The organism is Bacillus sp. ISL-47 (genome assembly GCF_018613175.1).
Lineage (GTDB): Bacteria > Bacillota > Bacilli > Bacillales > Cytobacillaceae > Cytobacillus.
Genome location: NZ_JAGGQS010000003.1, coordinates 57,672 through 109,373 on the forward strand (window position 1 = coordinate 57,672; position 51,702 = coordinate 109,373).

General features: G+C 41.5%; 59 protein-coding genes (1 of these 59 cut by a window edge). 11 read left to right on the plus strand and 48 right to left on the minus strand.

Going from position 1 to position 51,702, the window contains the following annotated elements:
• The 16 genes from J7I93_RS01955 to J7I93_RS02030 all read right to left on the minus strand — a co-directional run.
• A protein-coding gene (locus J7I93_RS01955) for a hypothetical protein (protein ID WP_214722769.1) crosses the window boundary here: on the minus strand, nt 1-1,101 show its 5' portion. 165 nt of this gene lie to the left of the window's left edge; only the first 1,101 of its 1,266 coding nucleotides appear in the window; the start codon lies at nt 1,099-1,101; the stop codon falls past the left edge of the window.
• On the minus strand, nt 1,076-1,627 hold the full coding sequence (gene sigX / locus J7I93_RS01960; RefSeq protein ID WP_214722770.1) for an RNA polymerase sigma factor SigX: 552 nt from the start codon (nt 1,625-1,627) through the stop codon (nt 1,076-1,078). The genes J7I93_RS01955 and sigX overlap by 26 nt, the downstream gene beginning before the upstream one ends.
• A gap of 194 nt (nt 1,628-1,821) precedes the next feature.
• Nucleotides 1,822-3,606: an ATP-binding protein gene (locus J7I93_RS01965; protein ID WP_214722771.1), complete on the minus strand. Its 1,785-nt coding sequence runs from the start codon at nt 3,604-3,606 to the stop codon at nt 1,822-1,824.
• Nucleotides 3,603-4,319, minus strand: a complete 717-nt coding sequence (locus J7I93_RS01970) for a response regulator transcription factor (protein ID WP_214722772.1) — start codon at nt 4,317-4,319, stop codon at nt 3,603-3,605. The genes J7I93_RS01965 and J7I93_RS01970 overlap by 4 nt, the downstream gene beginning before the upstream one ends.
• 383 nt (nt 4,320-4,702) lie before the next feature.
• Nucleotides 4,703-5,884 (minus strand): c-type cytochrome biogenesis protein CcsB, encoded by a 1,182-nt coding sequence (gene ccsB, locus J7I93_RS01975; RefSeq protein ID WP_214722773.1) that lies wholly within the window; start codon nt 5,882-5,884, stop codon nt 4,703-4,705.
• 12 nt (nt 5,885-5,896) lie between these two features.
• Nucleotides 5,897-7,528, minus strand: a complete 1,632-nt coding sequence (locus J7I93_RS01980) for a cytochrome c biogenesis ResB family protein (protein ID WP_214722774.1) — start codon at nt 7,526-7,528, stop codon at nt 5,897-5,899.
• A 20-nt stretch (nt 7,529-7,548) separates the two neighbouring features.
• Entirely contained in the window at nt 7,549-8,070 is a 522-nt protein-coding gene (gene resA, locus J7I93_RS01985; RefSeq protein ID WP_214722775.1) for a thiol-disulfide oxidoreductase ResA, read from the minus strand.
• Nucleotides 8,071-8,307: 237 nt separating this feature from the next.
• Nucleotides 8,308-9,033, minus strand: a complete 726-nt coding sequence (gene rluB / locus J7I93_RS01990) for a 23S rRNA pseudouridine(2605) synthase RluB (RefSeq protein ID WP_214722776.1) — start codon at nt 9,031-9,033, stop codon at nt 8,308-8,310.
• Between the two features lie 251 nt (nt 9,034-9,284).
• A complete protein-coding gene (locus tag J7I93_RS01995) occupies nt 9,285-9,821 on the minus strand; it encodes a spore maturation protein (RefSeq protein ID WP_214722778.1) in 537 nt (178 codons plus the stop codon).
• A 7-nt stretch (nt 9,822-9,828) separates the two neighbouring features.
• A complete protein-coding gene (locus J7I93_RS02000) occupies nt 9,829-10,416 on the minus strand; it encodes a nucleoside recognition domain-containing protein (RefSeq protein ID WP_214722780.1) in 588 nt (195 codons plus the stop codon).
• Nucleotides 10,409-11,560 (minus strand): D-alanyl-D-alanine carboxypeptidase family protein, encoded by a 1,152-nt coding sequence (locus J7I93_RS02005; protein WP_214722782.1) that lies wholly within the window; start codon nt 11,558-11,560, stop codon nt 10,409-10,411. The genes J7I93_RS02000 and J7I93_RS02005 overlap by 8 nt, the downstream gene beginning before the upstream one ends.
• 320 nt (nt 11,561-11,880) lie before the next feature.
• Nucleotides 11,881-12,771, minus strand: coding sequence for a superoxide dismutase (locus J7I93_RS02010; RefSeq protein WP_214723032.1), 891 nt, complete (start codon nt 12,769-12,771; stop codon nt 11,881-11,883).
• Nucleotides 12,772-13,845: 1,074 nt separating this feature from the next.
• Nucleotides 13,846-14,334: a YpuI family protein gene (locus tag J7I93_RS02015; protein ID WP_214722784.1), complete on the minus strand. Its 489-nt coding sequence runs from the start codon at nt 14,332-14,334 to the stop codon at nt 13,846-13,848.
• Between the two features lie 31 nt (nt 14,335-14,365).
• Nucleotides 14,366-14,785: a hypothetical protein gene (locus J7I93_RS02020; RefSeq protein WP_214722785.1), complete on the minus strand. Its 420-nt coding sequence runs from the start codon at nt 14,783-14,785 to the stop codon at nt 14,366-14,368.
• Nucleotides 14,786-14,904: 119 nt separating this feature from the next.
• Complete coding sequence (gene scpB / locus J7I93_RS02025) at nt 14,905-15,495, minus strand: SMC-Scp complex subunit ScpB (RefSeq protein WP_214722786.1); 591 nt, start codon at nt 15,493-15,495, stop codon at nt 14,905-14,907.
• On the minus strand, nt 15,482-16,258 hold the full coding sequence (locus J7I93_RS02030) for a segregation/condensation protein A (RefSeq protein ID WP_214722787.1): 777 nt from the start codon (nt 16,256-16,258) through the stop codon (nt 15,482-15,484). The genes scpB and J7I93_RS02030 overlap by 14 nt, the downstream gene beginning before the upstream one ends.
• A 235-nt stretch (nt 16,259-16,493) precedes the next feature.
• On the opposite strand from J7I93_RS02030, the gene J7I93_RS02035 reads away from it, so the two are divergent.
• Nucleotides 16,494-16,595, plus strand: a complete 102-nt coding sequence (locus J7I93_RS02035) for a YjcZ family sporulation protein (protein WP_214722788.1) — start codon at nt 16,494-16,496, stop codon at nt 16,593-16,595.
• 432 nt (nt 16,596-17,027) lie between these two features.
• Nucleotides 17,028-17,546 carry a DUF309 domain-containing protein gene (locus J7I93_RS02040; protein ID WP_214722789.1) on the plus strand — a complete coding sequence of 173 codons (519 nt, stop codon included), beginning with the start codon at nt 17,028-17,030 and terminating at the stop codon, nt 17,544-17,546.
• Nucleotides 17,547-17,567: 21 nt separating this feature from the next.
• Here the strand turns inward: J7I93_RS02040 and J7I93_RS02045 are convergent, their stop codons facing one another.
• A complete protein-coding gene (locus tag J7I93_RS02045) occupies nt 17,568-17,939 on the minus strand; it encodes a GNAT family N-acetyltransferase (protein WP_214722790.1) in 372 nt (123 codons plus the stop codon).
• 501 nt (nt 17,940-18,440) lie between these two features.
• Between J7I93_RS02045 and J7I93_RS02050 the strand changes: the two genes are divergently transcribed.
• Entirely contained in the window at nt 18,441-19,310 is an 870-nt protein-coding gene (locus J7I93_RS02050; protein WP_214722791.1) for a DUF1002 domain-containing protein, read from the plus strand.
• 41 nt (nt 19,311-19,351) lie between these two features.
• Here the strand turns inward: J7I93_RS02050 and lysA are convergent, their stop codons facing one another.
• From lysA to spoIIM, 16 genes are all read right to left on the minus strand, one after another.
• Entirely contained in the window at nt 19,352-20,671 is a 1,320-nt protein-coding gene (gene lysA / locus J7I93_RS02055; protein WP_214722792.1) for a diaminopimelate decarboxylase, read from the minus strand.
• 247 nt (nt 20,672-20,918) lie between these two features.
• Complete coding sequence (locus J7I93_RS02060; RefSeq protein WP_214723034.1) at nt 20,919-22,394, minus strand: spore germination protein; 1,476 nt, start codon at nt 22,392-22,394, stop codon at nt 20,919-20,921.
• Nucleotides 22,387-22,956, minus strand: coding sequence for a stage V sporulation protein SpoVABEA (spoVAEA, locus tag J7I93_RS02065; protein WP_214722793.1), 570 nt, complete (start codon nt 22,954-22,956; stop codon nt 22,387-22,389). Before spoVAEA ends, J7I93_RS02060 begins: the two co-directional genes overlap by 8 nt.
• Before the next feature lie 72 nt (nt 22,957-23,028).
• Entirely contained in the window at nt 23,029-23,451 is a 423-nt protein-coding gene (locus J7I93_RS02070; protein ID WP_214723036.1) for a stage V sporulation protein AB, read from the minus strand.
• A complete protein-coding gene (locus J7I93_RS02075) occupies nt 23,441-24,061 on the minus strand; it encodes a stage V sporulation protein AA (RefSeq protein WP_214722794.1) in 621 nt (206 codons plus the stop codon). The genes J7I93_RS02070 and J7I93_RS02075 overlap by 11 nt, the downstream gene beginning before the upstream one ends.
• A 385-nt stretch (nt 24,062-24,446) precedes the next feature.
• Complete coding sequence (gene sigF / locus J7I93_RS02080) at nt 24,447-25,205, minus strand: RNA polymerase sporulation sigma factor SigF (protein ID WP_214722796.1); 759 nt, start codon at nt 25,203-25,205, stop codon at nt 24,447-24,449.
• Between the two features lie 12 nt (nt 25,206-25,217).
• A complete protein-coding gene (spoIIAB, locus tag J7I93_RS02085; RefSeq protein WP_214722798.1) occupies nt 25,218-25,658 on the minus strand; it encodes an anti-sigma F factor in 441 nt (146 codons plus the stop codon).
• Between the two features lie 3 nt (nt 25,659-25,661).
• On the minus strand, nt 25,662-26,012 hold the full coding sequence (gene spoIIAA, locus J7I93_RS02090) for an anti-sigma F factor antagonist (protein ID WP_110064298.1): 351 nt from the start codon (nt 26,010-26,012) through the stop codon (nt 25,662-25,664).
• A 242-nt stretch (nt 26,013-26,254) separates the two neighbouring features.
• Complete coding sequence (locus J7I93_RS02095; protein WP_214722800.1) at nt 26,255-27,418, minus strand: D-alanyl-D-alanine carboxypeptidase family protein; 1,164 nt, start codon at nt 27,416-27,418, stop codon at nt 26,255-26,257.
• A 314-nt stretch (nt 27,419-27,732) separates the two neighbouring features.
• On the minus strand, nt 27,733-29,037 hold the full coding sequence (locus J7I93_RS02100; RefSeq protein ID WP_214722802.1) for a pyrimidine-nucleoside phosphorylase: 1,305 nt from the start codon (nt 29,035-29,037) through the stop codon (nt 27,733-27,735).
• Between the two features lie 35 nt (nt 29,038-29,072).
• Nucleotides 29,073-29,894: a purine-nucleoside phosphorylase gene (locus J7I93_RS02105; RefSeq protein WP_214723038.1), complete on the minus strand. Its 822-nt coding sequence runs from the start codon at nt 29,892-29,894 to the stop codon at nt 29,073-29,075.
• Between the two features lie 30 nt (nt 29,895-29,924).
• Nucleotides 29,925-31,109: a phosphopentomutase gene (deoB, locus tag J7I93_RS02110; RefSeq protein WP_214722804.1), complete on the minus strand. Its 1,185-nt coding sequence runs from the start codon at nt 31,107-31,109 to the stop codon at nt 29,925-29,927.
• A gap of 276 nt (nt 31,110-31,385) precedes the next feature.
• Entirely contained in the window at nt 31,386-32,279 is an 894-nt protein-coding gene (gene xerD / locus J7I93_RS02115; RefSeq protein ID WP_214722805.1) for a site-specific tyrosine recombinase XerD, read from the minus strand.
• A gap of 9 nt (nt 32,280-32,288) precedes the next feature.
• Nucleotides 32,289-32,516: a YqzK family protein gene (locus J7I93_RS02120; protein WP_214722806.1), complete on the minus strand. Its 228-nt coding sequence runs from the start codon at nt 32,514-32,516 to the stop codon at nt 32,289-32,291.
• A 204-nt stretch (nt 32,517-32,720) separates the two neighbouring features.
• A complete protein-coding gene (gene fur, locus J7I93_RS02125; RefSeq protein WP_144541425.1) occupies nt 32,721-33,188 on the minus strand; it encodes a ferric iron uptake transcriptional regulator in 468 nt (155 codons plus the stop codon).
• Between the two features lie 529 nt (nt 33,189-33,717).
• Complete coding sequence (spoIIM, locus tag J7I93_RS02130; protein WP_214722807.1) at nt 33,718-34,362, minus strand: stage II sporulation protein M; 645 nt, start codon at nt 34,360-34,362, stop codon at nt 33,718-33,720.
• Between the two features lie 158 nt (nt 34,363-34,520).
• Between spoIIM and J7I93_RS02135 the strand changes: the two genes are divergently transcribed.
• The gene (locus J7I93_RS02135) at nt 34,521-35,096 is read left to right on the plus strand and encodes a GNAT family N-acetyltransferase (protein WP_214722808.1); all 576 of its coding nucleotides are present in this window, start codon (nt 34,521-34,523) and stop codon (nt 35,094-35,096) included.
• Between the two features lie 90 nt (nt 35,097-35,186).
• Here the strand turns inward: J7I93_RS02135 and J7I93_RS02140 are convergent, their stop codons facing one another.
• Nucleotides 35,187-36,353 carry an endonuclease Q family protein gene (locus tag J7I93_RS02140; RefSeq protein WP_214722809.1) on the minus strand — a complete coding sequence of 389 codons (1,167 nt, stop codon included), beginning with the start codon at nt 36,351-36,353 and terminating at the stop codon, nt 35,187-35,189.
• The gene (locus tag J7I93_RS02145) at nt 36,353-36,904 is read right to left on the minus strand and encodes an NUDIX hydrolase (protein ID WP_214722810.1); all 552 of its coding nucleotides are present in this window, start codon (nt 36,902-36,904) and stop codon (nt 36,353-36,355) included. The genes J7I93_RS02140 and J7I93_RS02145 overlap by 1 nt, the downstream gene beginning before the upstream one ends.
• 78 nt (nt 36,905-36,982) lie before the next feature.
• On the opposite strand from J7I93_RS02145, the gene mciZ reads away from it, so the two are divergent.
• Complete coding sequence (gene mciZ / locus J7I93_RS02150) at nt 36,983-37,117, plus strand: Z-ring formation inhibitor MciZ (RefSeq protein ID WP_214722811.1); 135 nt, start codon at nt 36,983-36,985, stop codon at nt 37,115-37,117.
• Nucleotides 37,118-37,219: 102 nt separating this feature from the next.
• Nucleotides 37,220-38,152 (plus strand): aldo/keto reductase, encoded by a 933-nt coding sequence (locus J7I93_RS02155; RefSeq protein WP_214722812.1) that lies wholly within the window; start codon nt 37,220-37,222, stop codon nt 38,150-38,152.
• A 251-nt stretch (nt 38,153-38,403) separates the two neighbouring features.
• Here the strand turns inward: J7I93_RS02155 and J7I93_RS02160 are convergent, their stop codons facing one another.
• The 6 genes from J7I93_RS02160 to J7I93_RS02185 form a co-directional block, all read right to left on the minus strand.
• Nucleotides 38,404-39,126, minus strand: coding sequence for a ZIP family transporter (locus J7I93_RS02160; RefSeq protein WP_214722814.1), 723 nt, complete (start codon nt 39,124-39,126; stop codon nt 38,404-38,406).
• 68 nt (nt 39,127-39,194) lie between these two features.
• Entirely contained in the window at nt 39,195-39,440 is a 246-nt protein-coding gene (locus J7I93_RS02165) for a YqkE family protein (protein ID WP_214722815.1), read from the minus strand.
• Nucleotides 39,441-39,521: 81 nt separating this feature from the next.
• Entirely contained in the window at nt 39,522-39,893 is a 372-nt protein-coding gene (locus tag J7I93_RS02170; RefSeq protein WP_214722816.1) for a VOC family protein, read from the minus strand.
• 158 nt (nt 39,894-40,051) lie between these two features.
• Nucleotides 40,052-40,720, minus strand: coding sequence for a 3-oxoacid CoA-transferase subunit B (locus J7I93_RS02175; RefSeq protein ID WP_214722817.1), 669 nt, complete (start codon nt 40,718-40,720; stop codon nt 40,052-40,054).
• Nucleotides 40,721-40,748: 28 nt separating this feature from the next.
• A complete protein-coding gene (locus tag J7I93_RS02180) occupies nt 40,749-41,438 on the minus strand; it encodes a CoA transferase subunit A (RefSeq protein WP_214722818.1) in 690 nt (229 codons plus the stop codon).
• 267 nt (nt 41,439-41,705) lie between these two features.
• Nucleotides 41,706-42,893 carry an acetyl-CoA C-acetyltransferase gene (locus tag J7I93_RS02185; protein ID WP_214722819.1) on the minus strand — a complete coding sequence of 396 codons (1,188 nt, stop codon included), beginning with the start codon at nt 42,891-42,893 and terminating at the stop codon, nt 41,706-41,708.
• Between the two features lie 202 nt (nt 42,894-43,095).
• On the opposite strand from J7I93_RS02185, the gene J7I93_RS02190 reads away from it, so the two are divergent.
• The 3 genes from J7I93_RS02190 to J7I93_RS02195 all read left to right on the plus strand — a co-directional run bounded on the left by J7I93_RS02190 (nt 43,096) and on the right by J7I93_RS02195 (nt 45,427).
• A complete protein-coding gene (locus tag J7I93_RS02190; RefSeq protein WP_214722821.1) occupies nt 43,096-44,004 on the plus strand; it encodes a hydroxymethylglutaryl-CoA lyase in 909 nt (302 codons plus the stop codon).
• A 203-nt stretch (nt 44,005-44,207) separates the two neighbouring features.
• A complete protein-coding gene (locus tag J7I93_RS25335; RefSeq protein WP_258309328.1) occupies nt 44,208-44,339 on the plus strand; it encodes a hypothetical protein in 132 nt (43 codons plus the stop codon).
• A 158-nt stretch (nt 44,340-44,497) separates the two neighbouring features.
• Nucleotides 44,498-45,427: an alpha/beta hydrolase gene (locus tag J7I93_RS02195; protein ID WP_214722822.1), complete on the plus strand. Its 930-nt coding sequence runs from the start codon at nt 44,498-44,500 to the stop codon at nt 45,425-45,427.
• 138 nt (nt 45,428-45,565) lie between these two features.
• Here J7I93_RS02195 and J7I93_RS02200 read toward each other — a convergent pair whose 3' ends face one another.
• Together J7I93_RS02200 and J7I93_RS02205 are read right to left on the minus strand one after the other, a co-directional pair.
• Nucleotides 45,566-46,108 carry a hypothetical protein gene (locus J7I93_RS02200; protein WP_214722823.1) on the minus strand — a complete coding sequence of 181 codons (543 nt, stop codon included), beginning with the start codon at nt 46,106-46,108 and terminating at the stop codon, nt 45,566-45,568.
• 235 nt (nt 46,109-46,343) lie between these two features.
• A complete protein-coding gene (locus tag J7I93_RS02205; protein ID WP_214722825.1) occupies nt 46,344-46,670 on the minus strand; it encodes an iron-sulfur cluster biosynthesis family protein in 327 nt (108 codons plus the stop codon).
• Nucleotides 46,671-46,814: 144 nt separating this feature from the next.
• Between J7I93_RS02205 and J7I93_RS02210 the strand changes: the two genes are divergently transcribed.
• Complete coding sequence (locus tag J7I93_RS02210; protein WP_214722828.1) at nt 46,815-47,033, plus strand: CDGSH iron-sulfur domain-containing protein; 219 nt, start codon at nt 46,815-46,817, stop codon at nt 47,031-47,033.
• A gap of 20 nt (nt 47,034-47,053) precedes the next feature.
• Here the strand turns inward: J7I93_RS02210 and J7I93_RS02215 are convergent, their stop codons facing one another.
• The 3 genes from J7I93_RS02215 to J7I93_RS02225 all read right to left on the minus strand — a co-directional run bounded on the left by J7I93_RS02215 (nt 47,054) and on the right by J7I93_RS02225 (nt 49,097).
• Nucleotides 47,054-47,212: a hypothetical protein gene (locus J7I93_RS02215; protein WP_214722830.1), complete on the minus strand. Its 159-nt coding sequence runs from the start codon at nt 47,210-47,212 to the stop codon at nt 47,054-47,056.
• A 105-nt stretch (nt 47,213-47,317) separates the two neighbouring features.
• Nucleotides 47,318-47,653: a YolD-like family protein gene (locus tag J7I93_RS02220; protein ID WP_214722833.1), complete on the minus strand. Its 336-nt coding sequence runs from the start codon at nt 47,651-47,653 to the stop codon at nt 47,318-47,320.
• A 184-nt stretch (nt 47,654-47,837) separates the two neighbouring features.
• Nucleotides 47,838-49,097, minus strand: a complete 1,260-nt coding sequence (locus J7I93_RS02225; RefSeq protein ID WP_214723040.1) for a Y-family DNA polymerase — start codon at nt 49,095-49,097, stop codon at nt 47,838-47,840.
• A 290-nt stretch (nt 49,098-49,387) separates the two neighbouring features.
• On the opposite strand from J7I93_RS02225, the gene J7I93_RS02230 reads away from it, so the two are divergent.
• Nucleotides 49,388-49,594, plus strand: a complete 207-nt coding sequence (locus J7I93_RS02230) for a YqzH family protein (RefSeq protein ID WP_214722836.1) — start codon at nt 49,388-49,390, stop codon at nt 49,592-49,594.
• 62 nt (nt 49,595-49,656) lie between these two features.
• Here J7I93_RS02230 and J7I93_RS02235 read toward each other — a convergent pair whose 3' ends face one another.
• A complete protein-coding gene (locus tag J7I93_RS02235; protein ID WP_214722838.1) occupies nt 49,657-50,451 on the minus strand; it encodes an SDR family NAD(P)-dependent oxidoreductase in 795 nt (264 codons plus the stop codon).
• Between the two features lies 1 nt (nt 50,452).
• A complete protein-coding gene (locus tag J7I93_RS02240; RefSeq protein WP_214722840.1) occupies nt 50,453-51,427 on the minus strand; it encodes an MBL fold metallo-hydrolase in 975 nt (324 codons plus the stop codon).
• Nucleotides 51,428-51,702 lie beyond the last annotated feature (275 nt).

The window sequence follows — 51,702 nt, forward strand, 5'->3', positions numbered from 1 at the left end:
ATTATCAATAATTTCAGATTCACTTTCGAAGCGGATCAGAAGCTTCCGTTCCTGTATTTCTTCTGCTTCAAAATTGATATCTTCAGGAATGGATGCCTGCAAATTGTCTTCGCCACGGTTCTCTTTCATAGCCCTTAGAGCGTCTTTTATAGAATCGAACTTTTCCCTTAGAGGAACCATAAAGGGCTTAGATTCCGATCCATCCGGATACAGAAAATAATATATTAAGTTGCCAGTGCCTTTTTCCGGCACAAGGCTTTCTCTATATCCGAAATGGCTAAATTCAATGCCCTTTTGACCCTCTGTTGCAAGGTTAACCTTTTCTATTTCAAGATTATGCATAACATTTCCAAGAACCTTTTCAAGCAGCAGTTCAGTAGTAGAGGACATACTATAAGGATGGTCCTCAGGTACATCAACTGTTAATGTTCTATTTTCCTGGTCATAACTAAAATTTGCTTTTAGTGGATAATAGTCGGTTAATCCCCATTCCTCTTCAGTCAGCCTGCTCATGCTGTCTTCAAATAATTCAAATTTGGACTTTGCGGGATCCTCCTCAACCAGAACGCTGACCGGAACGATGTTTTGAGCAGTCTGATCCGGAATCGCATACGTCAGGACTTCTTTCCCGGTCAAATCTTCCTCATAAACAGCAGTAGGACTCGTATTAGCATCTAAAGATTTCAAGCTAATCTGATCATTTGATTCTGTTTCCGCATTATTTTTAGAAGCATCATCAAATTGTTCAGCTTTATCCTCCCCTATTTCTTCCTTTGCTTTTAATTCGGCTTCATCATCTTCGGCTTCAAAAAGATTATTTTCAGTGGCAATCTCTGCAGATGAAGAAGATTTATCAGCTTGGATTTCGACTGATTTATCGGCAGACTCCTGCCAATTTATAAGGCTTGGGGCAAGAATAAAAAATAGGAGCAAGGCAGCGGCGGCGGCAGCGGCAGGCAGGATCCATGTTTTTTGTTTTCGTTTTCCGATTTTCATCTCAATGCTTTGATAGATTTCTCTTGGATCACGGTTATCTTTTATTTTTGGCATCTGACTTAATAATTCTTCGATCTGCTCATCGCTCCACTTTGACTTCCTCATTATTCATCCCCTCCTTTACCATTATGTCTTCCATATATTTTTTCAAAACCTTTAATGCTCTATGCTGAGTTGTCTTAACTTTACTTTCAGTCCAGCCTAATGCCTGGGCAGTTTCAGTAATGGTAAGCTCATGAATGTATCTCATGACGATAACCAGCCGCTGGTCAACTGTGCACAAATCCAGGCATCGGTAGATCAGTTGAATTTCTTCCCTTTGCATGGCGATTTCTTCCGGCAGGGGGAGCTCATCCTTTACCTGCTGGGTAGACCAGTCAAATTTCTCCATAATCTTTTGCTTCCACCCTTTTTGTTTGCGGAAAGAATCGATGGCAACATTGCGGGCAATCGAAAAAAGCCATGTTTTTTCACTGCTTTTTCCTTCAAAACGTTCATATGATTTTAATACTCTTATATAGACTTCTTGGACCAGGTCCTCAGCCAGTTCCTTGTTTTTGACCATATAAAAAAGAAATTGAAAGACATCATGATGATATTTTTTATAAAGTTCATCAAAAACGGAGTCCATGGATTCCCCTCCCCGTTCAATTAAATAGTCGTTATCTCTCTAAAAAAAGTTACAATTTAACTATATTATTATTCATAAAAAAAAGGAAGGATAATTCGACATCTCCTTCCCCCAGAATTCTATTTACTTTCAGTTGATAAAATGTTCAGCAAATGTTTCCCGTGTATCAAGAACAATCGCCACATTTCTCGATTTTACCCTTCATTTCGAGGAATAAAAATAGAAAATGTCGTACCTTGTCCCAGCTTGCTTTGAACAGTGATATGGCCCTTGTGTGCCTCAATAATATTTTTGGCGATAGCCAATCCAAGTCCGGTTCCCGAGCGCCCTCTGGTCCTTGCTTTATCCGCTTTATAAAAACGTTCAAATACAAATGGCAGATCTTCTTCAGGTATGCCCGATCCTGAGTCTTTCACTTCAATAAACAATCCGCGCTCGTCGCTATGCTCCATTACTTTAACTTCGCCATTCTCTGGTGTATGGCGGATTGCATTATCGATCAGGTTTGTCATCACTTGCTCGATCCTGTCCGGATCAAAAGGTATAAACGTTTCCTTGCTCTCCAAGTCGAATTGAAGACTAATATCTTTATCTTTTGCAAGGCCTTGAAATTTACGGATGATCCTTTGCAGATATGCATTTACTTCTATTTCTTCCATTGTCAGTTGAATATGCCCCGCTTCCATTCTTGCCAGATCGAGAAGTTCATTTACAAGCCTTCCCATTCTTAAGGATTCGTCATAAATGACACTTGCCATTTCTTTTTTCTCTTCAACCGTTCCGGCAATATCATCTACGATTGCCTCACTATATCCCTGCATCATGGAAATTGGCGTTCTTAATTCATGTGAAACATTGGCAATGAAATCGTTGCGGAGTTTATCAAGTTTGCGTTCTTCTGTCATATCCCTGATTACAGCGACAGCGCCTCGTATAAACTTATTATTATATAAAGGGCTGACAATGATCACCCATGATCGGCCTTGAATGGAAATTTCACCGATCTGCTCTTTTTCGGTGTTAACTGCCAGTTGAAAAAGCTCCATTACTTTGGAAGGCACGGCCTCAGTATTTTTAACAGCCTCACCCTGCTCATAGAACCAGCTTTGTAAAAAGCGTTCGGCAGGAGGATTTGTTATAAGAATGGTACCATCCCTGTTAAACGTGATAACACCATCAGCCATACCGCTTAGAATACTTGCAAGCTGTTCTTTTTCCTGACTAAGGGCATTCATATTGAATTTCAGCTGCCTGCCCATTTGATTAAACGCGGTAGCTAATTCACCTATTTCATCATGTGTAAGAATTGGAACCTTTGTATCGAATTTCCCTCTTGCCACTTCAAAAGCAGCCTCTTTCATCTTTCTTAGCGGTGCGTTAATTCTTGTTGATAAGAAAAACGCAAAAATTGTTGTTAAGATGATTGCGACTCCTGCTGCAAGCAAAATAAATTTTGTTGTTGATCTTGTAGTTTCCTGCATAACCTCAATAGACTGGTAGATAAAAACAGCTCCATTGCTGTTACCGAGTTCAAGCGGGACACCTATAATCAAAATCCTGCTTTCATCATCAGCGCCTGCATCCGCATATTCTGGATTGACAGAGGATACTTTTTTGACCGTTTTATTTTTTGTAAGGACTTCTTTTAAGTCTTTCTCCTCTGTCAGATAAGACACCGGCAGCTTCAATGCGTCTGTATGGTTGGGAGAATAATAATATTCTGCCGGCGTATTAATAATGACCACTTTTGTAACATCATCAACAAGCTCCCAGGAAATTTCCAAACCAACATCCCGGTCATGCTCTTTCAAAATCCTGGTGATTTTGTGGGCTGTATTGGTCAGCCCTTTTTCCGTCTCATTTATATGGTAATTCTCAAAAAACTCCAAAAGCATCACAGTTAATATTAGCAATACGAAGGAAACCAATAAGAGGATTGTACCCCAAAGCTTACCTACTACACTCCGCCAAAGCATCATTCATTGATAACCTCGAACTTATAGCCCACGCCCCATACCGTCACAATCATTCTGGCAGCCTGTTCGGAAACTTTGTTTAGTTTTTCACGAAGGCGTTTCACGTGGGTATCTACTGTTCTTAAATCCCCAAAAAATTCATAGTGCCATACTTCTTTCAACAGCTGCTCACGATCAAAGACCTTATCTGGTGCCTTTGCAAGAAAGTAAAGCAATTCATATTCTTTTGGCGTTAAACTTACTTCTTTTCCATCAGCCAATACTCTGTGGGCATCATTATCAATTGTTAAATGCGGAAACACAATCACATCTTTGGCCGTGGTTTCTGTTTGAAGGTAAGTCGTTTTCGAAGATCTTCGCAATAATGCCTTTACTCGCAAAACAACTTCCCTTGGACTGAACGGTTTTACAATATAATCATCAGTTCCTACCTCAAAGCCCTGAACACGGTTTACCTCTTCACCTTTAGCGGTTAGCATGATAACAGGAGTAGCTTTTTTTTCTCTAAGATCCTTGCACACTTCAAGCCCGTCCTTGCCGGGCATCATTAAGTCAAGAAGAATGACATCATAATCGTTTGCCAACGCCTTTGATAAAGCCTGATTTCCATCCTCTGCTTCATCAATTGTGTAATTTTCCCGTTCAAGATACATTTTTAATAATCGGCGAATTCTTTCCTCATCATCCACTACTAAAATCTTTACTTCGTTTTCCATTTCACAAATCCCCCTAATGATTTAATATGCCTCATTTCTCATAGATTGTGTTCTGTTTATGAATGATGCCCGTTGATTTCCGCTGCGGGCACTTGCTTTCCGCGGGGAGCGATGCGAGCCTCCTCGGCTTCGCCTGTGGGGTCTCGCACTTCCCTCTCATCCCGCAGGACATTGAATAAACTTCCTTGAATAGACATCGCACGAAGAAAATGCGAATGCATTTTCGAGGATCAAGTGTCCTCCGCTACAATCAACTAAGTTGGTTAAAAATACGTTTGCCTTGAAAAAGCAACAAACTTAACGAAAACACCCTTTAATAAAGAAATAAATGAAGTTTTAAATAAAGCCTTCACTATTGTGAAGTGAAGGCTCATATTTTCCCATTATGATCCGGCATAGGAGTGCAGTCCCGCAATGACCAGGTTAACAGCAACAAGATTGAACATGATAATGACAAATCCTATTACAGCAAGCCAGGCTGACTTCTCGCCATGCCAGCCTTTAGAAAGGCGGAGATGCAGGTAAGCAGCATAGAAAAGGAACGTAATAAGCGCCCATACTTCCTTCGGATCCCATCCCCAAAAGCGTGTCCAGGCAATTTGTGCCCATATCATGGCAAAAATCAGTGCTCCGAGCGTAAATACCGGAAATCCGATCAGTACGGATCGATAGCCAATCTCATCAACTAAGTCTAGATTGATATTTTTCGCTAGAGGCTGCAGCGCTGCCCCAACCCGTTTGCGGAGTATCGCTCTTAACAGCAGGTATAGAATAATCCCTGAGGCAAGTGACCATATAACCGTATTCAATTTTTTAGCATTAATGATTGCTGGCATTTCCGCTAACGGTTCAAATTTCCCTTCTGTCAGCAGCTGTCCCTCATTGGGACCTGTTAAAGCGGGCATATGATATTCAAGAACTGCTTCCTGCCCGTTTTTATCAATCCAATTAAATTCTGCTTTATATCCCATACCTGCGAAAGTTGAGCTGACGATGACAAAGCCTAGTGTACAAACCAATCCGAACATAACTGCTTCAAGCCAGAATCTTTGTTTGCTCTGTTTAGTCTGATCAACTGATTTAACTAAATAGATGATTCCTGCTGCAAAGCTTACCGCCAAAATAGCTTGCCCGATGGCAGCAGTTGTGACGTGTATGTGAAGCCAGTCACTTTGCAAAGCCGGAATCAGCGGTGAAACTTCCCTTGGAAACATGCTTGCATACGCAATCATCAGCAATGCTACCGGAAGCGTAAAAACTCCCAAAATTGGTGTTCTATAAATTAGGTAAATAACAATAAATGCACCTACGAGCGACATTCCAAAAAACGTTGTAAATTCAAATAAGTTGCTGACTGGCGCGTGCCCGGCAGCAATCCATCTGGTTATAAAGTATCCCAGCTGTGAAATAAAGCCAATTATCGAAATCCATAGTCCCAGAGTTGCCCACCTGTTTGGCCCTTTTTTGGGGTTTTTCTTATCTTTAATGGAGCCAGCAAAAAAGACAGTAGCAATTAAATAGAGAATAAAAGCTGTATATAATAAATTGCTGCTTAAATTAACCACTCCGATTCCTCCTTAGCCTTTTTTCTCACTTTGTTTTTGCAGCTGGTCTTCAGGTTCATTAATCCCGGTTCCATCCAGAACTGCTTCAATTTCTCTTTTAAGTCCATGCCAGTTTTTATTTGTGTGGCCGGCTACCCACACCTCGCCATTAACACGGCGAAGCCAAATACGTCGATGGTTCCAGTAAGACCCCTGAGCAACACCTATCATGAAAATGGCCCCACCCAATGCGATAATCCATAAAGTTAAATCCTTCCGGACCGTCAAAGCCGACACATTCTTAGTATCTACTCCTTTAAATGCCATCTTGTATTCATTATCGCCAAATGGCTCAATTGTCTGCCTTATAGCCACAAAACTGATTTCACCATCAGGCTTATCAGGTGTATACATTTTAAAAACAAAAGCAGGATTATTAGGAATTCTTGACTTTGTAACCGGCTCCCCGTTTTCATCAAATTCAAAATCAGGAAAATAGCTGACAATTTCAGCTTTATAGCCATTACCAAGATCATATATATCCTTTGGATCATTTAAATCAATTGTTAAGTCGCCAAACTCTTCACCAGTCTGTTTATTGGTCAAGGCGAAAGACATTTTATTTAATTCATCAAGTTTGTAATCCACTTGGTATAATGCAAAGTTTTCAAACTTGAGAGGCTCATTTACCCTTATTTCAAAATCTTTCACTTTCTCGAGGTCTGCCTCTTCTCCTGCAACTGCATCCCCCTGTTTTTTATAAAGAGTGACATTCGACTGATAGTTTTTGGCTACCATTCCAGCTTTATCAATGGCTTCACCAAACACTTTATTATCCTTCTCTTTATCGTAGACTTCAAGAATGAATGCATCATTCTTCAGGTAGTATTCTCCATTGGTTTCCGGGATGACCTTTGTCTCACCTTCCCGAATCCATAAAATTTTATCTACATACATGCCGGGAACAAAACGCAGCATGCCGCCTATTAGAAATATGATAAGTCCAACATGGTTAACATATGGGCCCCATCTTGAAAAACGGCCTTTTTCAGCAAGAAGGTTTCCATCTTCTTCTCTTATTTTGTATTTCTTTTCTTTTAACTTATTTTTTGCAATTGAAAAAGCCTTGTCTGTTTCTTCAACTTCTGAAACTCCAAAAACCCTCTGGCGCTGCAGATAGCTTTCGTGCCTGCTGACCCGCTGCTTTTTCAAAGCCCTGTATAATGGGACAACCCTGTCAAGGCTGCATATTACAAGCGATATTCCAATGGAGGCAATCAAAATTAGATACCACCAGGAGCTGTATAAATTATGGAATCCTAGATCATAGTATAACTTGCCTATCCAGCCATACTGATCCTCGTAATATTCAGCTGCTGGCATGATTGGCGGGATATACATTTCCTGCGGCAGGATCGTGCCAAGTGCTGAAGCAATCAGCGTAATCACAATGAGCCAGACTCCGACTTTTACAGACGAGAAAAAATTCCAAATTTTATCAACGATCGTTTTATTATAGGTTTGCGAACGGCGGGCACTTCCTTCATACCGCATATCCAGAAGCTTTTTATCTTTATCTTTTTCTCCCAAAACCTTGCCGCAGGATTCACAAAGAACCGTTCCATGCGGATTTACATGGCCGCAGTCGCATTTTACTTCTTTCATATATAAAAACTCCCCGTAACTTATGGTTTAATCTGTTCCATATAGTCCTTAATCGTAGCTTCAGTCATCTCTCCTGTTATATACTTGATCACCTTTCCTTCTTTATCAATTAAAAAGGTAGCAGGAAGAGGATTAATTCCATACGCTGATTGAACCTGGCCTTCATCTATTACTATTGGGAACGACAGATTGTAACGGTCAGAAAATTTGTTTACAGCCAGTTCGGTTTCCCCTACATTGACTGCCAGCACCTGAACACCCTGGTCTTTAAATTGTTTATATTGGTTGTTCATATAAGGCATTTCTTTTTCACAAGGCTTGCACCATGTACCCCAGAAGTTTAGGAAAACCCCCTGCCCCTCATAATCTGACAGCCGATGTTTCTCCCCGTCCATATCTGTCAGAACAAAGTCAGGCGCTTTTTCACCGACAGCAACCTTTTGCACCTGATCTTTCGTAAAATTAGCGTATAAGGTATATGCCACTGCAGCACCAAGGACAAGCAGAATGACTGTTCTCATTACCAGACGCTGCTTTTTCATATATAAATCCCTCCCGAAGCCGACCCCTTAACGATTATATCAATCGGAAACGGAGTCTAAAAAAAATCAAATTTCTTCATTATTAACAATTTATCAGGTTACTATGTAGCAACTCAGGATCAAGAATAGCCTGCACAGCTGTTTATTATTATATCATTTTTCAACATGCCGACATTGTTAACAAATGAGCGTAACTGTGACACTTCTATGAATTTTTTAGAGCCAGCCAGCTATTTATCACTTTTTCTTCATCGCAAGTGCACGCAGCTGCTTCACCTCATGGGCTGTTAGTTCCCTTGCATCCCCAGCTGATAATCCCTGCAAAGTCAGGTATCCGTATCTTTCCCTTTTCAGCTTGAGAACAGGATGTCCTATCGCTTCAAACATCCTTCTTACCTGGCGGTTACGCCCTTCATGAATGCTAATCTCAATAATGGATGTTTGTTTTTTCTTATCCATTGATAAAAGCTTTGTCCTTGCAGGGGCTGTTTTTCCATCTTCCAGCACGATCCCTCTTTGGAGGTTCTTAATGCTCTCCCTGGAAGGAATTCCTTTTACCTTGGCAACATACACCTTCTCAATTTCATTGCTTGGATGCATTAACAGATTTGCAAACTCGCCATCATTTGTAAGAACCAGCAGGCCTGATGTATCATAATCCAGCCTTCCTACAGGATAAATTCTTTGTTTAATTCCTTCAAAGTAATCTGTGACAACTTTCCTTCCTTTATCATCGGATACCGCTGAAATCACGCCTCTTGGCTTATACAGGAGAAAGTAAACAGGCTCTTCCCTCTCTACAGGAATTCCATCGACTTCTATTCGATCTGACGGCGACACCTTTACTCCCAGCTCTTTGACTGTTTTTCCGTTTACCTTTACGCGTCCCTCAGCCATAAGCTCCTCAGCTTTTCTTCGTGAAGCAAACCCTGCATGGGCAATGACTTTTTGCAATCTTTCCATTTATGTCACCTCATAGATTTAATAACAGATTTTCATTCTTTTTTCACTCCTAATGAATTATGACACAATTCGCCATGTTTTCAAAGCAACCATGATCAAATAAAGTGAGTTCGCAGCAATCATGAATTAACCTGAAGCTCGGACATAAGCACAAAAACAAAAAAAGATACCTTCCAGCAGGTATCTTCTTTATAATATTGATTTATTAAGAACATATTAATTTCCGTAAAAGTGATGAAAACAAAAGAAGCTTATACACTTCCAAATACAAGCGTAACGACCATGATTGCAGCAATGATTCCGGCCAAATCGGCAAGCAGGCCAACCTTTAAAGCATCCCCCATTTTCTTGATTCCAACCGCCCCAAAATAAACGGTTAATACATAGAAGGTCGTATCCGTGCTTCCCTGCATGACGGAGGCAAGCCTGCCAACAAAAGAATCTGGCCCATGGACCGCTATTAAATCACTGGTCATCCCCAGGGCTGCGGTTCCAGAAATGGGGCGAATAATTGCCAAAGGCACGATATCTGGCGGTACTCCGATTGCCTCAAGTCCAGGCCTGATAAAATCCATAAAATATTCAAGTGCTCCTGAGGCTCTGAAAACCGAGATTGCTACAAGCATGCCGACGAGGAAAGGAATAATCGAAACCGCGATTTTGATGCCTTCCTTTCCCCCTTCTACGAAACTTTCATATGTAGGCACTCGTTTAAAAGTACCATATACTAATATAAAACCTATTAAAACTGGAATAAACCAGAGTGAAATAACCGATACGATCTCCATTTATACCTCATCCTTTACGGGTTCTTCGATAATAGAAATAACGGTCGATCATTATGGCCGCCAATGTAGAGCAAAAGGTAGCTACTAAAGTAGGTCCCACGATATCAGTAGGAGAGGCGGAGTCATAATTCATCCGGATCGCTATCACGGTTGTAGGTATTAAAGTGAGGCTGGAAGTATTGATAGCCAAAAAGGTAACCATTGAACGGCTCGCTTCATTCTTGCCCCCATTCAATTCTTTAAGCTCCTCCATGGCTTTTATACCGAGTGGTGTTGCAGCATTCCCCAAACCAAACATATTGGCCATCATATTGGAAAGTATATACCCCATTGCCGGATGGTCATTTGGAATTTCTGGAAAAAGTCTTATAACAATGGGCCTGAAAAGGGCAGCCAGCTTTTTTAGAAGTCCGGCATCGTCAGCGATCCTCATCATGCCAAGCCAAAAGACAAGGATGCTGATCAATCCGATACATAATGTGACCGCTTCTTTTGCACCGTTAAAGATCGCTTCGTTCACCTCATTCATGGTGCCATTAATCATTGCAAAAAGAATTCCAATAGCAGTCAGCATAACCCAAATAATATTAACCATTTTTTTTCACTCCGGCGATAGTGGTAAACAGGCTTCTAAAATAGTCTAATAGAGACTTATCTTCTTTTATTTTTTCTGTTTTATAATAGATAGGAAGTTTTTTTACAGGCTGGTTATCAAAATAGACAGTTGCCTGTCCGACAACTTCCGGTATCTCACGGCTGTCTTCCCACTCTTCCTTTGGTTTCTGCAACTTGAGGTCAATTTTAAAATGGTTTTTTTCTTCTTTTGTCACTGGGTAGCTGTATGCTTGTTTCAAATATACTTTATTCTTATAAAATTCTTGCTCTATTTCCTTAATAGACCCTTGAGGCAGAATCTCTACGACATCGTAATTTTTAAATGCCGTCTCATACATATTGATATGGTCGTTCCAATCATCAGGTCCGTTCAAGGTTACAGCTATCAGGTTCAAATTACCTTTCGAAGCAGTAGTAACAAGTGTTCTCTTTGCCCGTTTCGTATATCCTGTTTTTCCGCCGGTACAATACTCATATAATTCTGTCAGCAGTCTGTTTTTGTTTTTCCACACTCTGTCCCAGCTTTCATTCGGATTTGGAGCCCTATGCACTTCAGTACCAGCAATCTTTTGATACTTTTCATTTTTCATGGCATATCTTGTCAACAAGGCCATGTCATAGGCTGTTGAATAATGGTTTTCATGGTCATCCAGACCATGAGGATTAGCAAAATGAGTATTTTTCATCCCGATTTCTTCCGCTTTTTGATTCATCAAGAAACTAAAACCTTCAAGGCTGCCGCCAATATGCTCAGCAATGGCAACTGCGGAATCATTACCTGAACGAAGCATAAGTCCGTATACCAGGTCCTCAAGCTTTATTTTTTCACCTGGCTGCAAATAAATCGATGACCCTTCAGCTCTTACAGCCTGATCACTTACTTTAACCGTTTCATCCATCTTTCCGGATTCTATCGCCAGGATAGCGGTCATAATTTTTGTAATGCTTGCGATTCTTCTGACTTTATTTGCTTCCTTCTCATAAAGAATGCGTCCTGAATCCTGCTCCATTAATATAGCGCTTCGAGCACTCACTGAAACAGCAGCTTCTGCCTTCTGCGGAATATTCAAGATCATCAATGCGGCAACTAATATTAAGGCCATCAGCCTGTTTAAGATTTTCATTGTACAAAACCCCGTCTCCTTTATGGATGTCTATTTTCTCAGAAAAGCTCGGGAAACTCTTTGCGTGATAAAATGGCTGTTTGAGAAGGATGCCGATATGCTTTTCTTTTGTTTGTACAAGTTTATGCAGGACAAGTAGTGATATGACTATTAAGTAAAACTTGTCCTGATGCTATTGCAGCACAAATATGCTTGTCCTTTTTTTTGATAAACTTGCTTTTTTATTTACTCGCCTCATTACTTGTTTAAAAAACAACAAATATTGCGAAAACAGCCATAATAAAAAACGGGAAACAGCATTCTGTTTCCCGCTTACTTATTCAAAACGGCTTCCATTTCAGTTCTGATGCTTTCAGGAACCGGTTCTCAACATCCTTCCAGTTCACAACATTCCACCAGTTTTTCACATAATCGCCGCGATTGTTTTTGTATTGAAGATAATAAGCATGTTCCCATACATCCAAAACAAGCAATGGGATTGTATCCCATTGAGTCAGGAGCATATGCCTTTCTGACTGAAGAATTTCAAGCCTGCGGGCCCTTGGCGACCATACAAGAAGTGCCCAGCCTACACCTTCGACCTGTTTGGCTGCCTCTGAAAAATGAGTCTTGAACCGATCAAAGCTTCCAAAGTACTTAATGATCTCTTTCAATAATGCCCCTGATGGGTTCCCGCCTCCCTTTGGACTCATGTTATTCCAGAAAATCGTATGGAGGTAGTGTCCTGAACCATGAAATGCCAGTTCCCGGGACCAGTGTTTTACAAGACTGTAATCACCTTTATCCCTTGCAATTTGCAGCATATTTTCTGCTTTATTTAACCCGTCCACATAGGATTGATGATGCTTGTCATGATGAAGCTTCATAATTTCGCCTGAAATATGGGGTTCAAGCGCCTTATAATCATACGGCAGCGGCGGCAGGGTATGTTTACCGGCAGCGATATAAGGTTCGTTCATATAGACATTCCCAACCCTCTGCCTATTTGTAAAATAATTCTCCATGTCTGAATGCAGCCCATCCACCTGTTCCTGGATTTTTTCCAACTCTCGAATATCCAGGTGCCCTGTCATTCCTTCCATTATGTCCGTAAAACTATCCAGCCTCTGCCAAAGCTCATTATTTTTATCAACATGCTCCGATTCCAAAAAATCTCTCAACTCCTTGTTCCATTGTGACACTTCTTTGATGTAATCTTCCATTTTACTCATACGTTCCATCACTCACTTCCTTATTTCGTTCCCTTTCTATATGTATGAGCGCAAGTTTGTACGATTGCCTAGGAATATAGAGAAAGCTGCGAGGAGGTATTTTACTTGGGTTTTAGTTTAATCACCAAGAAATAAGTAAGATTCAGTTTTGGATTGCGCCTTTTTGAAATTTATTTGCCACGTTACAGTTTTACATTGTGTCGAGATTTATCCTATTGCGTCCGCAAACCGATTAACAGCTATTTCCGTTTACATGGCTGTCTCTAACAGGTAATATCTGATTCAAACATTCAATCCATAAAAAAAGAGGGTGTCCCAAAGGTATAGCTTTTTGGCACCCTCTTTTTTCCAAGATAATAGCTCTATAAAATTGGCCTGTTGATTTCCGCTCCAGGGACTCAGCGAACGCGGGCGGTCCGGGAGCCTCCTCGGTGCATTCGCACCTGCGGGGTCTCCCATTGACTCGCTTCTCCCGCAGGAGTCTCGCCCCTTCCACTCCAATCAACAGGGTGCAAAAACCAAGATCAGTTAATACATTAAGGTAAAAGAATAAGAAAATCGTCCTTTTTGGTATAATTAAGTCATCACAACCAACCGTACTAGAAAGGAACGATATTCTAAGGTATAAATCGTATAACACGAACCAATTAGCACTTCCAATGGGCATTCAAGGACTAATCCCCCAACAACGTCTTGTCCGTTTGATCGACTTCGCTGTGACAAAGATGAATTCCACAATCTTTACATCCCTTTACCCTGAAGCGGGATACCGTACCGAAATTAAAAAAATAGAGGTCAAGCCAGTCTTGGGGCATATTAAACACAATCGAAGATATATCCGCTTTTTCCCTAAGGGGCCAACCAAAAAACACCGAGGATTCTTATTTGTGTTGTACACAATTTGAAAAATTGGGATAGCCTTATACAAGACAAAATAGTCAAGAAATTGAGGAGAAAACTCCACTATACTAGTAGAAAATCTTCAAATTCCAACGAAAAATGTCCTCAGAATAAAAAACTGACTCAAAAGGGTCGTCACTTAACGACCTTTTGAGTCAGCCTCCTCTTAAACAATTATTTAGATTGAATCATTTTTGTGCGGTAATCTGTTTCGTAATACTCAAGCTCTTCTCTAATCCTTTGGAATTCCCCTTCCAATTGACGAAACAGAGCTTTTAGACTGTCCGGCACTTCCTCATGGAACTGGATGGAGTTTTTGCCAGTATACGCTGAACGGCTATTTTCGAACCATGCATCATTTTTAGGAGAGAAGAACTCTTCTATACATTGATGATAGATTCGGTATAAAGTTTTCTCGGCAGCACCTTTTTGGAAAGGGTCGCTTTTCGAAATAATATTGCAGGTATCGAGTCCTTCTTCACAAAAGACAAGCAGCTTTCTAACATGGGATAGGATACTCTTGTAATAATCCGCATTACCCTGTTTTTCTGCCTCTAAGTCCTTAATAGTTGTGTTATTTAAAAAGTCTTCAAAAACTTTAACGCTATTACCGAGGAAATTTTTCACATCTTCCATTTGTGATTTAACGATTGAATTTCCCAATTATTACACCCCCATATTTGTAGACTGGCTATTATTGCGGTTGAATAATAAATTCTAAAGGAGATCGCAGGTCATAGGATTTTTTATTCTCCAGCGCTTCAAAAATAGAGGGAAGCTTGGAAAAGTCAAGATCCTGAAAATAGGATGCAAAGTCAGCCTTTGAATTAATATAAATACGTTTGCGGTGCCGGAAACCCGGGTTTTTAAGTAAACATGAAAGTGCAACAATATCCTTGAATTCCACTTCTCTGGAACCCGCAGCAAAGACCGGGTCACTCCCATAAGGTGTAAATTCATTAGTGGATTCATCAAAGAAGCGGACATATAAAACATGAAAGGTCTTTTCCTGCCCATCTTCTTCAAACACAACTTCGCTTCGATTAAAAAAGTCTTCAGATGTGTTCGGCTTTTCTTTTTCAAGTTCGTATCCCCTGCAGTATTTAATCAGCAAGTAAAACCCTCCTAATTCCCTCGGTGGTTATACAATATATGTATGACAGCTATTTAGAAAAGAAAAGGGAAAAATTTAAGTTTATTTTACCATACTTCCATTGTAATGTGTCAGAAAACTCAAGAATCTATCTCCTGAAACTTTTCAAAAAATAGATCAGCTTCTTCCTGGAAAGAATCCTCTTCTTCACTTACCTTATCTGGAAGAGGCGGCAGTTCTTCAATACTCCTAAGCCCAAAATAATCAAGGAATTCCTTTGTCGTTCCATACAAGTAAGCACGTCCGGTACCTTCTGCCCTTCCGACTTCTTTGATTAGCGCTTTTGCAGCCAGTGTCTGGAGAGGCCTTTCCGTCTTAACTCCACGTATTTCTTCGATTTCTGTTCTTGTAATTGGCTGCCTATAGGCAATGATAGCCAGAGTTTCGAGTGCCGCCTGAGATAAGGTAGCAGCCGAGGGGGATTCCACAAGCTTCTTTAGGTAATTGGAGTACTCTTTTTTTGTAACAAGCTGAAATGTGCCCGCAAGCTCAACCACCATAATTCCGCGTGTGCTATTGTCTTTGTAATCATTCATTAAGTCATCCATGATTTCACGGGCCTGTATTTCTTCAACGTCAAGCACATGGGCAATTTGCTTTAAAGATAAGCCTTCATCACCCGCTGCAAACAGCAGGCTTTCTGCTATCCCCTTCCAATTAATAATCTCCATGTTTTTCTCCTCCTTCCATGGAAGCCACATAGATTTCTGAAAAATTCCGATCCTGTTCAACTTGTATTTCCCTGCGCTTGATTAACTCCAATACTGCCAGGAACGTTACAACGATATATTCTCTGTCAGATACCGGAAAAAGTTCATTAAAGCTTTTCCTGCCCTTCATGTTTTTTAGCTGCTCTACAATTTCGGACATCCGCTTTTCAATGGGAATCTCCTGCCGGGCAACTTTGGTAGTCAAAGGCCTCTGCAGCTTTTTTCTTCTTAATAACTTCTGTAAAGCTCCCAGCATATCATAAAGACTAACGTTCAATTCTGCTTTTTCTGGCTGAGCATCCTTTACAAAATCCGAAAGATCCGCTGGCGGTTTCGTAAACATTAGGCTTCTTTCCTGCTCGCGCTCTTTAAGTTCATCTGCCGCTTCTTTAAATTTCCGATATTCAATAAGCCGTTCAACTAATTCATCCCTTGGATCTTCTTCCATATCCATTCCGAATTCGTCTTCAAGTTCTTCCTCTTCATGCTTCGGCAGCAGCATTTTGCTTTTAATAGCCAGAAGCGTAGCAGCCATTACAAGGTATTCGCTCGCCACATCAAGCTGGAGTTCCTTCATTGTATGTATATATAAAAGATATTGCTCGGTAATTTCCGAGACCGGAATATCATAAATATCTATTTCCAGCCGGTTGATTAGATGAAGGAGCAAATCAAGCGGCCCCTCAAAAGCATCAATCTTTACATTATAATGATCATATTGCATAAAATTCCCACCAAATTTTTCTATAAAAATTAAATTTTTTTACATCCGATTCCCTGCAAACACGGTAAAAGACTATATCTAGTATAGATTATTCATTAGGGTTATCCAATAGAAAAATAACCCTATGGTCTAGATTGTTCTCCAATATCCTCAAAAAATAATGGATCCGCCCAAACACTCCGGCTAATGCCTACATAGGATGTATGGAATACAAAGATAACAGGAGGTATTTGATATGTCTAATGCTGGAATTGGCGATTGCTGGGGAACCGGATTTGCTTTGATTGTTGTATTGTTCATTTTATTGATCATTGTGGGAGCTTCCTGGTGCTTCTAAAAACATAAAAAAGTAGTTTATTTAGGCTGTTTTCGCTAAAAGATTGTTGTTTTTGCTTTTGAATTCAGACCGTTGATTTCAGCACGGGGCATTTGCTTTGCGCGGGGAGCGATGCGAGCCTCCTCGGCTTCGCCTGTGGGGTCTCGCAAGTTCCTCTCTTCCCGCAGGACATTGGAAAAGCATCCTTAAGTAAACACCTCGTCGTAAGAAGATGCGAATGCATTTTCGAGGAGTCAAATGCCCTTCCGCTACAATCAACTAAGTTATAAAAACTAAGTTTGCCTTCAAATAGCAACAAAATTTACGAAAACAGCAAAAAAGCCGTTATTAAAACTAGCTTAAAGCCCGGATGATTCCGGGTTTTTATTTTTCAGCATAGATCCCTCAGGCCTGTATGTTAAAATATAGATAGAATTTGCAGGGAGTGAAACTATGTATCCGGATGATTATATAAAGTTTCTGGTCCATTTTCATGGTGATCGAGATTATTTTGAATGTCATGAAGTACTGGAGGAATACTGGAAAAGCGTTGATAGAAATAACAAAACCTCCCACTGGGTCGGTCTTATCCTTATGGCAGTTTCCTTTTACCATCATCGCCGGGAAAATTTCCAGGGGGCAGAGCGTACCCTTAGGAAAGGAATCAGCATCTTGGAAAACCAGCCAGCTGAAATGACAAAGCTGGGGCTTGAGGCTGGTCAATTGATCGAGGGCTTAAAAAATAGACTGCAAGCAATTAAATCAGGCGGGAATTATACGAGCTTTAATTTACCTATTGAAGATCCGATTCTCCAAGCTAAATGCATAAAAGTGTGTACGGGACAAGGATTTAACTGGGGTGACAATAGCAACTTGGATGATGAAAACTTAGTTCACCGCCATAAAAAAAGGGACAGGAGCGAAGTACTTAAAGAGCGGTTTGAAGCACTGCATAAAAAACAAAAGAAATAGAGAAAAAGGCAGGAATAGTTTCTATTCGCTGCCTTTTTCCTTATTCTCATTCAAATCGCATTTATTCAGGAAGGATTTGGTTTCTTCTGTAGCTGTCAGGGTTTTCCCCGGATAAAGTTCATCCAATGCTTTTATCATCGTTTTGCCAATTCCCTGATGGCGGTGTGAAGGATTGACAGAGATATGCTGAATTTCCAAGTTACTGTCACTTGCAGTTACACCTACCAGCCCAATAATATCTTCGCCTTCTTTCCATAGAAACAACTGCCAATTTTCTTCCATTTCATATTGCTTCATCGTTTGCTGCAATCTTTTCAAATCTTTCTCATTTGGCATAAAAGATAAAAGACCCATTGCAATTTTTTCAAATGATTTTTTATATCGAATTAGCATATTAATCCCTCATTATTTGAATAAAAACATCATAAACTATTTTTCCCAATTTATTAACTTTGTAAACTTCCCTTACCATTATATGTACTCAGGCTGAAGATTGTTATCTTACGGATCAAACCGGCTGATTTATTACTTTCTCCTTATCTTGCCTTATCCCTGATCTGCACAATCTTTATACGATGAAAAACCAGTAAACCAGTCCCCAACCGAGACTTAGCACCAGCAATAAAATAAAAAGAAGCCAATTGCTTTTTTTCATAATTATTTACTGCCTCCACTTTACAATATCAAACCTATTTCTTTTTAAACTATCATTCATTTTACACTATTCTCTTTTATAATTCCATTCCGCTTGCTGAATTAGGAATATTGAGCTAATGTTTCGTTTAGGGACCTGTGCAACCTTTTCTATTTTTTATCGTCTATTAACAAGTAAAGCCATCATGTTTCCGTATGAAAAAGCAATGGCTTTAATATTTTACTCCGGGAGGAAACAAAATGAAATGGAATAAAATACTTGCCATATTTATGATGTCGCTGATACTTCTTATGCCACTACAGGCATTTGCTGACATGACTGAAGGTGACATGATCATCACTTTGGGAGAGAACTTGTCCGAAGAACAAAAAGATATGCTTCTCGCAGAGATGGAAGCTCCCAAAGATGCAACCATTATGACCGTTTCAAATGAAGAAGAACATAAATATCTGGGTAACTATATTTCCAAAGCACTAATCGGAACAAGGGCCATATCTTCTTCAGCGGTCACAATCGCAAAATCTGGCTCTGGACTCGAAGTAGAAACCAAGAATATTAACTGGGTAACGGATGAAATGTATATTAATGCGCTTATAACAGCAGGCGTAAAGGATGCGAAAATCTATATAACTGCTCCTGTTCCTGTTTCAGGTACCGCCGCTTTAACCGGAATCATCAAGGCTTATGAAGTTTCCGCAGAAAAAACCATTCCCGAAGATGTAAAGCAGGCTGCCAACGAAGAAATGGTTGAAACGGCCAAGCTTGGAGATTCGGTAGGCACGGAGAATGCAGCCGCTTTAATTGCAAAGATAAAAGAAGAGATAGCCAAAAATTCCCCTGAGACCGATGCAGAGCTAAGAACCATTATCGAAAATGCAGCAAAGGAACTCGGCATTACTTTAACAGAACAAGAGGTTTTAAGTTTAATAGATTTATTTAATAAGCTAAAAGAGCTGGATATCGACTGGAACCAGGTAGGCGATCAGCTTAATCAGGCAAAAGACAAAATCTCCAAGTACCTTGAAAGTGAAGAAGGCCAAGGATTCTTAGAAAGCCTAAAGCGTTTTTTCGTTAGCGCAATAGACGCTATTAAAGCCTTTTTCTCTTAATTGCACAGCCTCAAAAGTAAAGCTGCCTGGTCCCAGGCAGCTTAATTTTTTATTTTTTCATTGATCGGCAAATCCAATCGCAATATATCCTCGTACGTTTCCCTTTTGACAACCAGCTTCGCTTCGCCATTTTCAACAAATACTACAGGCGGCCTTGGAATACGGTTGTAATTGTTGGACATAGAATAGCCATAAGCACCGGTGCAAAAGACAGCCAAAATATCTTTATCTCCTGCCTTCGGAAGCGGCAAATCCCAGATGAGCATATCGCCTGATTCGCAGCATTTACCTGCAATCGAAACAGTCTCTTCCGGCTTCTCCATTACTCTGTTGGCCAAAACTGCTTCATACTTTGCCTGATATAGAGCCGGTCTGATATTGTCACTCATTCCGCCATCCACTGCCAAATAGTTTCTGACATTCGGAACTTCTTTGCGGGAACCAGTCTTGTATAGTGTAGTGCCTGCATCTCCAACAAGGGAACGGCCCGGTTCAATCCAAATCTCAGGCATCTTCATTGAATAATGCTCAGCCTGATTTTTAACTTCCCCAATAATTTCTTCAACATATTGAGCTGCAGGAATGGGATCATCATCCCCTGTATAGCGGATCCCGAAGCCTCCACCTAAGTTAAGCACTTGTGGTTCATAAGAGTAAACTTCTTTCCATTCATTCATCTTTTCAAAAATTTTCTTGGCCGCCAAAATAAATCCTGTTGTATCAAAGATCTGGGAGCCAATATGGCAATGAAGTCCAAGTGTTTCGATCCAGGCGGAATCCATAGCCTTTTTTAAAGCCTCTTCAGCCTGGCCGTTTTGAAGGTCAAATCCAAATTTGGAATCTTCCTGCCCTGTTAAAATATAGTCATGAGTATGGGCTTCAATTCCGGGTGTTACCCTTAAAAGGATCTTAGTCTTAATGGCAAGGGATTCACAAGTTTCCTGAAGTAGGTCCAGTTCATAAAAATTATCGACAACAATACAGCCGACGTTGAACTTAAGAGCCATTTCCAGTTCTTCCCTGCTCTTATTATTGCCGTGAAAATGGATCCTTTCAGGAGGAAAATCAGCTGCAAGAGCTGTGTATAATTCACCGCCTGAAACAACATCAAGGGATAGGCCCTCCTCATCAACCACCTGTACCATGGCTACAGTGGAAAAAGCTTTGCTCGCATATGCTACTTGAGCCGTAATTCCCAGCTTCTCAAAGGTCTGCTTAAACCCTCTTGCTCTTTCCCTTATTAGAGCTACATCATATACGTATAATGGCGTTCCAAATTGGCCGGCGAGTTCAACAGTGTCCATACCGCCTATCTCCAGATGCCCTTTGTCATTAACTTTCATGGTGCCGTGAAAAAACATGTTTCCCCCTCTTCCCTTTTAGCAAAGCACAGGACGCTTTTTATTCAGCAAGATTTTAGAAGAAGTGACTCCCTCTTTTAAAAATCAAGCTGCATTTGCCCCAGCTAACTCAATAAAAATTTATTAAAGAAATAGACAGTTTCTGCAAGAGACTGTCTATTCTGTTTCCTTTAACCCTTTATTCAATTAAAAACACTTTACCATATTTCGTGCATTTTCGCAATCGGCATTCCGCACATATCTTATTTCACGGCTGCTTATAACGGTTTTTTGTCTGAACGATGCTTGGCCGTATTTTTGAACCAGGCATTGATCGGCGAATCAAAATCTGTGTAAAGGCAACCGGGCTAAACGGAATAAACGGCCATAAATAAGGAGTATTCAAAGATTTAATGCTTGCCAGAATCAAGATGACCAGTGTTAACCCCACGACTAGTCCAGGTGTATGGAACAGGGCTACTGATACCAGAAGGCCCAGTCTCACTATTTTATTTGCAATGCTCAGCTCATAGCTTGGGGTCGCAAATGTCCCGATTGCCGCCAAAGCTACGTACAAAATAACTTCCGGCACAAACAAGCCAACATCAATTGCGATTTGCCCTATGAGTACCGCTGCAATTAGGCCCATTGCTGTCGAAAGCGGTGTCGGCGTATGAATAGCTGCAATTCTGAGGAATTCAATTCCAACATCAGCAAGGAACAATTGCACAATTACTGGTACATTTGTTTCTTCATTTGGGCCGACAAACGCAATTCTTTCCGGCAAGAGCGAAGGCTCCAAAACAAACAAAAACCATAACGGCAACAGTACGATAGATGCAAGCAATCCGAGAAAGCGAATCCAGCGGACAAACGTTCCAACTGCTGGGGATTGTCTATATTCCTCAGCATGCTGCAAATGATGAAAATAAGTGGTAGGTGTGATGATGACACTTGGTGAAGTATCTACAAATACAATGACATGCCCTTCGAGCAAATGGGCAGCTGCCACGTCAGCTCTTTCAGTATAGCGGACAAGCGGGAACGGGTTATAGCCCTGCTTTAACAAAAATTCTTCAACTGTTTTATCTGCCATTGTAATTCCATCAATTTCGATGGCTTTTATTTCTTTTCTGATAAGGTCGACCAAATCCTTATTGGCTACATCTTTAATATAACCTATAGCAACATCTGTTTTTCCACGCTCACCTACCCGCATAATTTCAAAACGGAGTCTTTCATCCCTTATTCTTCTTCTTGTTAACGCTGTATTTACAATAATATTTTCAACATATCCATCGCGTGAACCGCGTACAACTTTTTCAGTATCGGGTTCTTGCGGTGTCCTTCCTGGATAGCTTCGGACATCTACAACAAGACCTACTCCCGCTCCCTCTACAACCACTACAATAAGCCCTGATAGTACTTGGTCAACCAGCTCATCCATTGTTTTTATATGTTCAACCGACTGGTGCATAATTCGATTTTCAACTATTTCAAACAGTTTAGTTGAAAGCTTTTCATTATCGTTAATTTCAACAAGCCCTTCAACGATTTCAATAATAAACTGGGTATCAGTCAAGCCATTTATATAATAAAAATGGACATCTTTTCTTAAAACCTTTAGCTTGCGGACTCCTAAATCAAAACTATCCCCCAAGCCAACTCTGTCTTTCATATACCTTTCAATTTCTTTAACAGATTCAGGAATGGGCATTTTATCGTTCTTCTTGCTGTCAGACATCATATCCGCTCCTTTCCAAAACAAGTTCTACTGCCTTCCTGGTAATTGGTGAACCTTTATCGTAATGGTCCTTTTTCGACATTTTTCCAATATCGCCAATTCCCACAATAATCGGAACATCTAACTGATCAAGACAATATACAGTATCGCCATTGATGCGCCCGGCCTCCATCTCAGGAACACCAAACTTATCAACACCATATGGGGTGAGCTCCCCATTGCTATCAATACAAACATCAACTTTTGTCCATTCAGCCTGCCTCGTTTTCGAAGCTACCGCTATAACACCTAAAACATGGATATCTTTATGGCACGCCACATATTTCAGGGCATTCTCTCCTGCACCCTCCCCAATAAATCCGCTGTCATCAAACATGACTAGGACAGGGTCATGGGAGACTTTTTTTATAAGCTTAACGATTTGCTGGCCGGTTAAAACAGATGGATTTCCATGAGACAAGGACAAGCATCTGCCTCCGATTTCCTTTGCAACAAGCTCAACAGTTTTCCTTGCATAGTCGTCTCCATCAGTTATAAGAATGACGTGCCTCTGATCATCCATAATAGTTTTCCTTTCTGAATGAATATTGTTTAAACAAAACTCTGCAGCCAGCCTGTTCGGCAGTACATTATCTTATTTGTTAACAAAGTACACCCATTGAAATAGTGAGCCGATTACTTTTCCAAATACAAACGCCATCAGTAATATGGCAATTTTTCCATCAACTCCGATTCTTTTCGCAAGGATTGGAAAAACGTTCAACACCTCAGTTAGGGCGGCTGCAAGCATTCCTACGAATACACCTGCTGCCAGTCCTAGCGGAACCAAAAGATATGGTGTAAAAAACAAAACCGGATTCCAAAGGGACGCCAATGCTCCTGCCAATGCACCTAAAACGACTGCAGCTTCGTAATGGTGAATCATTTTCATCGTTTTAGTCAGTTGAGTGAGTCTTGGTATGATTCCCAAAACCGCCAAAAATGCAACGAAACCTGAGCCAACCGCCAATCCTCCCGCCAATCCAATGATCATCACCAAAACAACATTAATTGTCATCAATGTGCTTCATACTCTCCTTGTTCTCATGTAAAGCAACATAATTATCTAGGTCAAGCTGATAATTAAACATTTCCACTTCCAAAGGGCTTGGTTCTTCATTAAGCCGTTTTTTAAAGACATGATTGAAAAAAATAATCATCCCCAGGCCCAGTCCTATTGAATATGGGATTTGAAAGATGAGCGGCTTGGTATCCACTTCTCCTGTTATAATGGTGTAAATTCTTAGCTGGACAGCTTGCATGCTGACGTCTTCATGGAAATTCATAATGGCCAGTGCAGCCCCAATAAATAGCAGGGCCCAAACCAACAGGAAAAGCGGAAGAGAAACCTTTCGCTTCTTTGTGACAACCTCGACAATTGCCTGAGCCGGCCCTATAGACTGGACTTCCAGGTTCGGAAATGAATTAGTTATAGCGCGGATCACTTTCATAACGTCAATAACGATTATGTTCCGGTCATTGTCCGTTACCCGATACAAAGCAAGTTTGCATAGCGGTTCATAAATATCCTCATCTGCAATGACTTGAGCGATATCCTTGAGAAGTATAATCTCATCCGGCCGAACTTGCAGGCGATGCCGCAAGCGAATATAAACCGTTTTTTCCATTACGCTCACTTCCCACACAGTGATTTCCTCGTATATTTAGTATGAGTTACATATATTTACTTCATGAAGACCAATAATTGGCTGTATTAAGAGGAACTGGTTTTTGAGGCTTTGCAGGAAGGTTTAGAGGACTTTTTAGGAAAAAAGCCTTTATTTTTTATAGTTAGCTGTACAGCAAAAAATCATTCTAAGCATGTTGCTTACAAACTAGTTTTGATTACTGAGTTGATTGGAGTGGAAGGNNTCCCCGCGGGTTCGCTGCGTGACTGGAGCGGAAATCAACGGGCAAGCTTTAGAGTCCAAAACAACAAATTATTTGAAAAGAGCCTTTAGAAGAAGAGCCTAAAATTTGCGAAAACAGCCAAAATAAAAGACCGAATGGATTTTACAAATCCATCCGGTCTTTCATTTGCTGCAATATCTTTTTTTCGAGCCGTGAAACCTGAACTTGGGAAATGCCAAGCCTGACTGCTACTTCAGACTGTGTCTGGTCTTTATAATAGCGTAAATAGACAATCAATCTTTCCCGCTCGTCCAATTCACGTATCGCTTCCTTCAGAGCAATCTTATCAAACCATTTGCCTTCATTGCCATCGTCAATTTGGTCCAGGAGGGTAATTGGGTCTCCGTCATTTTCATACACCGTTTCGTGAATGGATGAAGGGATCCGGCTTGCTTCCTGTGCCAGAATGATATCTTCAGGGGAAATCTCAAGATGCTCGGAAAGCTCAGTCACAGTTGGAATACGGCCAAGTGTTTTTGAAAGTTCATCCTTAGCCTTCCTGATTTTGTTGCCCATTTCCTTTAAAGAACGGCTCACCTTAACGGTTCCATCATCACGGATAAACCTTTGGATTTCTCCGATGATCATAGGGACTGCATAGGTTGAAAACTTTACGTCATAACTGAGATCAAATTTATCAACTGATTTTAATAAGCCAATACAGCCGATTTGGAAGAGATCGTCGGGTTCATAGCCTCTGTTTAAGAATCTCTGGACAACCGACCAGACAAGGCGCATATTTTTCTGGACAATCCGATCCCTCGCACCCTGATCCCCGCTTTGGCTTTGCTTTATAAGCTCCTTGACTTCATGGTCCTTTAAATAAGTTTGGCCCTTATCTGTTTTAACCTCCACATCCATAGCAAGACTCCCTTAATTGCATAGCATTTTACTATTTGATAAATGCTTCCTTAATCGGATCTCTGTGCCTATTCCCGGTTGCGAATTGATTTCAATTTCATCCATGAAATTTTCCATAATTGTAAAGCCCATACCTGACCTTTCTAATTCAGGCTTTGTCGTAAACAGCGGCTGCCGGGCTTCCTCCACATCCATAATTCCAAGCCCTTTATCCTTGATAGTCATATCAATGAAACCATCTTCAATTAGAACAGAAATATAAACAACTCCATTTGGATCATTTTCATAACCGTGGATAATAGAGTTTGTTACAGCTTCAGATACGACTGTTTTGATTTCTGTTAATTCATCCATTGTTGGATCCAGCTGGGCAATAAATGCGGCAACTGTCACACGGGCAAAGGATTCATTTTGACTTAATGCACTGAATTCTAAATTCATAACATTTTTCATAGGTCAGGCAACCCCCAATCTTTGCAAAGCATTTTCCTCGGTCGGCTCTAAACGGATAATCTTAAATAAGCCTGACATATCAAAAAGTCTTTGTACTGCAGGGGAAATCGCACATACAACCATTTCGCCATGTTTTTGCTTGATTTGCTTGTACCTGCCCAAAATAACGCCCAATCCCGAACTATCCATAAAAGAAAGATGTTCAAGGTTTAAAATAATATGATGGATATCATGATCTTCAATTGCTCTCGTCGCCTGTTCCCGCAGTTCATCTGCTGAATGATGGTCCAGCTCTCCACTTAGACGAATACATAAAACATCATGCTTTACTTCCAAATTAATGTTAAGACTCACTACTATAGCCTCCTTATCTGGTATCCTGCACTGAAAAAGCACATATTCCTTGCTTTTCGCTTTTTCCTGCCTGATAGACTGAACCAGAATCAGAAAAAATTCCGGTCTCCGCCCTTATAGTGAGTCAATTTCGATGCCTAACGTTTTATTTCCTTCCTGAAGACAAAACTAGTGTATATTCGCTAAAAATTGTTGTCATATGGTATCTTTTCGACAAGTTCTCAAAAAGGTACCCGCCTTAACTATTCAGTTTTTGTTAACATGCCCATCGAGCGTTTGAATAGTGTCCACCAGCCTGCCTCCTTGTTGTCTTCCTTAGCAACAAGCGGGCTTTCCACCAATGTCTTGCCGTTCTTTTTCAAGGTTAAAGTGCCTATCTTATCGCCTTTTTGAATAGGCGCTTTAATATTTTTATCCAAGGTTACTTTTTGCTCAATATCCTCTATACCTTCGCCCTTTTTCGTTAATAGGGAAATCGGCTCGCTAGTCAGAGCTTCAACCTGTTTCTTCTCGCCTTTACTTACAGATACTTTTCCCAGGGCGTGATTTCTCTCGTACATCGGATGTGTCTTATATTGGCTGAAAGCATAGTCCAGCATCTTTGTAACTTGAGCATTGCGTTCCTTTGAGGTTGGAGCGCCGAATACCACTGTGATGACCCGCATTCCCTCTTTCTGCGCGGTCGCTGTAAGACAGTATTTTGCCTCCGATGTAAAACCTGTTTTCAGCCCGTCTACTCCCGGATAAAAGCGGACAAGTCTATTTGTATTGACAAGCCAGAACTTTTTATCTGAATCCTCACGCAGATAAGCTTCATATGTGCCAGTGAACTTTGTAATATCTTCATATTTTAGAAGCTCTTTAGCCATCATGGCCATATCATAGGCTGTACTGTAATGATCTTCTGCCGGAAGGCCTGTAGGATTCTGAAACTTCGTATTCTTAAGACCCAATTCCTTCGCCTTCTTATTCATCATTTCCACAAAAGCTTCTTCTGAGCCAGCAATTCGCTCAGCCATGGCCACTGATGCATCATTGCCTGAACCAATTGCAATCCCCTGGAGCATCTGCTTGGTGGTCATTTCTTCACCAGGTTCAAGAAATATTTGCGAACCGCCCATTGATGCAGCATACTCGCTTGTTCGGATTTTCTCATCCCATGAGAGTTTACCTTCATCTATGGCTTCCATGATTAACAGCATTGTCATCACTTTTGTCATGCTGGCAGGAGGCAGCTGTTCCCCGCTGTTTTTTTCATATAAAATCGACCCGGTATCGCGTTCGATTAGTATTGCGGACTTCACATTATCCGCCAGATCTGCACCACTTTCCCTTGCAAATCCTGAAGGAACAAAGATTGTTGCCAATAAAAATGTTATTAACATTAATGAGACGATTCGATTCATCACATAAAACCTCCATTCTTTATAGCCTCCATTTTTTCCATTTAAAGAAAATTTATACAGCCTTAGGAGTCCAAAAAGAAAATAAAGAAAAATCATTCGCAGGTCATTTTGAGGATTGGAAATCAGAGGGATGTTAGGGGGACTAATTACTAAATTCTTTTATATGGTTAATTCATACTGATGCAATGCCTTTTTCAAGAAACTTTTGGATTTTACTTCAGTCCCGGTTGCCTTGCAGCTTTAGTAGCCAAAAGAGAAATTTGCATACAGAAAAAGCCGCCAGGCACAAGTTCTGGCGGCTTTCCTTTACTTGATTATTGAGTAATTTCTTCATGAATTAGTACAGGAGCCGGTACTTTTCCACTTGAAATTGTAATGTTTTCATAAAGCATGTTTCTTACTTCTTCTATATTTTCGAAGTTGCTGTAAATTGTAACAAGAGATTCGCCCTTGTTTACCTGGTCACCAATTTTCTTTCTTAAAACAAGGCCTACAGCTAGATCAATTTCTGATTCTTTTGTAGCTCTTCCCGCTCCCAAAAGCATCGCAGCAGTTCCAATTTCGTCCGCTACAATTTCAGATACATAGCCATCTTCTTTGGCTTCCAGTTCAAATGTATATTTTGACTGCGGCAATCTTTGGGGATCATCCACAACAGATGCATCTCCGCCCTGAGAATTAAGGAATATTTTAAAAGTTTCTAACGCAGATCCATCTTTCATTGCATTTTCAAGCTTTTCACGTGCTTCTTTTAGAGAATCCGCTTTTTTCGCAAGGAAAACCATATGGCTGCCTAAGGTCAGGCAAAGCTCTGTCAAATCTTCAGGCCCCTCACCTTTAAGTGTATCAATCGCTTCCTTTACTTCGAGAGCGTTGCCAATCGCAAATCCTAACGGCTGGCTCATGTCGGATATAACTGCCATTGTGTTTCTCCCCACATTGTTCCCAATCCGCACCATTGCCTTTGCCAGTTCCCTGGAATCTTCGAGCGTTTTCATAAATGCGCCGGCGCCTGTTTTAACATCAAGTACAATGGCATCAGCACCTGCTGCAATTTTTTTGCTCATAATCGAGCTGGCAATTAGAGGTATACTATCCACTGTCGCTGTTACATCACGCAGTGCATAAAGCTTTTTGTCTGCAGGAGTCAAATTTCCGCTCTGACCAATGACAGCAATCTTATTCTGGTTGACAAGCTTAATAAATTCATCATTCTCGATTTCCACATGGAAACCTTCAACAGATTCAAGTTTATCGATTGTTCCGCCAGTATGGCCAAGTCCGCGGCCAGACATTTTCGCAACGGGGACTCCGACTGCGGCTACAAGTGGACCAAGTACTAATGTGGTTGTATCGCCAACTCCGCCAGTGGAGTGCTTATCCACTTTAATTCCCTCTATTTTTGATAAATCGATCTGGTCCCCTGACTCTACCATAGCCATTGTCAGATCCGCTCTTTCATTTTCAGTCATTCCCTGAAAAAATATGGCCATTGTCAAGGCACTTACTTGGTAATCCGGAATTGATCCGTCTGTATATCCTTTAATGACGAATTGAATTTCTTCTGTCGATAACTCTTGTCCGTCCCTTTTCTTCTCAATAACATCGACCATTCTCATAACTAAACACCACAGCTTTCATTTAATATCTGTTTTTACACACCAAGTTCTTTTACTATTGCTTTTACATAACGAAGGAAATCTGCTTTAACTTTTTCAGTTGTTTCAATTACTTCTTCATGATTCAACGGCTGGTCAAGAATGCCGGCTGCCATATTTGAAATACAGGAGATTCCGAGTACTTCCATTCCTGAATGGCGTGCGACTATGACTTCCGGGACAGTTGACATCCCAACCGCATCCCCTCCCATTGTTCTAAGCATTCGTACCTCTGCAGGAGTTTCATAGGTTGGGCCAGTATTCCCAACATACACACCCTCCTGGATGTTAAGGTTAAGAGAATCTGCAATTCCTCTGGCAAGCTTTCTTAGCTCTTTGGAATATGCTGTAGACATATCAGGGAAACGCGGCCCCATACGTGAATCATTAGGCCCGATTAGCGGATTGCTGCCCATATTATTGATATGGTCCGAGATTAGCATTAAATCACCAGGTGAAAAACTTTCATTTACTCCACCTGCTGCGTTAGTTACAATCAGTGTACTAACGCCCATTTCATTCATTACACGGACAGGGAAAGTAACCTTGTCAAATGTATAGCCCTCATAATAATGGAATCGTCCTTGCATGGCTACCACTTCAATTCCATTTAAACGCCCGAACACAAGCTGGCCTGCATGCCCTTCAACTGTGGATACCGGAAAATCCGGTATATCGTTATATGGGATCTTAACTGAGTCTTCAATTTCATCTGCAAGTACTCCAAGCCCTGACCCTAAAATAAGTCCAATTCTTGGCTGGCTGGAATATTTGTCTTTAAGAAACTGGGCTGCATTTTGAATTTTACTATAATCCATCATCGATTCTCCTCGTCTGCTTTTTTTCCATTACTTTAATAGGTTCAAGAAACTTTTTCCATATTCTGGATTTTCCACATTAAAGTTTTCGGCAATTGTTGCCCCTATATCGGCAAATGTTTCGCTGATCGGAAGCTCTTTGCCTTCTTCCATGTCCTTTGCATATACAAGCAGCGGTACATATTCCCTTGTATGGTCTGTTCCATGGTGGACCGGATCATTTCCATGGTCTGCTGTAATCATCAATAAATCACCTTCCTGCATCTTTGCAAATACTTCAGGAAGACGGGCATCATACTCTTCCAGGGCTTTTCCGTAGCCCTCCGGATTGCGTCTATGCCCGAATAAAGCATCAAAATCAACCAGATTTAAGAAGCTCAAACCGGTAAATTCCTTATCGAACGTTTCGATTATCTTATCCATGCCATCCATATTTGATGTCGTGCGGATTGCCTCGGTTACACCTTCGCCATCATAAATATCTGAAATCTTGCCAATTGCAACTACATCCAACCCGCTATCAGCCATTTCATTCATAACTGTACGATCAAACGGCTTTAACGCGTAATCATGGCGATTGGAGGTTCTTTGGAAATTGCCTGGCTCTCCAACGAAAGGCCTTGCAATGACACGGCCTACCATATATTTTTCATCCAATGTCAGTTCACGGGCAATTTTGCATATCTTATACTGTTCTTCAATTGGAATAATCTCTTCATGAGCAGCAATTTGCAGAACTGAATCAGCAGAGGTATATACAATCAATGCCCCTGTTTTCATGTGCTCTTCTCCAAGCTCAACCAGAATTTCTGTTCCGCTTGCAGGTTTATTGCCAATTATCTTTCTGCCTGTACGGGATTCAAGCTCGGAAATCAGTTCCGGAGGGAACCCGTCTGGAAACACTCTGAATGGAGTCTGGATATTCAAGCCCATAATCTCCCAGTGTCCAGTCATTGTGTCTTTTCCATTGGAAGCCTCCTGCATTTTCGTATAAAAAGCCATTGGCTTATCGGCTTTTTTGATTCCCTTGATTTCCCGGATATTACTTAAGCCGAGCTTTCCCATGTTTGGCATATTTAAGCCATTCATTCTTTCTGCAATATGTCCAAGTGTATCGGCGCCTTTATCGCCGAATTTCTCGGCATCAGGCGCTTCCCCGATTCCAACTGAATCCATAACAATTAAAAATACGCGTTTATATGTATATTTGGACATCTAAAAACCTCCTAATTTTTTGAATACGGTTACAAAAAATCATATTCGTATAGTACCCTTTTTAGGTGCATTTAACACAGATTCCCTTGTTGTAATAAGTCTGTTCTACCAGTTCATTTACAGAAAGAGAATCCAGATTAGCACTTTTATTCGTCAGAAGTCTGACATCTATATTTTACATAATATACAGGTAATAAAACAAGAAAAAGCTGCCGTTTTTCGTGGCAGCTTTATGACATTTTACTTTTAGGCGTTTATTCTGTTCAAACTACCACTTTAAGCTCGTGGATGAAACTGGCTGTAAACATCCTTGAGCCGTGTTTTCGTTACATGTGTATAAATTTGAGTGGTAGAAATATCAGCATGTCCAAGCATCTCCTGGACTGCACGCAAATCGGCCCCGTTTTCAAGCAGATGTGTTGCAAATGAATGCCGCAATGTATGTGGAGTCAAGTCTTTTTCAATGCCTGCCTCCTGGGCAAGCCGCTTTAGGATCTTCCAAAAGCCCTGCCTTGAAAGGCGTTTACCATGATGGTTCAAGAATAACGCTTCGTCTTTATGCCTTTTGGAAACAAATTTTTCTCTTCCCTCATTTAGATACCTTTCAAGGGCTTCCGTTGCTGTTTTGCCGATCGGCACAATCCGCTCCTTATTGCCTTTGCCGATACATCTTACAAATCCCATTGTTAAATGAACATCTCCTATATCCAGGCCGATCAGCTCGCTGACACGAATCCCGGTGGCATATAACAGCTCAAGCATTGCTTTATCCCGCAAGCCATAATGGTCCTTTATCTCAGGAAATTCCAATAAAGTTTCAACCTCTTCCATATTTAGCACTTTTGGAAGCGACCGTTCCATTTGCGGCGATTCTAGATGGACGGAAGGATCATGGCCCACTGCTTTTTCACGCAGCAGGAATTGATGGAAGGCTCTTACCGAGGCTATGTGCCGGGCCAATGTTTTCGAAGATTTCCCCTGCTTTTTTAAAAAGCCAAGGAAATGGACAATCTGCACACGCTGTACATTCTCAAGGTTCGACAAGTTCTCTTCGGCCTTGAGATATTTCAAATAACTTTTTAAATCTCTCTCATAAGAAACAATCGTGTTCTTTGCAAGCCCTTTTTCTACAATTAAATAATGAATAAAATCTTTTAACTGATCGTTCATATAATTGCATTACTCCCCATTTAAGTAGAAAAGAATTAACCGGTCCAGCCAGCTTGCACCTTGGTCCGTTCCGCTGGCCGAAACTTTAACAGCCGCTCCCTTTGGTTCGTCATAGCGGTGATAATCCTGGTATTCTTCGTTTAACCACATGATACCATAATAAAAAAGGATTGTGCATCCGGTAAAAAGGACAAACACTTTAATTGTTTGAAAAGCCAAACTAAGCCAGGATTTCATTCTTTTATCCCCCAAAAACACATAATTGTAAGAAAAGCTAAAACTCCACTTTCCTATCATTTAATAAAAGGTATGCCATTTTGGACAAGAATTATACCTGTTTCTGAATAATTGCTCTTTGCGCTGGGGATACTGCATTCGCGCTACTGCATGAGGAAATAAAGATGCAATAAAAAAAACCTTCTCTTAAATGAAAGAAAAGGTTTAGTTTGCATCTGTTTCGTTATCTGTCTTTTTATCCTGGCAGCGGTAGCAGATGCCATGAAAAGTAAGGCGGTGATCCTTTATTTTAAAGTTCCAGCGGCGCTCAACCACTTCCTCTACATCCTCCAGCAAGTCTTCCTGAATTTCATCAACAGCTCCACATTCAATACATACTAAGTGATGATGGAAATGGGCTGCCCCTTCCTGGCGCAGGTCATAGCGGGAAACTCCATCACCAAAGTTAATTTTATCAACAATTTTTAGTTCAGTTAGCAATTCAAGTGTTCTATAAACAGTTGCCAAGCCTATCTCAGGCGATTTCTCTTTAACAAGGAGGTAGACATCTTCCGCACTTAAATGATCCTCTTCGTGTTCTAACAAGACGCGAACTGTTGCTTCTCGCTGTGGTGTTAGTTTATAGCTGGATGAATGCAACTGTTTTTTTATTCTCTCAATTCTGCTTTCCATACCGAAAGTCCCTCCCTCGCCACTAACATTCTCATTATAACAGAAATGCTTTCTGATTCAAAATAAAATTATTATAAATAACATTAAATAATTAATATTATTTAATAACTATTATAAATTATTAGGCTGCGGATTAAAACCTTTTTATCTATACCCTAACTTGTATCTTATTATCCTTGTATTTGCACAAAGCAAAAAAAGGCAGGTTACATTGTCCTGCCTTTCTTCTATATTTATTAAGGCTCTTTTCTCATAGATTGTTGTTTATGAATTCTGCCCGTTGATTTCAGCACGGGGCACTTGCTTTCCGCGGGGAGGGTTGCGAGCCTCCTCGGCTTCGCCTGCGGGGTCTCGCACTTCCCTTACTTCCCGCAGGACATTGAATAAACACCCTTGAGTAAACATCGCACGAAGAGAATGCGGATGCATTTTCGAGGATCAAGTGCCCTCCGCTACAATCAACTCAGTTGTCCAAATACGTTTGCCTTCAAAAAGCAACAAACTTTACGAAAACAGCCTTATTAATAAATCAGGATTGAATGGAGTTTACTACAGACTTCATTAAAACAGGTGATATAAAAGCCTCGACTCCAGCTGCGGCTATAAGAAACAGAATCGCTACAGCAAAGGTAATCATATATCGCCCGAATAGCGGCATGATCGGCTGGCCCACTTTTTTCATAAATTGTCTGCGAATCATTTTAAGTGAAAAGGAAACTGCGAGAGTCGCTGCCAGAATAAAAACCGGGATAATGATCAGATTTTGCGGAAGGACCGATACAAATGAAAGCAAAAATCCTTCCCATCCCATTTTGTTAACCAAAAAACCAACTGTAAATCCAACCACCATCCCTTTCATAAATAAAAGAATCAGGATGACAGGAAGTCCAATAATGGAGATTCCCAAAATCCACATCAAGCCTATAAATTTCGTATTATGGAAAAAACTCTGTTTGAATAAATCTTTTGCTGCTCCCACTTGCCCATCAGATACTTGGCCAAAAAACTGAGACAGATAATAAAATAAATCCTCTTTTTGCGTGAAGCTTAAGCTATTAACAACTATTGCTCCAAAAATCACACCCATCAGGAATAAAACAATGACAAACAAGTAAATTGAGGAATGTTCGCGAAAGTGGGCTGCGGCGACGTTCTGGTACATTTTTTTCTTCATTGCTCTTCCTCCTAAGACAAAACAAAATTTGATTATTAAATTGTATGCTTGTCCCCGGTTTGTATGACAGAAGAAGTATATAAGAAGATAAAATCTTGATCATTCCAATTTTTTTCGTTATAATTTTCAAAATTATTTAACTATATGGAGCTGATCGAGTGAAGGCCATTTTAACTGAATTTCCAGAGAAAATCGAAACTGAAAGGCTTTATCTGCGGCCTGCCTTGCCGGGAGATGGGAAAGTAGTCCATGATGCCATAATGGCATCTGTTAAGGAGCTGAAACAATGGCTTCCTTTTGCCCGGAACGAACAATCAATGGAGGAAGTAGAGGCTGGGATCCGAATGTCTTACGCCAAGTTTATTTCAAGAGAAGATTTCCGAATCCATATTTATAAGAAGGAGGACAACATTTTTGTCGGCTCTACGGGCCTGCATCGAATTGATTGGGATGTCCGAAAATTTGAAATAGGATATTGGGGTGATTCGAGATATCAGAAAAACGGCTATATAACAGAAGCAGCTGAACGCTTAACGAAGTTTGCCTTTGAGCACTTTCAGGCTAACAGAGTAGAAATCAGATGCGATCCAAGAAATATAAACAGCAGCAAGATTCCTGAAAGGCTGGGATACAAACTGGAAGGGATACTGGCTAATGACAGTTTAAGTGCGGATGGCCAAGAGCTTCGGGATACATGTGTTTATGCCAAGGTAAGCAAGGCAGCCAGCACCTAATATAAAGCTTCTGTTATACTTACCTGTGATTTCCGCTCCAATCAACAGGTTGCCACAAATCAAAAAGCCTGCTCATATTGAACAGGCTTTTTAGCTATCTCCTATTTTCCCGTACTTTCCTCCGCCCCCTGCTTTGAGGTTTAACTTCCCTTCACGTGCTTTGCCAATAAGGCGGGCGGTTTTGTCAGGGATCACGCGGCTTAATTCAGATAATGGAACATGATGGAGAATAGCCATTTCTGTCCCAAAATGGTTTAACAGTTTCTCCAGCATTTTCGGGCCCAAACCAGGAATAAAATCGAGTGGCACCTGATGAATATAGGGAGGGCGATCCATAGAAGACTCTCCAGCTGTTTTTAATTCTGAAATTCGATCGGCTACTCCTTTGATGAACTTGGGATGATTGCATTGCTTGCACACACCCTTGTCTGCATCAAAAGGAGTAAAGCATTCTGAACAAACGGTTTGATGATATTTACCAAGCAAGGGATCAAGGCCATAATTGGCTGTAACTTTGCGGTTGTCTGCACCTGCCAAAGCCTTCCTAAGCTCCTCAAAGGTCGGTTCCTCTATTTCGAGGATTTGATATTCTCTTGCAATTTTTTTTAATGAATGGGCATCTGAGTTGGTCAGGAATGTATACCTGTTAAGTTCGCCGATTTGGTCTGCCATTGCAGTATCTGCACTCAACCCCAGCTCCACAGCATCAATAAGGTCAGGATTAAAAACCTCAGTCAGGGACCGCTGTACACCTTTTCCAAATAAGCTTTTAAAGGGAGTAAAAACATGGGCAGGAATAAATAGCCCATTCAGCTCCTTTACCTTTTTCTGCAGCATTTGCCCGGAAGCATATATCCGCTGTGAGCTTAACGTAATATTTTTCAAGTAGTCAGAAAGCCAGGTTGAAAATTCCTTCATAATCGAAATGGAAGGAAAAAAACAAAGTACATGTATTGGGCCCTTGCACTTTTCATCATAAATCTCAAGCTCAGACCCTGGTATAATGGTTAAATTCCCATATTGCAGCCCGCCATCCCCATGTTCCGATATAGATCCTTCCTCTATCAGCCCTTCCATTTCAAGAATGACTTCAGGAGAGTGGCAATCTATAATGCCGATTATATCCAGCCCTTTTTCATTTCGGGCATGCCTGATAATATTTGTAAAGGTAAGAGACTTTGCACCCGTTATTTTAACCGGTTTCCCTGTAAAAGTCCGTCCTATGTGGATATGAAAATCCGCAAAATACTGATTCATTATTTCTTCAGCGCCTTTTGCAGCTGTAAATATTGAATAGCATAAGCCGTTTTTGCATCATGAATTTTCTGCCCCTCCAGCAATGCCAATGCTTGATCCAGGGTTACCTCCATGAGATTCACAAATTCATCTTCATCAGGGGATGCGGCATCTTCTTTTTTCTCCAGTCCCTTTGCTATGTATAAATGGACAAGTTCATCCGCAAAGCCCGGAGAAGTATAAAACGAGATCAGCCATTCCATTTCCTTGCAGCCGTAACCTGTTTCTTCTTCAAGCTCTCTTTCTGCACAAATCTGCGGATCTTCCCCTGGTTCAAGCTTTCCGGCAGGTAATTCCGCAATAACTTTATCCAATGCTTTTCTATACTGTTCGACCATAACCAGTTTATTATCATCCGTTACTGCCAAAACGGCTACCGCCCCAGGATGCTTGATGATTTCCCGCTTGGAAGTTTTACCGTTTGGAAGTTCAACATCCTCTACCTGCAGGCTAATCACTTTTCCAGAGAATATTTTTTCGGTTTTAATTGTTTTTTCTTCTAGGCGACTCATTGTTTTACAGTCACTCCTGTTCTATTCCGATAATGTTTGCACATACATTTTATCATACTTTAATAGGGGGAGTATGGCATGAAGGTGTATGTCCACAGCAAGGGAATTGTATTGGCCGGAAAAGCCTGGGAAGTCCGGGAAAAACTGAAGCAATACAGCAAAAAGTATGTTTTGGTGAAAGACTGGGTTGAATCGCAAAAGATAACGAAGTGATGTTATGAGTAAAAACTAGCCAAGGCTAAGCCTCTAATTTGAGTATGCCTCAATTCTTTCTGTACAATAAATAATAGAAATCAATTGAAATGAGGTGGGCACTTGAAAAAGAGGCGGATAGGAAGCTCTGAATTATATGTCAGCGAGCTTGGGCTTGGATGTATGTCTATTGGAACGAACCCTTCAAATGCGCAGGAGATTATTGAAGCTGCCCTTGAAGAAGGCATTAATTACTTTGATACCGCTGATTTATATGATTTTGGCGAAAACGAAAAGCTTGTCGGGCATTTCCTAAAGAATGTCCGAGACCAAGTCGTCATTGCGACAAAGGCAGGAAATCGCTGGAATGAGCAAAAAGACAGCTGGAGCTGGGATCCATCCAAAAAACATATTAAAGAAGCAGTGAAAGATAGCCTGAATAGGCTCGCTACTGATTATATCGATTTATACCAGCTCCATGGGGGCACCATAGACGATCCGATTGACGAAACCATTGAAGCATTTGAGGAACTGAAGGATGAAGGCTTAATCCGCCATTACGGCATTTCCTCCATTCGGCCAAATGTGATCCGGGAATATGCAAAAAGATCGTCCATTGTTTCTGTCATGATGCAATACAGTATACTGGATCGGAGGCCGGAAGAAGACGCACTTCCCCTCCTAGCAAAAAAGGGCATAAGTGCTGTAACACGAGGACCGCTGGCAAAGGGACTGCTCAGCAATAAAATGCTGGACAAAGCTTCTCAGTCTGTCAAAGCAAAAGGCTACTTAGATTACAGCTTTTCTGAATTGGAGGAAACGATTCAAAGTATCAGAGAAAAACTTTCCGGCGATCGAGCCATGACAGAGATAGCATTTCAGTATAACTTGGCTAACCCGGCTGTTTCTTCTGTAGTGGCTGGCGCAAGCAGGGTTGAGCAAGTAAGGGAAAATGCAAAAGCAGCCAGGGCTAACCCGCTGACTGAAGAGGAATTAGATGTTATAAAAGCTCTCGCTAAACAAAACATATATGAGCAGCATAGGGATCTATTTTAAATTAGGTGAGATTCACAGCCACATTCATTTTAAAATCCCGTTGATTGGAGTGGAAGGTGCGAAAACTCCTGCGGGAGCAAGGGTCAGGGGAGACCCGTGACGTGGAGGCTCCCCGGGCCGCCCGCGTTCGCTGAGCACCTGGAACGGAAATCAACAGACCCATTTTACAGACGGAAAAAAAGACTATAGGCAAACCAGATTTTGATCAAGTTTGTCTACAGTCTTAAGGGCTGACAAAAAGTCAGCCCTTTTTAAATCATCATTAAGATCATAGTATATCCAACCACACCGGCAATAAAGGCTCCATAGTTGCTTTCCCTGTCATCAGGGAGCTCTTCTTTCAGTACATTTAAGATCACTCCGCCAGCCAAAGTGGCAAATAAAAAGGCGATCACCTTTTCACTGACCTCTGTTAAAACCCCAATAGACCATCCTATTAAAATGGAAAGAGTCAGAATCCAGCGGCCATATCGGTCGTATATTTTTTTATGCGACTGCCGCAGACCATGATCGTTAGAAATAAAATGGACGGATAGTGCAAAGAAATAAATCAGCCACTCCTTCAGGTTTGCAAATTCGCCATGTACAAGCAGATAGCCAATAAGCATATTATATATAAAGAAAGTGGACATATGCAGCCAAAAAGATCCGGCAGTATGCTGTTCCTCTTTGCCCTTCCGAGAATGTTTCACTGCTTTTTCTATCCCATAAAAAGCGCAAAGGCCAAGCATCGCAAATATATATACATGGCTATCAAGATAGCGGAAAATTTCCGTACTGCCGGTGCCCTCAATACTTTCCTGATGCTCTTTTAACTCAGGAAGAACATGAACAAATACATAAGCTACAGAAATTCCGCTGGCAGCTGATAAAAGCCTGCTTCGTGGGATATATGTAAGAAATTTCATGTATTTTGAAGAAAAATGTACAATTGAAAAACCGAGAGCGAATACAAAGCTTAATAAAGAAAGCATGGAACAACACCCATCTTTTTTATTAATCTTTGCCCTCGGTATCTATAGATGAAACTTTTATTCTTGTATCATTTGAACTCTTTCCAATTGAGATTGCTTTCGCCCAGCAATTCCTCGAAGCTTTTATTCTTTTCGCGCAATCTTTTTTCCTCTTTTTTTCTGCGCTCTTCCTCTTCCTTCTGCTTATCTTCAGCCTGTTTTAATTCTTGTTTTTTCCCTTTCAATTGCTGCATTAAGTCCTGGTTTAACATGTCTCCAAGCGTAATAGGTTTATCATCCTTTTTCGGCTGGGAATGCTGTTTCTTCTTTTTCATAAAATCCCCTCGTCAACTATTTTGCCATCCATTATAACATATTTTTTTTGGACAAACTGCAGAAGTCTGACTGCCCCTGAATTATGCCAAAAACTCAAGAAACTCAATTCTGTTGCCGAATGGATCATCTGCAAAGAATCGTTTTCTTCCTTCAATTGGGGCTTCTTCCTTAATTCCGATATTAAATTTATGAAGGCTGCTCCTTAATTCTTCAAGATTTTCAACGACGAAACCAGGGTGAGCCTTTTTTGCGGGCAAAAAGTCCTCCTGTACACCAATATGTATTTCCTGATTTCCGCAGATAAACCAGCACCCTCCGCGTTTTTGAAGGTTTTCTGGCTTAGGTATTTCCCTGAGCCCCAGCAGATGTCCATAAAATTTCCGGGCCTCTTCTTCGCACCCCTTTGGTGCTGCCAGCTGGATATGATCGATACCTTTGAATGCGAAACTCATATTTTCTCCTCATCTCTTTTTTAATTAGCTCTGTTAACCTTCCTGTTAAATTCCGCCCAAGAAGTTCAGCGAACAGCGGGAGGTCCGATAATGAGCTATAACATAGGCTTTAAATAAGGAAAAGTACAGCTTATGCAGCTGCACTTTTCTTAAACTCTTTAATAGGCATCTGTAACAACATTTCCATCAACTTGCAACTCAGGCTCTGTTGAATTAATAATGTCCTCGATAGTAAAGCCTTTTGCGACTTCAACAAGCTTTAAACCAGCATCGGTTACATCGATGACTGCCCGCTCAGTTATAATGCGGTCAACAACAGCTTTTCCTGTTAATGGAAGGCTGCACTCTTTGAGTATTTTCGAATCGCCATTTTTATTTGTGTGATCCATAATGACGATAATCTTATTTGCTCCATGGACAAGATCCATCGCTCCGCCCATACCCTTGATCATCTTTCCGGGAATCATCCAGTTAGCCAGATCCCCTTTCTCAGAGACTTCCATTCCCCCTAGAATGGCAATATTCACATGGCCTCCTCTAATCATGGCAAACGATTCTGCACTGTCAAAATAAGCAGATCCCGGGATTGCAGTGACTGTTTCCTTCCCCGCATTAATTAAATCTGGATCTACTTCCTCTTCCGCAGGGTATGGCCCGATGCCGAGCAACCCATTTTCCGATTGCAGTACCACTTGCTTATTATCTGAAATATAGTTTGCAACCAATGTCGGCATGCCAATTCCTAAATTTACGTAAAAGCCGTTCTCTATCTCCTTTTCAGCCCGTCTGGCAATTTTCTCGCGGACTGCTGCTTTATCATTACTCATGACATCCTCTCCTTCCGTCACTGCTTTTTTATTTCTTTACTGTCAATCTCTCAATACGTTTTTCCTGTTTGCCCTCTATAAGTGATTGAACGTAAATGCTTGGCGTATGAATGTAATTAGGATCGAGATCACCGGTTTCACAAAGTGTCTCCACTTCTGCAATGGTCACTTTTCCAGCGGCTGCAATCATTGGGTTAAAGTTCCGGGCAGTTTTGTGATAGACGAGATTTCCCATCTTATCGCCTTTCCATGCTCTAACCAGGCTAAAATCTGCCTTAAGTGCTTCCTCCAGAAGATATTCTTTTCCGTCAAATACCTTTGTTTCTTTTCCTTCCGCAATTGGTGTTCCCACTCCTGCTGGCGTATAGAAAGCTGGAATGCCGGCACCGCCTGCACGGATTTTCTCTGCAAGCGTTCCCTGAGGCAGAAGTTCCACTTCGATTTCACCTGACAGAACCTGTCTTTCAAATTCTTTATTTTCGCCGACATAGGAGCCGACCATTTTCTTAATTTGTTTATTTTTTAAAAGCAATCCAAGCCCCCAATCGTCAACTCCGCAGTTATTTGAAATGACTGTAAGGTCTTTTACCCCTTTATCTACTAAAGCCAGAATAAGGTTCTCTGGAATTCCGCATAGGCCGAAGCCGCCAACCATAAGGACAGCTCCATCATGAATATCCTGAACCGCTTCCCCAAAGGAAGTACAAATTTTCTTCACTTTAATCGCTCCTTTCATTGAATAACGTATTTTTTTCCGCTTCAGACGCTCAAGCAATCCGAGAGTGGCCCGACGCTCCTCCGAGCATTCACACCTGCGGGGGTCTCCCTTTGACACATTCCTCCCGCTGGACGTTGATTCAGCATCCTTGAATAAGCACCTTACGAAGGAAATGCGAATGCATTTTCGCGGGATTAGCGCCTCCGCTCCAATCCACACATTGCTAAATCAACAATGATCTTTAACAAAGCTATTTGCGAAAAGCGACTATGCAAGCTCCACTACTGTGGCAACACCCTGCCCCCCGCCAATACAAAGAGTTGCAAGTCCTTTCCTCGCCTGCCTTTTTTGCATTTCATGTATTAGGGTTACAAGGATTCTTGCTCCACTCGCCCCAATTGGATGGCCTAACGCAATTGCTCCTCCATTTACATTTAAAATTTCTTTGTTAAAACGAAGCTCCCTGTCTACAGCAAGGGACTGGGCTGCGAATGCTTCATTGGCTTCAATAAGCTCCAGTTCCTCCATGGAAACAGCCGCTTTTTCAAGTGCTTTTTTCACAGCAGCAACAGGGCCGATGCCCATGATGCTTGGATCTACGCCAGCACTGGCATTTCCTTTAATTGTAACTAAAGGCTTGAGCCCTAGCTCATCTGCTTTCCTTTTGCTCATGACAAGCAATACAGCTGCACCATCATTGATGCCTGATGCATTGCCGGCTGTGACGCTTCCGTCTTTTTTAAATGCCGGGCGAAGGCCACCAAGCTTTTCAGCAGTCGTCCCTTTTTTCGGATACTCATCGGTATCAAACACAATTGGATTTCCTTTTCGCTGCGGAATCTCCACTGGTATGATTTCGTCTTTAAATTTACCCGCTTCGATTGCGGTTACCGCTTTTTCCTGGCTCCCAGCGGCAAACGCGTCCTGTTCTTCCCGGCTTAAGTCATATTTCGAGCAAAGGTTTTCGGCCGTTACTCCCATATGGTAATCGTTAAAGGCACACCAGAGCCCGTCTGAAATCATGGAATCAACTAATTTTTGATCCCCCATTTTAAAGCCATTTCTTGCATTTTTCAGTATGTAAGGAGCCTGGCTCATATTCTCCATTCCACCAGCTACAACAACTTCAGCATCTCCTGCGATAATTGCCTGTGCAGCCAAATGGACAGCTTTCAGACCTGAACCGCAAACTTTATTGATTGTCATTGCGGAAACGCTTTCAGGAAGGCCCGCTTTAAGAGCAGCCTGCCTTGCAGGATTCTGGCCAAGACCTGCCTGCAGCACGTTTCCCAGAATTACTTCATCTATCTGCTCCGCTTTTACACCTGCTTTTTCCAGAGCTCCTTTAATGGCTATTGCTCCTAGCTCGGGAGCCGATACATCTTTTAGGCTTCCATTAAAGCTTCCGATTGCTGTCCGGACAGCGCTGACTATTACTACTTCTGTTTGTGCCATCTCTCTCATCCTTTCAAAAACATCTCTCTGCTAATATTCGTGCAAAGTATCAAAATTCCTTTTATTTTGTCAAAATTTCTATTATTCTTGCATTCGAAAAAGCTTTCCTACTACAATTATATTAAGTGTAATATGTATAATCTTCACATCCGGGAAAGCGCTTACGATACACCTTTTAAAATATGTGACGGGAGAGGAAAACATGACGCTTGGATTGCCTGAAAAAGTAACAATAATCGAGGTTGGCCCGCGCGATGGGCTGCAAAATGAAAAATCCTTTGTACCGACAGAAGTCAAGAAAGAATTCATCAAAAGCCTGAGAAATGCCGGTTTAACTGAAATGGAGCTAACTTCTTTTGTTTCTCCGAAGTGGGTCCCGCAAATGGGCGATGCGGCTGAAATTGTTGCAGATTGCCTGGATGGTGCTACAAGGGACATCGTGCTGGCGCCTAACCGCAAAGGCATTGACAGAGTATATATGACGGATTGCAAAGCAGTCGCTGTATTTGTTGGAGTGAGCAATACCTTCAATAAGAAAAACATCAATAAAACCACTCAGGAAAGTATGGCAGAACTAAATCCCATTATCGGGGAGCTGAAAGAAAGAGGCTATTTTGTGCGTGCGTGCATCTCAACAGCTTTTTATTGCCCTTACGAAGGAGATGTTAAACCTCAGGATGCAGTCGAGCTGTGCCGTCAATTTGTTGAGGCCGGCGCTGACGAACTAAGTGTGGCAGATACGATTGGAATGGCTGCGCCTCATGAATCTTTCGAGCTTTTTTCCCGTTTAAAAACAGAGTTTCCAAACACACTTTTGACAGCACATTTCCATGACACAAGAAAAATGGCGCTAACCAATATTTTTGCTGCGTTACAAGCCGGCGTTGACCGATTTGATACATCAGCAGGCGGACTTGGCGGATGCCCGTTCGCTCCGGGTGCTGCCGGCAACGCGGCCACAGAGGATGTTGTTTATATGCTTGAGCGGATGGGAATTGAGACGAACGTTGATCTCGAAAAATTAGTGCAGGCTGTAAAGATCGTTCAGCCACATCTTTCCAGGCCGATTGAAAGCACCTATTTCAATTTGAATACCGAAACTGTTAAATAGCCAAAACAGCATTGGTCTGCCTGACGTAAACACACTAGCAGCAGCCATATACAAATTCCAAATCTGTCATTCATGTATAAGCCGCCCCTTCTTAAAGCATCTTATTAGGTGAAGACACCGAGCACAGCTCCGTACTTGTGACTAGAAGATTCATCCATAAACAAGGCACTGGAGCAAAGCTACTTTTGAAGGGGGAAAGATAGATGAGCCAGAAACGCGATAAAGGATATAGCCAGAAGGGGAAGCCTAATTCGGATACAGTGAGCCAGACGATTGCTGCTGAGGAATTGGAAAAGGCAATTCACCCTACAAAAAGGCAGAACTCCCAGCAATAGCCGCCCTAAAGGCGGCTTTTTTCTTGCTGCAAGCTGAACTGAATTTTTCATAGCCATCTGGCATGTCTCCGTCCAATTTATAGTTTGTCCCGGTTCACTTCTGTGTTTTAATTTTTGCCAGAATGGTAAAATAAAGAAAAACAGGTGGAGGGATGGGTTTGAGAAAGGTTTTTCGCTATTTATTTTCATTCATTCTCTTTCTTTCATCACTTGGCGTCTATTTTACAAATAGGCTAATGTATATGAAAAAGAAGGAAGATGAGTTTATTTTGGAAAGGGAGAAGGGAGCGGGCAGGCTTGATCTAATGAAGTATGAAAGCCTGCCCAAAAGAGAAGTGCTGGTCCCCTCTCCTTTTGGATATAAATTAAAGGCTGTGGCTGTTGAACCTCATGAGAATAACCGTTATATCATTATCTCCCATGGGGTAACCGAGAATAAAGTGAACTCAATTAAATATATGAACCTCTTCCTGGAACGGGGATTTAACGCTGTTATTTATGATCATCGGCGCCATGGGGAATCTGGCGGAAAAACGACAAGCTACGGGCATTATGAAAAGTTTGATTTAAAAGCAATCGTTGATTGGCTTAAAGCGGAAAAAGGGCCCGGCATACAGGTTGGGATTCACGGCGAAAGCATGGGAGCTGCCACAATGATTCTCTATGCCGGAATGCTCGAAGATGGTGCTGACTTTTATATTGCTGACTGCCCGTTTTCCGACTTAAAAGAGCAGCTTGCTTATCGGCTTAAAGCGGAAATGAAGCTGCCTCCGAAGCTCTTTTTGCCTGTTGCGGATTTATTCCTGCGCATGCGCGAGAAATATTCTATAGCAGACGTTTCGCCTATTTCTGTGATTGAAAACATAAAGAAGCCTATCCTGTTTATTCACAGTGAGAAGGATGATTTCATTTTGCCAACCATGTCTGAAGCATTGTACGAGAAGAAGAAAGGGCCCAAAAAGCTATACCTTGCTGTCAACGGAATCCATGCCCAATCGTTCAATGAAAACAAAGAAGACTATGAGAAGGTAATTGATGAGTTTTTGGAAGAGTACGTTTATTTTAAAAAAGGAATTCTTTCGGAATAGCAAAAAGCTGGCTCACATTTTGGGCCAGCTTTTTTATTGCTTGGAGATTACCTTTTCTTTTTGAGCAGGCTTTTGGCTTTGTTCTCGCTTTACTACTCTCACCATAGCTTAAGAACGGTGCTTCAAACCTGGACAATCCTAATTTTGCTTCTGTTTCAGAATTTCCTTGCCGTCTGCTGATAATCCTCTTGCTGTGTGGAAGTTTCCTATTTTAAAATAATAGCGTCCGCTCTTTTTTTCGATGACTGCTGCTTCTTCAAATTTCTCTTCCTTGCCGGCTACTTCTACTTTTTTTATATCCTGATTATGAATCTTCCCAAAAATGACCGGGATCCTGTTTTCCAATTTTCCTTCTCTATCATAATCATAGAACTCGTCTGTATAAACAGTCATGTGTTGATTTTCATAATGCTCCCAGTGGTTGTGCCCTTCATTATTCCAGCCGTCTTTATCACTGCCCTTCAAATACGCAGCCGCCATAGCATCGAATTCACCCTGCCCATTTTTCTGATGTGTCGTATATAGAAGAATGATTCCGTCTTTTACTTTTTCTTTATGTAGAATTTCTTTCACATTAAAAGGGATATCCTCATCAATTGCCTGGCCCATTGTCTGTGTACTGCACGCTGACAATAGCAGAATGGACGCCGCCAGCAATAGCAGTATGTTTTTCTTTTTCATAAATTTCTCCTCCAATTCTGCGGTGTCTTTACCATTTAATGACAAACCCTAGTAAAACATTCGCTTTTTTGTGCTTTTAATGATTCTGTAGCCTTTTCCTACTATATTAAACCCTTATTTTTCAAAAATATGGAAGGGTCTTTATGCCTATGTAAAAAGTTCGTGAACTATCCGATTTTTTCCTGATAGAACGGCAAAAAATAAGGCAGCCATCCGCGGCCGCCTTGTATATAGCTTATTTTGTTTTATCAAAAAAACTCATTCTTGGATTTAAATACTGGTTCGGGCTTTTTAGCTGGAAACAGTTTGCTTTCTCTGAAAAATCTATTTTTAAATCCTCGTCCAAAAATACTTCCTTGGATTTTCCCACAAATATGCTTCCGGCATTCGTTTTGATTTCCCTGTCATCATCATCCAGTTCTTGCACTAGCCAGAGAGCTGTCACGCCGCTCACAACACATCCGCAGCCATCTATATCATATTTCAGCTTTACATAGCCGCCTTTTCCGGCGACCCGTTCGGATAATTTTTCAGCCGCCGTTTCAGTTACTGTAATTTCCATGTTTTAAAACTACCTCCCATTTGCATATGCTGTATTTTAACACAGATAGATTTAACATGCTTCTGAAAGGGACAGTTGCTTTTTTCGCTTATTCCTATTACCATCAAAGTGAATATGTGTCAATTTTGTGAAAGGGTGGTTGGTATGTCAAAGGTGCAGATTAAAGTAATGGATAATGGCCCGCTGCGCGTAACAGGCGATGTGGAATTAATTGATGTGGATGGCAACAAATTTGAAACAAAGCAGGTATTCTCTCTTTGCCGATGCGGAAAATCATCAAAGCTTCCATTTTGTGACGGAACCCATAAGGGAAATTTTGAATCTTGTGTCCGTGCCGAGAAGGTTTTGGACGATAAGGAGTAATCGCCGAAAAACGGGGATAGTTATCCCCGTTTTTTTTCGTTTTTAACTTTCGCTGGCGATACCCGCTCTTCCTGCACAATGCCCTGCAGCAATTCCCGGTCCATTCCCGTGCTGTCATCTCCAGCGCCCGGTGCGATATTGGCCATTGGCAGCTGCTCCAGTTCTTTTCCTCTTGGCATGTGAAACACCTCCTTGCTGTTAAGGTGCTTCTGCCGCCTAAAAACTACCCCTTTTAATTGTATCCATCATTTTCCATTTATTTATGGCCAGACCTCCCCCTTTATTTACTCATCCGTAAGCCGGGCATCGGCTATTGTGTTAATGGAAATGTGATGAATTTCCCCAAAGCGGTCCACTATATGCAGCTTTTGGCCATGTTCATCCCAGTAATGAATGCTCCCGATTACAAGCTCATAATTTCTGCCGCGGTAATAAGTAATTGTAACCGATTTTTGAAACTCCATTGCTTCTGAAAGAATCTCGTTCATAGATTCAAGCTTTTGCTCATCCAATTCCCGTTTTTTCTCGTACGTATCTTCCTTTGCCCAATCTCTTAGTAGCTTTACATGTTCCGGCAGCATCATGGAAGTCCATTTTATTCTGCCACGATCGCGAATCATAAGCCGCCCCCCTTTGTTTACATTTTAGCTTTGTTAAACATGCCTGCTGATTTCCGCTCCAAATGCCTGCTAGCCAAACCTTATTGATACAAACAACACACGAAGGAAATGCGAATGCATTTTCGCGGGATTAGCACATTAAACTCCAATCAACCAACATTATTTAAAAATGCTTTAACATAGCCTACATTTTATGGCCGCCAACCAGTGTAGCCCGGTGCTTGGCGGTTCCCGCACTTGTATAAGATACGGCTCTCAACAGGGCTCCTCCCCCAAACTTGGAGCGAATCCGGTCAACCGTGTAGCCGAGCTCCCGTTTTTTCCAGCCATCCAGATCAAACAGGCTCAGCTGCATTTCGCAGTCATCCGTAATATTTCCGAGGGAGATAGAGATTTGCCGCACTGTTTTGCCTTCATAATTCTCGTGAAAGAGCTCCAGGCAGACCCGATAAAGATCCATCGTGATATTCGTTGGCTGATCAATCGTTCTTGAACGGTAAAAACCTCCCCCGAATTCATCCTGGCTGTATCCGAGGCCAAAGCTGATTGTTCTTCCGGCTTTGCGATGAGTGCGGGCTCTTCTTGCCACTTCCTCGCACATTTCGAGGACAACTTGCTTAATTTCCTCCTCCTCCTTGTAATCCCTTAATAGAATCTGGCTTTTCCCAAAGCTGATCTGCCCTTCCATAATCGGCGCCCCCATTTCTGAAAGGTCAATTCCCCATGCATGGTGATAAAGCTGGTTGCCCATAATCCCAAACTTCTTTTCAAGCTTTTCCAGGTCATAGCGGGCAAGCTGGCCCACTGTGAAGATCCCCATTCCGTTCAGCGTTTTTTCGACGCGGCGTCCTATTCCCCACATTTCCCTTAAAGGGGATACGTTCCACAATTTCGTCTTCACATCTTCGTACTTCCACTCAGCAACTCCCTTCTTTTTCGCTTCGAGATCAAGGCAAAGTTTGGACATGAGCATATTCGGCCCTATCCCGATGGCACACGGAAGCTGAAATTCCCGTTCGATATCCCCTTTTATTTTCCAGGCAATTGTCTCGGCATCCCCCCAGAGATGGAGTGCACCATCTACTTTTATAAAGCTCTCATCAACACTGTACGTATGAATGGCTTCCTTTGGGACATAGCGGTTAAACACCCGGGTGATTTCGGTGGAAATTCTTAAATAAGTGGCCATTTTCGGCTCCTCAACCCTAATGCGGGGGTCATTGGGAACCTCAAACAGGCGGGATCCAGTCTTTATCCCAAAGTCCTTTTTCATCCTCGGAGAGGCAGCCAGAACGACACTGCCCTTCCGCTCCAAGTTTCCGGCAATCACAAGGTAGCAATCAAGAGGGTCCAGGCCAAGCATGACAGCAGAACAGCTCGCGTAGAAGCTCTTCATATCAACACACAAAATTTTATTTTCCGGCATTGCGCTGTAATCAACCATGACTTCCGACATCCTCCTTAGAAAAGTGTAAGGCGCCCGCTTGTCGGCTATGGCCTCGGGCTGATGGCGCCTGAAGCTAGACATCATCTAGCTTTAGAAAGTTATTTTTATTATCTTGAATTCATCTTGCTTCAGATAAAGAACGTTTGTTCTGTATATGTATACCCATTATATTAAGCGAATATGCGTTCGGTTTCAATGGAAATTTTACGGGCTTTTTCTTAAATCAGGTTCTTTTGCCAGGTGCCGAAATTCCCAGAAACCTGTATAATCAGCATGAGGTGCAATAAATGAACAAGAAACTAATTTTTAAAATGGTCCAAAACTGTTTAAAACAATACAACGAGGACAGCCATTCAGTTTCGCTCGATAGCAGAGAGTTTGATGAAATTTTCAAGAAAATCATTGAGGCAAAAAATAAAGAGGCTGACAGCGATCTGCATGAAATCGTAAATGATGCAGTGTACGGCTATATCACAGATTCGCCGTATTTTTAAGGGGACCCCGGAATAAGTGCAAAAAAGAAGCCGCCAGGCAATGCTGGCGGCCTTTTAGTATTTTACTTCTGATTAAATGCGCGTTTCCCGATTTTTTCAAACAACCTCGGAAACAGAGTATAAACAATGCTTCCTGCATTCATCCACCGTGGAAGATTAATTTCCCTGACAGGCGTCAGCATGGCATTAACCACTTTAAGCGCCACATACTCCGGTTTGAGCATATACCGCTGAACATTTTTAACATAGGTGCCCTTTTCATCGGCAATATTAAAAAAGTTTGTTTCAATAGGGCCGGGATTTACGGCAGTTACGAATACATTGCTGTCAGCCAGCTCCATCCGAAGGCTGTTCGTATAGCCAAGAACTGCATGCTTGGTTGCGGAATAAACACTGGATTTCGGTGTGGCAATCTTGCCGGCCTGTGAAGCGATATTGATAATATGGCCGTTCTTCTGCTGCCTCATCGCCGGCAGCACCATGCTCGTGCAAGCCATCAATCCGACAACGTTAACGTCAAACATGCCCTTTATTTCTTCGATTTTCGCTTCATGTGCCTCCCGAAAAATCCCGTATCCAGCATTGTTTACAAGAATATCCACATGGCCGAGTTGGGCAAGAATCTCTGAAAACACAGCAGAGACCTCATCAGAGTTGGAGACATCAAGTTTATGTACATGAATGTCTACTGAAAACCGGCTGCGCAGATCGGCCTTAAGCGCATTCAATTTTTCAAGATTACGGGCAAGAAGAACAAGGTTTGCCCCTCTCTCAGCGCAAAGAGCAGCCATTTGGGCTCCAATTCCCCCCGATGCACCCGTAATAATCACATTTTTATTTTTCAATCGATCTGACAAATCAAACCACCTCTTTGGATGCGGAATACAGGAATGCTTTCTCCTCTTTATTTATATAAATCTCCCCTATAGAATGCAAATAATCAAGCTGGGCCACCGTTTCCGATATCGTCAGGGAAAGCTCTTTTTCATACACTTTTGGAAATAGACGGCAGCAAGCCTCAAAAACAGTGAGTGATTCGGATTCGAGCCATTTTTTCACTTTCATGGCACGGTCGTGCTGGCGTCCAACCCTCTCTTCGATTAATTCATTTACATTTGTAATATCTTCCCCATGACCAGAATAAAAAAGGCCGATTGGAAGATTCTGTACTTTTTGCAGGGAAGCGTTATATTGCAGCTGAGGCTTCGGCCGCTCTTTGCTTCCGGGCAAAGGCGGCTCCAGTATAGGGTTTGGAGAGATATGGGCGAGCAGATGGTCCCCGCCGATAAATACACCGTCCCTTTCCCTAAGCAAGCCGATATGGCTCTGGGCATGGCCTGGTGTCTCAATAATTGTCCAATCATCCAGCCCGGCAGGATGATCACCTTCCTTAAGCTCCCCTGTTAATGAGCGATTACAGGAAAAGCGAAGTGTCTTTCTCATCAAACCAATAAAGGATAAATACTTTTCCGGAACCCCAAATTCAGTAAAAAGTTTATAATAAAATTCATCATGGGCTTTTAAAAAGGCTTCCGTCCGGGACAGCCACCTTTGATTTACTGAATGCCCATATATCTCCATATTCTGAGAAAAAAAGTCCAGCAATCCTGCATGATCAGGGTGATGATGAGTAAGGACTACCTGGTCGAAATCATCGGGAGTTAAACGGAGTTCTTTTAATTGCTCTTTTAGCGCTTCCCATGCTTCTTCCGTTTTTGGACCCGCATCCACGAGAGTCAGCTTTTCTCCCTTCACGGCATATACGTTGACATCTCCGACAGCAAAAGGTGTCGGGATAACGAGTTTTGCAATTCCATCTTTCCATTCCGGCATTTTTCCAGCCCCCTAAAACGCTATATTTAAATAAGATACATTTCTTTTTCATATATTACCGCAGGCAATTCTAGTGATACATAAGAATATAAATCATATTACTTAAGTCTTTTAAAATAAGGCGGTTGACTACAGCACAAATTCCCGAAACTCTATAGCAAAATTTAGAAAATTTTCATATATAGAAATAAGTGTACCGCTCTTTTTAATAATTGTCATTATTTTCACATAACTTTTCCCGAACTTTAATAAAAATTAGGCTCTGTTAAATTTGC

What these genes read in the sequence shown, in the direction of transcription:
- resA (WP_214722775.1), bottom strand. Translation starts at nt 8,070, where the DNA reads ATGAAAAAGCAGCGTCTGGTAATGAGAACAGTCATTCTGCTTGTCCTT.
- J7I93_RS02010 (WP_214723032.1), bottom strand. Translation starts at nt 12,771, where the DNA reads ATGAGTAAAATGGAAGATTACATCAAAGAAGTGTCACAATGGAACAAG.
- J7I93_RS02040 (WP_214722789.1), top strand. Translation starts at nt 17,028, where the DNA reads ATGTATCCGGATGATTATATAAAGTTTCTGGTCCATTTTCATGGTGAT.
- deoB (WP_214722804.1), bottom strand. Translation starts at nt 31,109, where the DNA reads ATGTCCAAATATACATATAAACGCGTATTTTTAATTGTTATGGATTCA.
- J7I93_RS02240 (WP_214722840.1), bottom strand. Translation starts at nt 51,427, where the DNA reads ATGCCGGAATGGAAAGATGGAATTGCAAAACTCGTTATCCCGACACCT.
- J7I93_RS02035 (WP_214722788.1), top strand. Translation starts at nt 16,494, where the DNA reads ATGTCTAATGCTGGAATTGGCGATTGCTGGGGAACCGGATTTGCTTTG.
- J7I93_RS01995 (WP_214722778.1), bottom strand. Translation starts at nt 9,821, where the DNA reads ATGGAGATCGTATCGGTTATTTCACTCTGGTTTATTCCAGTTTTAATA.
- J7I93_RS02225 (WP_214723040.1), bottom strand. Translation starts at nt 49,097, where the DNA reads ATGGTTGATTACAGCGCAATGCCGGAAAATAAAATTTTGTGTGTTGAT.
- J7I93_RS02095 (WP_214722800.1), bottom strand. Translation starts at nt 27,418, where the DNA reads ATGAATCGAATCGTCTCATTAATGTTAATAACATTTTTATTGGCAACA.
- scpB (WP_214722786.1), bottom strand. Translation starts at nt 15,495, where the DNA reads ATGGAGATTATTAATTGGAAGGGGATAGCAGAAAGCCTGCTGTTTGCA.
- J7I93_RS25335 (WP_258309328.1), top strand. Translation starts at nt 44,208, where the DNA reads ATGAGCCAGAAACGCGATAAAGGATATAGCCAGAAGGGGAAGCCTAAT.
- J7I93_RS02190 (WP_214722821.1), top strand. Translation starts at nt 43,096, where the DNA reads ATGACGCTTGGATTGCCTGAAAAAGTAACAATAATCGAGGTTGGCCCG.
- J7I93_RS02160 (WP_214722814.1), bottom strand. Translation starts at nt 39,126, where the DNA reads ATGCTTTCTTTATTAAGCTTTGTATTCGCTCTCGGTTTTTCAATTGTA.
- J7I93_RS02050 (WP_214722791.1), top strand. Translation starts at nt 18,441, where the DNA reads ATGAAATGGAATAAAATACTTGCCATATTTATGATGTCGCTGATACTT.
- J7I93_RS02220 (WP_214722833.1), bottom strand. Translation starts at nt 47,653, where the DNA reads ATGATTCGCGATCGTGGCAGAATAAAATGGACTTCCATGATGCTGCCG.
- J7I93_RS02045 (WP_214722790.1), bottom strand. Translation starts at nt 17,939, where the DNA reads ATGCTAATTCGATATAAAAAATCATTTGAAAAAATTGCAATGGGTCTT.
- J7I93_RS01980 (WP_214722774.1), bottom strand. Translation starts at nt 7,528, where the DNA reads ATGAAAGAAGTAAAATGCGACTGCGGCCATGTAAATCCGCATGGAACG.
- J7I93_RS02120 (WP_214722806.1), bottom strand. Translation starts at nt 32,516, where the DNA reads ATGAAATCCTGGCTTAGTTTGGCTTTTCAAACAATTAAAGTGTTTGTC.
- lysA (WP_214722792.1), bottom strand. Translation starts at nt 20,671, where the DNA reads ATGTTTTTTCACGGCACCATGAAAGTTAATGACAAAGGGCATCTGGAG.
- J7I93_RS02100 (WP_214722802.1), bottom strand. Translation starts at nt 29,037, where the DNA reads ATGAGAATGGTCGATGTTATTGAGAAGAAAAGGGACGGACAAGAGTTA.
- J7I93_RS02230 (WP_214722836.1), top strand. Translation starts at nt 49,388, where the DNA reads ATGAACAAGAAACTAATTTTTAAAATGGTCCAAAACTGTTTAAAACAA.
- fur (WP_144541425.1), bottom strand. Translation starts at nt 33,188, where the DNA reads ATGGAAAGCAGAATTGAGAGAATAAAAAAACAGTTGCATTCATCCAGC.
- J7I93_RS02105 (WP_214723038.1), bottom strand. Translation starts at nt 29,894, where the DNA reads ATGGATTATAGTAAAATTCAAAATGCAGCCCAGTTTCTTAAAGACAAA.
- mciZ (WP_214722811.1), top strand. Translation starts at nt 36,983, where the DNA reads ATGAAGGTGTATGTCCACAGCAAGGGAATTGTATTGGCCGGAAAAGCC.
- J7I93_RS02165 (WP_214722815.1), bottom strand. Translation starts at nt 39,440, where the DNA reads ATGAAAAAGAAGAAACAGCATTCCCAGCCGAAAAAGGATGATAAACCT.
- J7I93_RS01965 (WP_214722771.1), bottom strand. Translation starts at nt 3,606, where the DNA reads ATGATGCTTTGGCGGAGTGTAGTAGGTAAGCTTTGGGGTACAATCCTC.
- sigX (WP_214722770.1), bottom strand. Translation starts at nt 1,627, where the DNA reads ATGGACTCCGTTTTTGATGAACTTTATAAAAAATATCATCATGATGTC.
- J7I93_RS02060 (WP_214723034.1), bottom strand. Translation starts at nt 22,394, where the DNA reads ATGTCTGACAGCAAGAAGAACGATAAAATGCCCATTCCTGAATCTGTT.
- J7I93_RS02075 (WP_214722794.1), bottom strand. Translation starts at nt 24,061, where the DNA reads ATGGAAAAAACGGTTTATATTCGCTTGCGGCATCGCCTGCAAGTTCGG.
- J7I93_RS02005 (WP_214722782.1), bottom strand. Translation starts at nt 11,560, where the DNA reads ATGAAAATCTTAAACAGGCTGATGGCCTTAATATTAGTTGCCGCATTG.
- J7I93_RS02000 (WP_214722780.1), bottom strand. Translation starts at nt 10,416, where the DNA reads ATGGTTAATATTATTTGGGTTATGCTGACTGCTATTGGAATTCTTTTT.
- spoIIAB (WP_214722798.1), bottom strand. Translation starts at nt 25,658, where the DNA reads ATGAAAAATGTTATGAATTTAGAATTCAGTGCATTAAGTCAAAATGAA.
- J7I93_RS02185 (WP_214722819.1), bottom strand. Translation starts at nt 42,893, where the DNA reads ATGGCACAAACAGAAGTAGTAATAGTCAGCGCTGTCCGGACAGCAATC.
- J7I93_RS02215 (WP_214722830.1), bottom strand. Translation starts at nt 47,212, where the DNA reads ATGCCAAGAGGAAAAGAACTGGAGCAGCTGCCAATGGCCAATATCGCA.
- J7I93_RS02170 (WP_214722816.1), bottom strand. Translation starts at nt 39,893, where the DNA reads ATGAGTTTCGCATTCAAAGGTATCGATCATATCCAGCTGGCAGCACCA.
- J7I93_RS01970 (WP_214722772.1), bottom strand. Translation starts at nt 4,319, where the DNA reads ATGGAAAACGAAGTAAAGATTTTAGTAGTGGATGATGAGGAAAGAATT.
- J7I93_RS02070 (WP_214723036.1), bottom strand. Translation starts at nt 23,451, where the DNA reads ATGACAATTAATGTTGTTTTGGTGATGATCATTGGATTGGCGGGAGGA.
- J7I93_RS02030 (WP_214722787.1), bottom strand. Translation starts at nt 16,258, where the DNA reads ATGCAATATGATCATTATAATGTAAAGATTGATGCTTTTGAGGGGCCG.
- spoVAEA (WP_214722793.1), bottom strand. Translation starts at nt 22,956, where the DNA reads ATGGATGATCAGAGGCACGTCATTCTTATAACTGATGGAGACGACTAT.
- sigF (WP_214722796.1), bottom strand. Translation starts at nt 25,205, where the DNA reads ATGGATGTGGAGGTTAAAACAGATAAGGGCCAAACTTATTTAAAGGAC.
- J7I93_RS02200 (WP_214722823.1), bottom strand. Translation starts at nt 46,108, where the DNA reads ATGAAAAAGAAAAACATACTGCTATTGCTGGCGGCGTCCATTCTGCTA.
- spoIIM (WP_214722807.1), bottom strand. Translation starts at nt 34,362, where the DNA reads ATGAAGAAAAAAATGTACCAGAACGTCGCCGCAGCCCACTTTCGCGAA.
- J7I93_RS02210 (WP_214722828.1), top strand. Translation starts at nt 46,815, where the DNA reads ATGTCAAAGGTGCAGATTAAAGTAATGGATAATGGCCCGCTGCGCGTA.
- rluB (WP_214722776.1), bottom strand. Translation starts at nt 9,033, where the DNA reads ATGGAAAGATTGCAAAAAGTCATTGCCCATGCAGGGTTTGCTTCACGA.
- J7I93_RS02140 (WP_214722809.1), bottom strand. Translation starts at nt 36,353, where the DNA reads ATGAATCAGTATTTTGCGGATTTTCATATCCACATAGGACGGACTTTT.
- J7I93_RS02145 (WP_214722810.1), bottom strand. Translation starts at nt 36,904, where the DNA reads ATGAGTCGCCTAGAAGAAAAAACAATTAAAACCGAAAAAATATTCTCT.
- J7I93_RS02175 (WP_214722817.1), bottom strand. Translation starts at nt 40,720, where the DNA reads ATGAGTAATGATAAAGCAGCAGTCCGCGAGAAAATTGCCAGACGGGCT.
- xerD (WP_214722805.1), bottom strand. Translation starts at nt 32,279, where the DNA reads ATGAACGATCAGTTAAAAGATTTTATTCATTATTTAATTGTAGAAAAA.
- J7I93_RS02205 (WP_214722825.1), bottom strand. Translation starts at nt 46,670, where the DNA reads ATGGAAATTACAGTAACTGAAACGGCGGCTGAAAAATTATCCGAACGG.